Origin of the sequence: Nonomuraea sp. NPDC049486 (assembly GCF_040676925.1) — a bacterium.
GTDB classification, from domain to species: Bacteria; Actinomycetota; Actinomycetes; order Streptosporangiales; family Streptosporangiaceae; genus Nonomuraea; species Nonomuraea ferruginea.
Genome location: NZ_JBFAPV010000002.1, coordinates 1 through 55,514 on the forward strand (window position 1 = coordinate 1; position 55,514 = coordinate 55,514).

Sequence of the window (55,514 nt, forward strand, 5' to 3'; positions counted from 1 at the left end):
CCGCCGGCAGGGGAGGCGGTCTGGGCTTCGCGGGTGCGGCCGAGCCCGTCGTCGTAGCTGTGCGTGCTGGTGTAGGTGGTGCCGGTCAGCAGCTCCCGGACGGTGGTCTTGACAGGCTCGTCCGGTTGGCCGAGCCAGCCGTCGAACGGGATGTCGTAGGCGACGGTCGCCGACGGGGTGCCGCCGCTGCGCGGCTGGCCCGGCTTCCACAGCGCGGTGGACGTCGTCGATGCTGCGCCACTCCAGTCAATTGATCACTTCAGATATCTACACATCAGTGCTCCCGGAGATAGCGCACGCGGCCGCGGAGGCCAGCGCGGCTCTGGTGCCACGCAGAGCGGTGGCAGAGGGAGTGTCCGCGACTGGCGGTCTCCCCTCGGTCTCCCAACCGCCGCTTCCCCCGCCCGCGGAAGCGGGATAGGGTGCTCCGTACCTGGTGAAGTGGGTAGGGCGGGTGGGACTTGAACCCACGACCCACGGATTATGAGTCCGATGCTCTGACCGGCTGAGCTACCGCCCCTGGATTGAGTTGTGCGCATCGACAAGGTTAAAGCATGGTGAGCGCCCCCAGCCCCGCCTGATGCCTCGCACATCATTCCACGCCGAGCCCTCTCGGGGGAGACTAGGACGATCATTCTTCCGAGAGCGGACGGGGTGGCGCGCTTGCCGGTGAAGCTGATCTACGAGACCCACGCCACCGCGATGGAGCCGGCGAGCTGTCCGCCGCCGGCCGGGAACAGGCGCGTGAGCTGGGGGACGGCGGAAGGACGTGGACGTGGTCCACGCCTCGGACCTGCGCCGCGCCGTACGGACCGCGGAGATCGGCGGGCGGCAACAGGGCAGGGCCGCACCGTTGGCGCGGATGCGGCCGACCGGTGGGCCCTGCGGGTGCTGTTCGGCGGGACGCCGCTGGAGGAGCTGGTTGAGGGCCCGTTCCAGTGGCGTCCCGGGTGGGAGTACGTTACGGGCGGTTGAAGCCGAGGGTGTACGAGCCGGAGCCGCTGTAGGCGTGCACGCGGTAGCGGTAGTAGCCGGCGCTGCCGTTGTAGGTCACCGTCTCGTCGGCGCCGGGCGTGATGCCCTGGGCCACGGTGCTCCAGGAGAAACCGTTCCACCTCTGGAGGTAGAGGTCGAAGTCGGTGCCGTCAGGGGCGTCCAGGCAGGCGGCGTGGGTGCCCGACGTCGTCGTCTGGTAGTAGGAGCCGTTCGGCTGGTAGGCGTTCTGGCCGGACGACAGCGAGCCGGTGTGGGTCGACTGGTAGCCCTGGCAGCCGGTGGGCGGGTCGGGGTCGCCGCCGCCGTCGCTGGTCACCAGGGTCAGGCCGCCGACGGAGATGATCTCGCCGATGGGCTGGAAGTACGTGGTGCCGCCGATGCTGCAGTTGCCGGAGCCGCCGGAGGTCATGCCCTGGGCCTGGTCGCCGGAGATGAACGCGCCGCCGGAGTCGCCGGGCTCGGCGCAGACGGAGGTGCGGGTGAGTCCGGAGACGGTGCCCTGCGGGTAGTTCACGGTGCTGTTGAGCGCCTGTACGGTGCCGCAGTGCCACTGGGTGGTGGAGCCGGAGCGGCACACGGAGCCGCCGGGCTGGGTGACGGACGCGCCGCGCACCGGCAGGATGCCGGCCGAGTAGCCGTTGACCACGCCGGGGGCGGTCCAGTCGGCGTTCGTCGCGACCCAGGCGTAGTCGTTGCCGGGGAACGACGAGATCTGGAAGGTGCCCTGCGCCACGCGGTTGTAGCCGGTCGTGGACTGGCCGTTGGAGCCGCAGTGGCCGGCGGTGGTGAAGCCGACCTGGGTGCCGCGCCGGGCGGCGAACCCGACGGAGCAGCGCGAGGACGAGATGTAGTACGCGTCGCCGCCGCGGATGTCGTACAGGAGTTTCGGCCGGTCCGCCGAGTCGGCGAACTTGACCGCGCCGGTGTCGACGCCGGCGCTCTTCGCCCAGGCCAGGGCCGCGTCCTGGTCGGCGGCCTGCACGACGACCGCGTTGTCGGCGGGTGAGACCGACCAGCTGTGCACGGTGTCGGGCGGCGCGGCCTTGTCCAGGCCGTCCTTGACGGCGGTGAGCTGGGCCAGCGTGCGGGTCACGATGCGGGCCTCGGCGCCGGAGCTCTTGATCGCGGCGGCGTCCGACTGCTTGACGCTGGCCGCGACCAGCTTGCTCTCCGGCCCTTCGAACCAGGCGCCGGCGTAGCGGTCGCCGAGCTGCTTGGCCAGGGCGGGCGCGGCCTGGTTGCCGCGGGCCTCGTTGGCCATCCGGGCGACGGCCTGCCTCTCGCTGATGCCGAGGTCGCGCTCGATGGCGTCGATCACGCCCTTGGGGGGCTCGGCCGTGGCGGTGGTCGTGGCGGTGGTGGTGGTCGTGGTGGTGGGGGTGGCGACGGCGGGGGTGGCCGTCATGACTAAGGCGCCGATCGAGATGGCGATCAGCGCTGGGGTCCGCAGCATGGGGTGTCTCCTCGCTGTGGCTGGGGGGTGCCGTCAACGTACGCGGGCGGCCGGAAACCGAGGAGTACCAGTTCGGCCCTATCACGGTGTTATGGCGCGGTGCCGAACCCGGGGTTGCGGCCCAGCCAGTCGTGGTAGGCGCGGCTGCGCCGTACCGCTTCCCGGTGTGTCTGCTTGGCCTGGAGGAGCACCCACGCGGCGTCCGGCGCGGCCGGGTGGCGGCCGAGGAGCTGACGCCAGCGCAGCGGCGCGTTCTTCAGCGGCACCACCACCAGGCCGGGGGCGGGCTGGTGGGTGGCCTGGCAGAGCACCACCGCGCGGCCCACCTGCGCCAGGTGCACGCAGGTGGCCACGTCGGTCTCGTAGATGGTGCCCGGCGTGAACCCGGCCCGCGCGCACGCCATCGCGAAGCAGTCGTTGAAGCAGCCGTCCCCCGGCGTGACCGCCCACTGCTCGTCCGCCAGGTCGGCGAGCTCCACCTCCTTCTCCACGGCCAGCGGGTGGTCCACGGAGAGCAGGGTGAAGACCGGGTCGAGGCTGATCGTCTCCCAGGCCAGGGTGCCCGCCGGGGTGCCGTTGTCGCCGCACGCCCCGGTCAGCACGTAGTCGAGCCGGCCCAGCTCGACCATGGTGGTCAGCTCGTGCGCCGACCAGCTGGTGTAGGTGGTTACCTGGCGTTCCGCGGCCAGGCGGTGCACCAGGCCGCCGAGTATCGGGCCGTTGGTGGCGCCTATCCGGTAGCCGGAGGTGGGGGCGTGCGCGAACCGTACGGCCTCCTCCTGCAGCTCCTTGGCGGCGGGCAGGAGTACCCGGGCGCGGGCGAGCACCAGCTCGCCCAGCCGGGTGGGGCGGGCGCCGTGACGGTCGCGCTCGAAGAGCGCGCCGCCGAGCATCCGCTCGATGCGCTTGAGCTGGGCGGTGAGGGCGGGCTGGGCCAACCCGAGCATGGAAGCGGCCTTGCTGACACTTCCGGCGTCCGCGACGGCGCGGACGATCTTGAGGTGCCTGAGCTCGAGGTCCATAACGGGAAGGTAAGGCGGTCTAATCTCCCAAACAATGCCTATGTGTCAGGAAATGTGACAGATATTGTCGAGCGCCATCTGGGGTAGAGGGAGCCCATGACGACGATGGGAATCGACCCGGCCCAGCTGAGCGACGAGGACCTGCTGCGCGAGCTGCGGCAACTGCACACCACCCGCACCGACACCTTCCTGCACGGCTCCGACGACGCGCTCGCCCGTCACACCTCACGGACGAACGAGATGGAGTCCGAATATCTGCGCCGCTATCCGGAGCGCGAGATCGACCCGAACCGGCTGCGCGAGGGAGCGAGGGCACGCTGATGGATCCGCGACACGACGTGCAGGCGCTGTCCGACGTCGACATCCACGTCTACGAGGCCGTAGCGGGCCCGGCCGTCGAGCACGGCTGGGTCGGTATGGACGAGCTGGTGCACATCACCGGCCTGCCCGGCGAGGAGGTACGGGAGAGCCTGGAGCGGCTGATCGGCCAGGGGTACGTGCTGCCGACCCCCGACGGGTACGGGCTCGGGCCGCACACCTTCGGCGTCTGGCGCTGATCCGGCGACTCGGGCGTACGCTCGAGGAGTGGACGTCGCTGACCTGACCCCCGCGCAGGCGCGCGAGCGCTTCCGCGGCGGGGAGCGCACGCCGACGGCGGGCTGGTGCAGGGGCTGGACCCAGGCCAATCTGATCGCCGTGCCCCAGGAGCTGGCCTACGACCTGCTGCTGTTCGCGCACCGCAACGCGCGGGCCTGCCCGCTGCTCGACGTGGGCGAGCCCGGCGCGGTGCGCACCCGCCTGTTCCCCGGCGACCTGCGCACCGACCTGCCCGGCTACCGCGTCTACCAGGACGGACGCGCCGTCGCCGACACCGGTGAGGTGGTGGCGGAGTGGCGGGCGGACCTGGTGCCGTTCCTGTTCGGCTGCAGCTTCACCTTCGAGCGGGCGCTGCTGGCCGCGGGCGTGCCGATCCGGCACCTGGAGCAGGGCGTGAACGTGCCGATGTACCGGACGAACGTGCCGTGCGAGCCGTCGGGGCCGCTGGCCGGGCCGCTCGTGGTGTCGATGCGGCCGGTGCCGGAGGCGCTGGTGGCCACCGCGATCGAGGTCAGCGGGCGCTACCCGATGGTGCACGGCGCGCCGGTCCACACCGGCGACCCGGCCGTGATCGGCATCGGCGACCTGGGCAGGCCCGACTTCGGCGACCCGGTGGAGGTGCGGGAGGGGGAGACGCCGCTGTTCTGGGCGTGCGGGGTGACGCCGCAGGCGGCGGTGATGGCCAGCGGCGTGGAGTTCGCGATCGGGCACCTGCCGGGGCACATGGCGATCATCGACGCGCGGGACGAGGACTATCGAGAGACTTAGCCAGATATTTCGCGGTATGGGTGGAGGCTTGGGCCAGCGCCGCCGGGGTGCCCTCGAACACCACCCGCCCGCCGTGCCGTCCCGCCTCCGGCCCCAGGTCGATCACCCAGTCGGCGTGCTTGACCACGTCGAGGTCGTGCTCCACCACGATCACCGCGTTGCCGCCGTCGACGAGCCGGTCGAGCAGCGCCAGCAGCCGGTCGACGTCGGCCGGGTGCAGGCCCCTGGTCGGCTCGTCGAACACGTACACCTGACCAGACTCGTGCAGCCGGTGCGCCAGCTTGAGCCGCTGCCGCTCGCCGCCCGACAGCGTGGCCAGCGAACGCCCCAGGGTCAGATGGCCCAGCCCCAGCTCGCCCAGCCGGTCGAGGCCCGGCAGGTCGTAGTCGCGCACGGCCTCGCCTGCGGTCAGCGCCAGCACGCCGGCGATGTCGCGCCCGGCCAGGCGGTACGACAGGGCCTCGCGGTTGTAGCGGGTGCCGCCGCAGGCGTCGCAGACGCGGGTCACCGGGTCCATGAACGCCAGGTCGGTCCTGATCTCGCCGCGCCCGCCGCACTCCGGGCAGGCGCCCGCCGAGTTGGCGCTGAACAGCTTGGCCGGCACCCCGTGCGCGGCCGCGAACAGCTTGCGCAGCCGGTCCATCGCCCCCAGGTAGGTGGCGAGCGTCGAACGGGGCGAGGCGTGCACGGCCGACTGGTCGACCAGCACCGTGCCGGGGTGGCGGGCCGGCAGCTCGCGGGTCATCAGCGTGCTCTTGCCCGACCCGGCCACGCCGGTCACCGCCGTCAGCACGCCCAGCGGCACCCGGACCGTCACGTCGGCCAGGTTGTGGGTCCGGGCGCCGCCGATCGTCAGCCACCCGGACGGTTCGCGTACCCGCTCCTTGAGCCCGCGCGCCCGCCGCAGCGCGCGGCCGGTCGGCGTGTCGCCGAGCCCGGCCACCGGACCCTGGTAGACCACCCGCCCGCCGTCGGCGCCCGCGCCCGGCCCCAGGTCGACCACCTGGTCGGCGAGCGCGATCACGTCGCGGTCGTGCTCGACCACGAGCACCGTGTTGCCCTTGTCGCGCAACTGCAGCAGCAGCCCGCCGAGCAGGTGCACGTCGCGCGGATGCAGGCCGGCGCTGGGCTCGTCGAAGACGTACGTGAGACCGGTGAGGCCGCTGCCCAGGTGGCGCACGGTCTTGAGGCGCTGGGCCTCGCCGCCCGACAGGGTCGGCGTCTCCCGGTCGAGGCTGAGGTAGCCGAGCCCGATGGCCTCGACGCGGCGCAACGCCTCCACCGCCGCGCGGGCGACCGGGTCGGCCGTCTCCGCCAGCACGCCGATCAGGTCGGTGATCTCCATCGCGCAGTGGTCGGCCAGGTTGCGGCCGTCGATGCGGGAGGCCAGCGCCGCCGGGTTGAGCCGCCGGCCGCCGCACGCGGGGCAGGCGCGCTCGCGCACCACCTCCCGCGCCGCCTGGTCGAGCGACTCCACGTCGCGGTGGAGGTGGACGCGGTCGAACCGGGTGATCACGCCCTCGTAGTCGTGGGCGCGGCCGTCGCGCTCCACCTTGAACCCGCTCCCGTGCAGCAGCAGGCCGAGCTCCCGCTCGGTGTAGTCGCGCAGCGGCTTGGCCGGGTCGAACAGCCCCGACTTCGCGTAGAGGCTCCACACGTAGCCGCCGACCGCGTACGGCCGCAGCGCTCCCTGGGCCAGCGACAGGTCGAAGTCGACCAGCCGGCCGACGTCGACCTCCGTCTTCCGCCCCAAGCCGGCGCACTCCGGGCACATGCCCGCCGGGTCGTTGAACGAGTAGGCCGTCGCCGGGCCCGCCGAGGGCTCGCCGCGCCGCGAGAACAGCACCCGCAGCATGGGGTGGATCTCGGTCATCGTGCCGACCGTGGAGCGGGCGTTGCCGCCCACCGGCCGCTGGTCGACGACCACCGCGGCGGTCAGCCCCTCCAGCCGTCCGGCGCGCGGGCGCTCGTGCTTGGGCAGCCGGTTCCTGACGAACGCGCTGTAGGTCTCGTTGAGCTGGCGCTGCGACTCGGCCGCGATGGTCTCGAACACCACCGACGACTTGCCGGAGCCGGACACGCCGGTGAACACGATGAGCCGCTCCTTGGGCAGCCGCAGGGAGACGTCGCGCAGGTTGTTCTGCCGGAGACCGGTGAGTACGATCTCGCGGGACATGGCTCTCCTCCATAGCTTTAGCTATTACCTATAGCCTAAGCTACATGCCATGGCTGACATTCCCGATCGGAGGGCCCGCCGGCGGGCGGAGACGCTGGAGGAGATCCTGGCCATCGCCCTGGAGGTGATGGCCGAGGACGGCGTGGCCGGGCTGAGCCTGTCGGCCGTGGCCAGGCGGCTCGGCATCCGGCCGCCGTCGCTGTACAAGTACTTCCCGTCCCGGCACGCCGTCTACGACGCGCTCTTCGAACGCGGCCAGCGGGCCTACCTGGAGGCGGTGCTGCGGGGCGCCGCGGGCGCGGAGCCGGGCCTGGCCGCGATGGCCGCCTCGCTGGAGGCCGGCGCGCGGTGGGTGATGGCCAACCAGGCGCTGGCCCAGCTGCTGTTCTGGCGGCCGGTGCCCGGCTTCGAGCCCTCGGAGCGGGCGTACGCCCCGGCCCTGGCCGTCCACGACCACTTCACCGCGCTGACGTCGGCCGCCATCGAGCGCGGCGAACTGCATCCGGACGCCGCGGGCGAGGAGGGGCAGGCCCTGGGCTCCAGCCTGATCGCCGGCCTGCTGTCGCAGCAGCTCGCCAACGAGCCGGGCGCCGCGTTCGAGGAGGGGCGGTTCACCCGGTGGGTGGCCCGCCTGCCCGGGGTGCTCGCGGCGATATACCCGCCGCGGTGAGCTGCGCCCCCAGCGGGGGCGCGCCGCGCCGGTTGTCGATCTCCAGGTGCGGCACCGCGGGCGGCTCGTCCACCCTGATCCGCGTCAGGTACGCGTCGAACGCCGCCAGCTTGCCCGCGTCCCTGGGCAGGCCCCTGGCCTCCAGGCGCTCGCGCAGCGTCGAGGCGTCGGAGCGCACCCACACCAGCCGCACCGGCGGGCCGCCCAGCTCCGCCACCCAGCGTCGCCAGCGCGCCGCGTCGTGCACCTGGCCGGTGAAAGGACCGTCGAGCATGACCGGGCAGCCGTGCTCGCGGATCCGCCGGGCGGTCGCGGTCATGCCGGCGTACTCGTGCCTTTTGACGTGCTCGTCGTACCAGGAACCCTCGCGTTCCCCATGAGGCCTGCCGTAGCCGGCCAGCACCTCGGCGACGAGGCCCCCGTACATCGTGTCCTTGTCGAGCAGGGCGGGCACCGGCGACAGGCGGGCGAGCAGCGCGGCGGCCACCGTGGACTTGCCCGCCCCCGGCGGGCCGCTGACGACCCAGATCACGGTCTCAGTCTGGCAGGCCCCAGGAGATGACCTTCGCCGGCTTGACGCGGATGACCGCGTCGGACATGCCGGGCCTGGGCGGGCGCACGCCGGTGAGCGCCTCGGCGGTGCCGCGGATCTCCACCCCGCGCACGATCCACGGGCTGACCGAGGCCAGCTCGTCCACCACCAGCGAGACCGTGCTGCCGGCCCGTACGTTGCGGAACTTCTTGGTGGCGGCCAGGTCGAGGCCGCCGATGTCGATCGTGCCGGCCTCGGCGTCGACGAAGAAGCCGACGGGGTTGTTCTGCACCTGGCCGCCGGGCGCGACCGTGGCCAGGCGGCCCAGCCGCTGGGTGGACAGGAAAGCCAGCTCGGATTCGGTGAGTCTCATGACGTCAGCATGAGACCTCGACTCAGCTTGAGGTCAACCCGTCCGTCAGCCAGCGCAGCGGGTTGTCGTGGGTGATCGCGCTCAGCGTCTCCGCCTCGACGCCGGCCTCGCGCAGCCTGGGCAGCACCGCGGCGGACAGGTGCCCGTAGCCGGGGCCGCCGTACTTGCCGAGCTGCGCGACCCGGCTCACGCCGCTGCTGAGCAGCAGCCGGCCGGCGTGGCCCTCGCGGATGAGGTCCAGGGCGACGGCCGCGGCCCGCTCGGCGCCCACGCCGATCGAGCCCAGGCTCACGTACGCGCCGGACTCGGCGATCTTGCGGGCCGCGGCCGGGTCGGCGCCCGAGCAGCCCACGGACACCCGGGAGGCGGGCAGGCCCTCGATCATCAGCAGTTCCAGCATGGCCAGGCCGTCCTGGCCGTAGGTGGCCACCGACAGCCTGGAGGAGAGCGCGGCGCGGGCGGCGGCCCGCAGGGCGCGCTCCTCGGCCGGGGTGGGGTGCGCGCCCCAGCAGCCGACCTCGCCGATCACGCCGGGGAACACGCCGCTGTCGTCCATCCCGTCGAGGATGTCGGCCATCAGCAGGCCGGTGAGCGTGTCGGCGTCGGCGTCGGCGGCGCCGGAGAACGGCCCGGTGGAAAGGCCCGTGGCGGCGACCACCGGCACGCGGCTGCCGGCGGCGATCCTGGCCAGGGCGGCCGCGTCGCGGCCCATGCCGATGGAGGTGAGCTCCACGACCAGGCCGAGCGGGTCGTCGCCGGTGCGCAGCGCGCGGAGCTCGGCGATGACGGCCTGCTCCTCGTCCAGCCAGCGGTACGGATCGGAGTCGATGCCCACTGCCCAGCGCATGTCGGCGCGGAGGTGTTCGTGGGGGAGTACGGCACCGGTCACCGCGGCCGCGCGGACGGGGCCGGTAACAGTGCGAAGCATAACCTCGGGCATGCTCTACAGTAGCTGAGAAAAGCCCGATATATCCTGGTTTAGCGCCAGATTTTACCGTTCAGCGGGTTTGACGGACGTTCCGGGTGTAGTCCACATTTGGCCACTCGTGCCTGTGGGCCTACCCGTATCCTGGTGACCACACCGACTGTCCGGGGGGACCGTGCCGACGCAGAAATCCGAGACGGGGGACGCCGACCTCATGAAGGACGAGGCCGCGCGTCACTCCAGCATTCCTCGCCGTCGCGGGCCCAAGGGCTGGCTCGACGGCGTCAGGGCCACGCGCACCGGCGCGCTCACCCTCAAGGTCGTGATCGGCGTGATCGGCACCGTCATGGTGGTCGGCGGCCTGATCATGGTGCCGTTCCCCGGGCCCGGCTGGCTGGTCGTGTTCGGCGGCCTGGCGGTGCTGGCGACCGAGTTTCACTGGGCGCACCGGCTGCTGGAGTTCGGCAAGCGGATGCTGCACGCCTGGACCGAGTGGTACAAGCGGCGGGGCTGGACCGTGCGGATCATCGTGGCGTTCGTGACGCTCTGCGCCATGGGCCTGATCATCTACCTCAGCCTGCTCACGTTCGGCGTGGACGTCATCCAGGTGGCCAGGCAGTTCGTCCTCTCCTGAGGCGGGGGCCTCAGAGATAGAGACCCGTGCCGTGGTCGGTCTCCTGCGTGGCCACCGCGTGCAGGTCGCGCTCGCGCATCACGAGATAGGTCTGCGCGTGCAGCTCCACCTCGAACTGGTCTTCAGGATTGAGCAGCACCTTGTCGCCGACCCGGACCGAGCGCACGTTGGCGCCCACGCCGCAGACCTCGCCCCAGGCGAGCCGGTTGGCCATCTTCACCGTCGCCGGGATGACGATGCCCGATCCGCTGCGTCGCTCCTCGGTGTCGCGCTCCAGCCGGATCATCACCCGATCGTGCAGCATCTGAATCTCGAACTTCGGCTCTTCCACGTGCCAAGTTTACGTTCCGCCGGGTAAGGATCACTCCACGCCCGTACGGCGGACTTCAGGGAAGGGTGAGAACGGCGGAGACCGGGTGGTGGTCGGTGCCCTTGAGCGTGTGCACGCCGAAGGAGCGGACGCCGATGCGGGAGTCCGCCAGGACGTGGTCGATGGCGACTCCCGGGAGCGGGCCCCAGCCGCCCTGCGGCCAGGTGGTGCGCAGGCCGTGGCCGGTGACGTCGGCGGCGTCCCGGTAGCCGCTCGCGAGGAGCTCGCGCATGGGCAGGTGGTCGAGCGTGGCGTTGAAGTCGCCGGCCAGGACCCGCAGCGGGCCGCCGGCGCGGGGGAGCGCCTCCAGCCCGGCCCGCCAGCAGGGCTGGCGACCGTACCTCTTGGGCGCGCACGGGTGCACGGAGACCAGCTCCACCCGCGCCCCGCCCGGGTGCGCGAGCACCGCGCGGACCTGGCCGAAGCGGCCGTGCTCGATCGCCTCGCCGGGGGTCAGCGGATGCCGCGCGTACAGGGCCGAGCCGCCGGCTCCCTGCCTGGGCCGGGTCACGGCGTACGGGAACGTCTCGGGCAACCCGGCTTCCTCCAGCCGCTCCATGGCGTCAGGCGTCAGCTCCTGCAACGCCAGCACGTCGGGCCGGAGCCGGGCCACCAGCGCCATCAGCTCGCCGGTGTCGGCCACGCCGACCATGAGGTTGGCCGCCAGCACCCGCAGCGGCGCCCCGGCCGGCTCCGTGCCGCCGTCGGCCAGGCTCCTCGGTACCACGGCGAAGCCCAGGGCCACCGTGGCGGCCAGGGCCAGCGCGGCCGCCGCCCGTTTCCTGAGCGCCGCCGCCAGCACCAGCCCGGCCCCCGCGGCCGCCGCGACGTGCGGGGTGACCGCCACCGCGGGCACCCACGGCCAGTCCGGCTCGAAGCCCGACAGCCGCAGCGCCGCCCACACCGCCGCCGCGCCCGTCACACCCCACGCCACCAGACTCGCCACGATCTTCACGCCTGAGTATCGCCACAACTGCCGGTACGAGTTCACGGGATTTCCTGGCATTCCCGTCATGAGCCGTCATGAGAAGGTGTGCGCATGCGCGACGTGGAACTCAGGGTGCTGGACGCCATCGACGACTCCGAGGCCGTGAACCTGCTGGCCGAGACCGTCGGCGTTCCCAGCGTCACCGGCACCGACGCCGAGTCGGAGCTGCAGCATCACTTCGCCGGCCTGCTGACCGAGGCCGGCATGGACGTGGACGTGTGGAAGCTCGACCTCGACGACCTGCGCGAGCGCGACGGGTTCCCCGGCACCGAGGCGCCGAGGAGCGAGGGGTACGGGGTCGTCGGGGTGGTGGGCGGCGACGGCGTCCCCGCGCTGGCGCTGCAGGGGCATGTGGACGTGGTGCCCGTCGGAGACCTGGCCAGATGGGAGGGGAACGACCCGTTCGCCGCCCGGATCAGCGGCGACGTCCTGCACGGCAGGGGCGCCTGCGACATGAAGGCGGGCCTGGTCGCCAACCTGGCCGTGGTGCGGGCCGTCCAGCGGGCCGGGATCAGGCTCACCCGCCCGCTGGCCGTGCACTGCGTCGTCAGCGAGGAGGACGGCGGGCTGGGCGCGTTCGGCACCCTGGCCAGGGGGCACACCGCCGAGGCGGCCGTGATCACCGAGCCGACCAGCGGCCAGGTGATCACCGCCAACGCGGGCGCGCTCACGTTCCGGCTGGAGATCGCCGGCCGGGCCGCGCACGGCGCCGCCCGGCTGGAGGGGGTCAACGCCATCGAGGTGTTCTGGCCGGTGTTCGAGACGATCAGGCGCCTGGAGGCCGAGCGGAACAGGGACGTCCCCGCCGTGTTCGGCGGCAACCCGCTGCCGTACCCGATCGAGATCGGCACCGTCCACGCCGGCGACTGGGCGAGCACGGTGCCGGACCTGCTGGTCGCCGAGGGCCGGCTGGGCGTGCGGCTGGACGAGGACCCGGCGGCGGCGCGGGCCGCGTTCGAGGAGGCGGTGCGGTCGGCCGCGCACCCGTGGCTGCGGGAGAACCCGCCGGCGGTGACCTGGCCCGGCGGCCAGTTCGCCAGCGGCCGGCTGCCCGCCGGTCACCCGCTGCTCAGCGAGGTCAGGCAGGCGGTCGCCGACACCGGCGGGGCCACCCTCCCCGAAGCCGCCGCCCCGTACGGGAGCGACCTGCGGCTGTACGCGGGCAGCGGGATCCCGACGCTGCACTACGGCCCCGGCGACGTGCGCTTCGCGCACGCGCCCCGCGAGCAGGTGGCGGTGCCGGAGTTCCTGGAGGTGATCCGCGCCCTGGCCGTCCTGGCGGTCCGCCGCTGCGCGCCCTAGCAGGGCTGAGGCGCGGGCCTCAGGCCGGGGACGTGACCCTGCGGCGGGACTCGGGGACGATCAGCGGGGTGCCCGACTGGGGGTCCTGGATGATCTCGCAACGCAGCTCGAACACCTGCTCGACCAGCTCTGGGGTGACGATCTCGGCGGGGTCGCCCTCGGCCAGCACGCTGCCCTCGCGCATGACGATGAGGTGGGTGGCGTAGCGGCAGGCCTGGTTCAGGTCGTGCAGCACGGCCACCATCGTCCGGCCCGCCTCGTGCAGGTCGGCGCAGAGGTCGAGCACCTCGATCTGGTGCGAGATGTCGAGGAACGTGGTCGGCTCGTCCAGCAGCAGGATCGGCGTCTCCTGGGCCAGCGCCATGGCCAGCCACACCCGCTGCCGCTGCCCGCCCGACAGCTCGTCGACGATCCGGTCGGCCAGCCCGGTCACGTCCGTGGCCCGCATCGCCTCGGTCACGGCCGCCTCGTCGGCCTTCGACCACTGCCGCATCAGCCGCTGGTGCGGGTAGCGGCCGCGCGCCACCAGGTCGGCCACGGTGATCCCGTCAGGGACGATCGAGCTCTGCGGCAGCAGCCCGAGCCGCCGCGCGACCTCCTTCGACGGCAGCGTGGTGATGACGCTGCCGTCGAGGTGCACGGCGCCCTGCTTCGGCTTGAGCATCCGGGCCAGGGCGCGCAGCAGGGTGGACTTGCCGCACGCGTTCGGGCCGATGATCACGGTGAAGGACCGGTCGGGGATGGCCACGGACAGCTGACTGGCCACGACCCGCTGGTCGTAGGCGAGGGTGAGGTCGGTTCCCGAGAGGCGGGTGGTCATCAGTAGCGGTCCTTTCGCAGCAGGAAGGCCAGGTACGCGCCGCCGATGGCGGCCGTCACCACGCCGACGGGCAGCTGGACGGGGGCCAGCAGGCGCTGGGCGATCAGGTCGGAGGCGGTCAGCAGCACGGCGCCCATGAGCGCCGAGGAGGCGAGCGTGACGCCGGGTGAGCGGGTCAGCCGGCGGGCGAGCTGCGGCGAGGCCAGCGCGACGAACATCACCGGCCCGGCGGCGGCCGTCGCCACCCCGCAGAGCAGCACGCCCGCCACGATCGCGACCGCGCGCACCGGCTCGACCCTGATGCCCATGGCGCGGGCGGCGTCGTCGCCCATCTCGATCATGCGCAGCGGCCTGGCCACGTACGCGCAGAGCGGCAGCAGCAGCGCCAGCGCGACGGCGACCGGGATCGCGTGGTCCCAGCCGCGCCCGCTCAGGCTGCCGGTCAGCCAGGCGGCGGCGGTGGCGGCGTCGTAGATGTTGGACCGCGTCAGCAGGTAGGAGTTGGCCGCCAGGAGCAGCGCGTTCGCCCCGATGCCGACCAGGACGAGCCGGTAGCCCTGCACGCCGCGCCGGTACGACAGCGCGTAGACCAGCACGGCGGTGATCACGCATCCGGTCAGCGCGCCGCCGGCGATGACCGCGGCCGAGCCGCCCGCGACCACGGCCAGGATGCCGCCGGTCGAGGCGCCGGCGGTGAAGCCGATGAAGTCGGGGCTGCCGAGCGCGTTCCTGGTGAGGCTCTGGAAGATGGCGCCGCTGAGCCCGAACGCGGCCCCCACCAGCAGCCCGGTGGCCACCCGGGGAGCGCGCAGCTTGTTCACGATCAGCTCGGCGACCGGCGTGCCCTCACCCGCGAGCGCCGCCAGGATGTCCGGCACCGGCACGGTGAACTCGCCCGTCGAGATCGCCGCCACCGCCACCGCGCACGCGATGAGCAGCAGCAGCGCGGTGACGGCCAGGGAACGCGGGGCCAGCCGCATCGACCAGGGGCCCAGGCGGACGTTCATAGTGCGGCGAGCCTCCTGCGCCGGGCCAACAGGATGAAGATCGGCGCGCCGATCGCCGCGCACATGATGCCGACCTGCACCTCGCCCGGCCGGGCGATCAGCCGCCCCACGATGTCGGCGCCGAGCAGCAGCACCGGCGCCACCACCGCCGAGTACGGCAGCACCCACCGCTGGTCCTGGCCCACGACGGCGCGCACCGCGTGCGGCACCGCCAGCCCGATGAACCACAGCGGCCCGGCCGCCGCCGTCGCCGCCCCGCACAGCAGCGTCACCGCCACCGCCGTCAGCGCCCGGGTGCGGCCGACCGCCACGCCCAGGGCGCGGCCCGCGTCGTCGCCCAGCGACAGCATGTTGAGCGGCCTGCCCAGGCACAGCCCCAGCGCCAGCCCGGCCACCAGGAAAGGCGCCAGCCGCAGCGCCGTGTCGGCCGTCTGCCCCGCCAGCGAGCCGGTCAGCCAGAACCGCATCCGGTCATAGGTCTGGGAGTCGATGCGCAGGATGGCCGACGACATGGCGGTGAAGACCATGCCCACCGCGATGCCCGCCAGCGCGAGCCGTACCGGACCTCCTCCGGTGCGGCCCGCCGCGCCGAGCGAGTAGACCACCAGCGAGGCCCCGGCGGCGCCCGCGAACGCGAACCACACGTAGACGGTCGGGTCCGTGAGCCCGAACAGCCCGAGCGCGAGCGTGACCCCCAGCGCGGCGCCCTCGTTGATGCCGAGGATGCCCGGGTCGGCCAGCGGGTTGCGGGTCAGGCTCTGCATGAGCGCCCCGGCCAGCCCGAGCGCCGCGCCGACGCCGATGCCGAGCAGCGTGCGCGGCACCCGGAGCTCCCTGATGACCGTGTGGTCGCTGGAGCCGTCGGGGGCGAGGAACGCGTCGAAGGCGGCCGTCAGCGGCATCGCCCGCGCGCCCAGCGCCACGCCGGCGAGGCCCACGAGGACTAACAGCCCGAGCGCCACCAGCAGCCCCGCGGCGAGCGTGACCTGCCGGCCGCGCCGCGGCGGCGGGTCCCCGCCCGCCTCGGTGGCAGGTTCGGTGTGCTCGGCCGGGCGCACCCGCCCCCCTCTCCTTACGGTCTGGCTTAGGCGAGGCTAATCTAAAGCCTCAGTACGAAGGCAAGCCTAACCTTAGGGAGTACTCATGTCGGGACCGGTCATGGCTCGGCGAGGTTTCCTCGCCGCGGCGGCGGGTCTGGCCGCCGCCGTCACGCTCGCCGCGTGCGGCGGCGCGGGCGGTACCGCGGCCGCACCGGAGGCGTCCTCCGCCCCGGCCGCCCAGCCGTGGACGTTCACCGACGACCGCGGCAAGAAGGTCGACCTCGACAAGACCCCCTCCAAGGTGGTCGCCCAGGTCGGCGCCGCCGCCGCGCTGTGGGACTTCGGCGTGCGCCCGGTCGGCGTCTTCGGCCCGCACAAGCTCCAGGACGGCAGCAAGGACCCGCAGGTCGGCAACGTCGACATCACCAAGGTCACCGGCCTGGGCAACGTGTGGGACGAGTTCAACGTCGAGCAGTACATCGCCCTGCAGCCCGACCTGCTGGTCAGCAGCATGTACGAGAACGGCACGCTCTGGTACGTGCCCGAGAAGTCCAAGGACACCATCGAGCAGGTCGCCCCCACGGTCGGCGTCATGCTCACCGGCAAGACCGCCACCGAGGTGATCGGCACGTACGAGAAGCTGGCCGCGTCGCTCGGCGCCGACATGGCGGGCGTGCCCGAGGCCAAGGCCCGCATGGAGGCCGCCACCAAGGAGCTGGCGGCGCTCAAGGACCTCAAGATCCTCATGATGTCGGGCGGCGCCGACCAGATGTGGGTGGTCAACCCGCCCGAGTACGCCGACATCCGCCACCTCATGGACAACGGCCTCGACATCGTGGTGCCGGGCAAGGTGGACGAGGGCGGCTTCTTCCAGACCCTCAGCTGGGAGAACGCCGACACCTACGACGCGGACGTGATCCTCTACGACACCCGCACGCAGGCGCTGAAGCCCGAGGAGATGATGAAGAAGCCGACCTTCGCCGAGCTCCCCGCGGTCAAGGCCGGCCAGCTCTACCCGTGGCGTGCCGAGGCCCCCTTCAGCTACCAGGGCTACGCCGACTTCCTGGAGGAGCTCGTGGCCAACCTGAAGAAGGCTAATAAGCTCCCTTGACCTCGACGATCTCGGCGAGGGGGAACTCCAGGTAGTCGCCCGCCTCCTCGCACCAGGCGTCGAGCGCCCCGTTGCGCAGCTCGCCGTGGCTGATGGTGGCGGTCAGGCCGTCGGTCAGCGTGATGCCCGCCCGCACGCCCCGGTCGACCACGAAGCCGAGCAGCGACTGCTGCGCCGTCGGCAGCCTGGTCGCCATCCGGCCGATCACCGCCCAGGTGCGGCCGTTGCGCTCGCCCGCCTCACGGCTCTCGGCGATGAGGCGGCGGGCGTGCTCGTGCGGGTCGGGCACCGGCTCGGCGATCATCGGCTCATCGGACGGCTGGGCGTCGGACAGCTCGGCCACCTGCCCGCCCGGCAGCAGGATCAGCCTGCCGTTGCGGGGCTCCTCGGCGCGGGTGCGGCGGATGGCGATCTCGCCGGTGTCGGCGACGGGCACCGGCGCGTACCCCGCCTCGCGCAGCACCCCGAGCGTGCGCTCGGCGTCGGCGGAGGCGACCAGCACGGTCGGCGCGAGCAGCCGCAGCCCCAGCCGCGACAGCCGCCGGTGTGCGGCGATCTCGGCCAGCAGCGCGGGATCGGAGGCCTGCACCACGCAGCCGACCGTGGTCACCGTCACCTCGCCGTGGCGGCGGGCCACGTCGTGCACGAGGTACTCCAGCGGCTGCGGGACGGCGCCCACTCCCGACAGCTCGTCCAGCAGCTCGTCGGCGTCGTAGCCGCGGTCGAGGGCGCGGCGCACGCTCTCGGTGGTGAACCGCCACACCGAGGCCGCGCCCCGGGACTCGCGTTCGGCCACCCGGTCGAGCAGCTCGGCCAGCTCCGCCGACGGCGGCCCGGTCACCACCGCGGTCAGGTCGGGCCCGAACAGGGCGCTCCTGCGCACGCTGGCCAGCGCCCGGGTGGACGCCTCCACCAGCGCGGGGTCGTGCTCGACCAGCGGGGCCGCGTCGTCGCTCTCGCCGCCCGCCTTGGCCGCCAGCCCGGCCAGCGCCCGGCCGAGGTCGGTGAGCGCGTGGTTGGCCACCAGGCCGAGCAGCCGCGACTCGTCGATCACCGCGGAGGCGCACCGGTCGAGCAGCTCGCGGTCGACCAGCGGCGCGTGCCAGCGCACGTTGGCCACCAGGCTGTCGCGGTCGGCGAAGGCCGTGGCGGACGGCAGCCGCAGGAGCGCCGACAGCACGGCGTGACGGATGCGGGCCATCGCGGCGCCGCTCTGGTCGTCGCCCAGGACCGTGCCGTACCGTCCGTCGATCTTGCGGAGGGACGAGCGCTCCATGCGCCACCAGGCCGACAGCAGCACCCGCAGCCGGGCGGCGCCCTCGTCGAGCCGCCAGCGGTCGAACCGCTCGGTCGGCACCAGGCCGCCGGACTTCTCGTCCCACGCGAGCAGCCGCGCCACCGCGCAGATCTCCAGCAGCAGCCGGGTCTCGTCCTCGTCGCAGCCGGTCTCCTTGGCGACCCTGCGGACCTCGCGCACGCCCACGCCGCCGGTCTTGAGCAGCGGCAACGGCGCCTTGGACGTGTTGTCGAGCAGGGCCGCGCAGCGCTCCACGACGTGCGGCGCGGCCAGCGTCATCAGGTGGTCGACCTCCTCGGGGTCGACCGGGATCGTGGCCACCTCGGGCGCCCGCGGCGTGAACGGCGGATGGTAGCCGGGGCCGCGCCGGCCGAGCGCCACCTCGCGGGGCATCTCGGCGACGTTCCAGCTCGGCCGGTAGAGCAGGCCGTGGTCGGCCGCCCACTTCTCGGGCGTGCCGGGGGTGACGAACCTGCCGCCGTCGACCTCGCGTACGGGGCCGTGCCAGGCGAACTCGTCGAGCAGCGCGGCGGCTCCGGCGGGGGCGTGGCGCAGCAGCGCGGCCATGTGGCCGTCGTCGGCCAGCGCCTCGCCCACCCGCGCGACCGTGCGGCGCTTGCCGCCGTGGGAGGGCAGGCCCAGGTTGCCGGCCAGGGTGCGCAGCGTGTCGCCGCTGATCGTCCACGAGTTCAGGTAGTGGTCGAGCGGCTCGCCGAGGCCGAGCGGCGCGCTCCAGTAGCGGGTCACGGCCTCGGCCAGGTGGATCTCGCCGTCGGCAGAGGGACAGGCCAGCGCGTGGTCGTAGAGGTGGTCGAGCCACCGGTCCACCTCGGCGCGCGGCGCCCCGAGGAACCCGGCGAGCCGCTCGGCGGTCGGCCGGGTCAGGACCAGGCAGGCCTCGGCGAGCTGCAGGCAGGGGAGCGGCAGAACGCGCAGCGCCTCCATGACGGCGAAGCCGTTGCTCAGCCGCTGGGCCAGCGTGTCGAGCCGCCGCGGCCACGGCGCGGCGAGGGCGTCAGGCCGGTGCGTCAGGACGCGGGCGAGCCTGTCTTCGTCGAGGGTTCGTAGCCAGCCGAGCAGGTGATCGTCCATCGGTCAGCACTCTCATGGGGTCGCGCGTGGAACTCACCGTGAGCCATGACCATCCACGGTAGTGCAGATCACTCTCGGTCAGGAGAGGACCGCCCACACGATCTTCCCGTGGGGCGAGAGCGCGGACCAGCCCCAGCGAAGGCTCAGTGAGTCGACGATGTGGAGACCCAGGCCGCCGGTATCCAGGAGCCCAGAGTATCTCAGCGCGGGCACCGAGGACCCGGGATCGGCGAAGGCGCTGGCCACCAGGCGGCCGCGGCGCACCAGCGACATGTGCACGGGACCGAGCCCGCAGGGGTCGTCCGCGCGCAGGCCGTGCCGCAGCGCGTTCGTGGCCAGCTCGGAGACCACCAGCTCCATGTTCTCGGCCGGCTCGCTCAGGCCCCACGCGGCCAGCACCCCGGCGGCGTAGCTGCGCGCGCAGTGCACGGACGAGGCGGTGGGAGGGAGCACGAAGGTGGCGCTCGCGGACGGACCAGGCTCGAGGAGATCGCGCGCCGCCTCCGGCCACCAGCCGACAGGGGGCCACCAGTCGAACGTGGTCCACTGGCCGGCTGCCGTGGTGGATTGCACGTTGATCATTGTGCGGCAAACTCTCGTGCACTTGCAAGAGCGAATGCACGTGCAGACACGGTGTGCAAGCGCTACGGTTTCCCTTCAAAGGGTCAATCAGTGGGAAAGGGGATCTTGTCCGCGGCCCATGATCTTTCGGCCGTGAAGTGACAGACTGTGTGACAAGGAAACGACCAAGGAGCACCACGTGTCCATCGATCCGCCCGGTTCAGCTTCGACCGTTCGGCGCATCATGCTCGGTGCGAGCCTGCGGCGCCTGCGCGAGAAGCGCGGGCTCACGCGCGATCAGGCCGGATTCCACATCCGTGCCTCCGAGTCCAAGATCAGCCGTATGGAGCTCGGGCGCGTCGGTTTCAAGACACGTGATGTGGAGGACCTGCTCACGCTGTACGGCGTCATCGACAACGCCGAACGCCGTGCCCTTCTGGAGATGGTCCGAGAGGCCAACACCCCCGGCTGGTGGCAGAACTACTCGCAGGAGCTGCCGAACTGGTTCACCACCTACGTGGGGCTGGAAGAGGCCGCGAGCATGATCCGTACGTACGAGGTGCAGTTCGTGCCCGGCCTGTTGCAGACGGCCGCGTACGCACGATCAGTGATCCAGCTCGGCAATCCCGACATGTCAGCCGATCGGATAGAACGCCGTGTGCATCTGCGCATGCAACGGCAGGAGCGCTTCACCAAGAACGACGGGCCGCGCCTGTGGGCGGTCATCGACGAGGCGACGCTCAAGCGGATCATCGGCGGCCGGAAGGTCATGGCCGAGCAACTCCGGCATCTGCTGGAGGTGGCGGCCCTGCCCAACATCACCCTTCAGGTGATGCCTTTCCGATACGGCATGCACGCCGCCGAGGGGGGCGCGTTCAGCATCTTGCGGTTTCCCGAGTCCGACCTGTCGGACGTCGTCTACGTCGAACAGCTCTGGGGTGCCCTGTACCTGGACAAGCGCGAGGACATCGATCCGTACCTCACGGCCATGGAGCAGCTGTGCGTGGAGAGCACCACGCCGGGGGGCACCGTCGAGCTCATCGGCGGCCTTCTCAGAAAGATGTAGATGAATCAGACCTATAACGGCATGCCCGCCGGCGATCTGTCCGGCGTGGCGTGGCGCAAGAGCCGCTACAGCAACTCGCAGGGCAACTGCGTGGAGCTCGCGAAGCTCCCCGACGGTGGGATAGCGGTGCGCAACTCCCGCTTCCCCGACGGCCCCGCGCTGATCTACACCCGCGACGAGATCCGGGCTCTGGTGCTCGGAGTGAAGGACGGAGAATTCGACGGCCTGCTGGTGTAACGCGCTGTTAACCTCCGGCGGGCCCGCTTAACCGGGCCGCGCCGGAGGCGTAACGGCCCCACCGACTCCTCCGGGCAGGATCGGGTCATGCTCGACCAGACGACGCTCTACCCGATCGCCGACGACGTGCTGTTCGCGCCCGGCGGCAAGGTCGTGATCCGCACCTACGGCGTGGCGCCCGCGGCCTCCGGCGGCTCGGTCTCGTACCGGACCTGGGTGACCGGCATCAGGGACCATCCGCGCTACTGGCGCTGGGGCCACTTCGAGGACGCCACCCGCGGGCACCGCAGTGTCCTGGAGTGGCTGACCGGGCGCGGCCCGCAGCCTGGCCAGGCGCAAGCCTGAGCCGGTGCTGGTCAGACCCCGCCGACCGGCGCGTTCCAGGTTCTGATCACCGGTTCGCCGTGCTCGAAGGCCAGCCGCGAGTACGTGCCGGTGTCCAGCTTGAATAGCCGGCCGTCCGCCGGGGGCAGGCGCAGCCAGCGCGCGGTGAGCACGCGCAGCAGATGACCGTGCGCGACCACCGCCACCCGCCCGTGGACCCGCCGGCACCGCTCGATCACCCGGTCGGCGCGGGCGCCCACCTCGGCGGCGCTCTCGCCCGGGGTGCCGCCCGGTGGGACGCCGTCGCGCCACAGGTACCAGCCGGGCCGGTCCTTCCTGATGTCGGGGGTGGTGATGCCCTCGTAGCCGCCGTAGTCCCACTCCCACAGGTCCGGATCGACCTCGTACGAGCTGAGGCCGGCCAGGTCGGCGGTGCGGGTGGCGCGCCGCGCGGGCGAGACCACGACCAGCTCGGACGGGCTCTCCCCGAGCACCGGGATGAGCGCCTTGGCCTGCTCCTCGCCGCGCGGGGTCAGCGGCACGTCGGTCCGGCCGGTGTGCCTGCCCGTCCTGCTCCACTCCGTCTCGCCGTGGCGGAGCAACACCATCTCGTCCATGGGTCCATCATCCGCCACCCCGGTTTCAGGTGGCCGGGGCGCCCTGATCGGCGTCGGCGGGAGGCTCGGACCGGCTCGCCCTGAGGAGCGGGACCGCCGCCGCCAGCACCCCCGCGGTGGCCGGCACGGCGAGCCACGACCGGCCGGCGCCGGCCAGGGCGAGCAGGGTCTCGAGGACGGACCCGACGGTCGCCGCCAGGGCGACGAGCATGACCAGCGTGCCGCCCGAGCGGCCGAGCAGCCGGGGCGGCGTGATCGCCTGCCGGTGGCTGAGCAGCGCGATCGCCGCCGTCGCCGCGCCGGCCAGCGGCAGCGCCTGGCCGAGCACGTATCCGGCGGCCCCGGACGGGAACGCGAGCAGGAGCGCGAAGGGCTGGGTCGCGAGGACGGCGAACCACGCCAGCCGGAGCGCGCCCACGCGGCGGTGCAGCATGACCGCGGCCAGCGCGCCCACCAGGGGCGGCGCGAGCATGGTGACGAGGTCCCATCCGTCCGCCAGCCCGTCCGGCCGCGGGGCGTCGATCAGCTGCCCCAGGGCCGCCAGCGCGACGAGATAGCCGGCGATCGCGGCGAGCACCGGATGCCGGAGCGTGAACCGCACCCCGGCCACCGCCTCCGGCCATACCCCCTCCCTCGGCGGCGCCGGATCCTCGGGCACGTCCACGTACCGGAACAGCAGCGCCGAGACCGCGAACCCCACCGCCGGCACCACGAGCACGACCACGACGGCCGCCGTGGACGGCAGCCCCGTGGTGACGGCGAAGCCGAACGTCCCCACCGACGCGATCCCGTACAGCCACGCGTTGACCGGGACGAACCGGTGCCGCCCGGTCACCGCCGGCAGATAGGCCTCCAGCGCCAGCGCGCCCGTGACGGCCACCAGGGTGACGGCCCCGATCGCCAGCGTGACGTGAGCCGTCGTGACGGCGCCGGCCAGTGCGGCGACCGCGAGCGAGCCGAGCGCGACCGCCCCCGCCACCCCCGACCAGACCAGCGCCGACCGGCGTGCCGCCCGGTCCACGAGCACCCCCATCGGCACCGGCAGCAGGAACGCCAGCAGCCCGGCCGGCAGGATCACCAGCCCCAGGGATTGGAAGCCTCCCTCGCCCAGGAACATGAGGGTGACACCGACCAGGCTCGCGTCGGCCCACAAGGCCATCTGGAGGACCGTGCCGCCCGCGACATAGCGGGCGAGCGGCCGGCTGGAAGTGATCATCAAGGCATCCTTCCACCGCGGCCCTTCGAGTAGGGTCACGAATCGACTCATGATCGTGCGAAAGGGGATCGCGATGGAGCCGGTGGCGGTCGGTCTGGTCGGGGCGGGCCCGTGGGCGGAGATGGCGCACGCGCCGATGCTGGCCGCCGGCCCGCACACCAGGCTCGCCGGGGTCTGGGCGCGCAGGCCCGAGGCGGCCGCGCGGCTCGGCGCGCCCGTGTTCGAGCGGGTGGAGGAACTGTTCGACGCGTGCGAGGCGGTCGCGTTCTGCGTGCCGCCCGCGGTCCAGGCCGAGCTGGCGGTACGGGCCGCGCGGGCGGGCAAGGCGCTGCTGCTGGAGAAGCCGCTCGGCGACTCCCTGGAGAGCGCGCGGCGGGTCGCCGACGCGGTCGCCGAGTCGGGCGTGCCGAGCCAGATGGTGCTCACCCTGCGGTACGCGGCCGGCACCCGGGCCTTCCTGGACCGGTGCCGGGAGATCGAGCCGTTCGGCGGGCACGCCGCCAACATCTCCGGCTCCCTCGTCGGCGACCACCCGTTCGCCACCCCGTGGCGGCTGGAACGCGGGGCGCTGCTCGACGCGGGGCCGCACATGGTGGACCTGATGGACGCCGCGCTCGGCCGGATCACCGGGGTGCGCGCGCACGGCGACCCGCTGCGCTGGGCGGGGCTGCTGCTGGAGCACGAGGGCGGCGCGGTCAGCGAGGTGTCGCTGAGCCAGGCCGCCGTCGGAGACCTGCCGCCCGCGAGCGTGGCCGTGTACGGCGGGAAGGGCGTCGCGGTGCTGGCGTCCGGCGGCGGCGACGCGTTGCCCCGGGTGGCCGAGGAGTTCGCCAGGACGGTGCGGCAGGGCGGCGGCCACCCGCTCGACGCCGCCCGCGGCCTCCGCGTCCAGGAGGTGCTCGAAGAAGCGGAATCACAGCTCCGTACCCCTTGACGCGGGCGCCTCCAGGAGGATTGATAGCGTTTGTCCGACGCGCAGTGCTGCAGCGAAGTCCGGTGCGAGTCCGGCGCTGTCCCGCAACTGTCATAGCCAGGTCGCCTGCCTCTGCGTGACGTCATCAACCCTCGTGGAAAAGGGTGATCCGTCGCTCATCGCGGGTCTCTCGGTTCCGACAGTGTGAAAGGACTACTCGTGAGGCCCGTACGCAAGGCGCTCGCGGGCGCGCTGCTGGGAACGCTCGTCCTGGCCGCATGCGGCCAGACCGGCACGACAGCCACCTCCGCCCCCGCCACCAGCCAGCCCTCCTCCAGCCAGGCCGGCGCCGGCTTCCCCGTGACGGTGGAGGCCGCCAACGGCGAGATCACCATCGAGAAGAAGCCGGAGCGGATCGTCTCCCTGTCGGCCGCCCACACCGAGACGCTGTTCGCCATCGGCGCCGGCCCCCAGGTGATCGCCGTCGACGACCAGTCGAACTACCCGCCCGAGGCCCCCAGGACCGACCTGTCGGGCTTCAAGCCGAACGTCGAGGCCATCGTCGCCCAGAAGCCCGACCTGGTCGTGGTCTCCGACGACATGGACCAGGTGATCGCCGGGCTGGCCAAGCTGAACGTCCCCGTGCTGTGGGAGCCGTCCGCCAAGACCCTCGACGAGGCGTACGACGAGATCACCGACCTCGGCGCGGCCACAGGCAACCTGGAGAAGGCCGAGGAGGTGGTCACCACCATGCGGACCACCCTGGACCAGCTCGCCGCCGACGCCCCCAAGGGCAAGGGCCTGACCTACTACCACGAGCTCGACCAGACCCCGTACGCGGCCACGTCCACGAACTTCATCGGCCAGATCTACGCCATCTTCGGCCTCACCAACATCGCCGACAAGGCCCCGGACGCGGCGGGCGGCTACCCCAAGCTGTCCACCGAGTTCATCGCCCAGGCCGACCCCGACCTGATCTTCCTGGCGGACGTGAAGTGCTGCCAGCAGAACAAGGAGGCGCTCGCCAAGCGGCCCGGCTGGAAGAACCTGTCCGCCGTCAAGAACGACCTGGTGATCGAGCTCGACGACGACATCGCCTCCCGCTGGGGGCCGCGCGTCGCCGACCTGGCGCGGACCGTCGGTGACGCGGTCGCGAAGGCGGCCTCCGAATAGTGCTCGCCGAGCAGGCCACCGGGAGGACCGAAGGGCGGGACCCGGTGGCGCACGTCAAGCCCGCCAGAGCCCGGCCGGTGTGGCTGGCCGGGGCGCTGGCGCTGCTGGCCGTCGTCATGATCGCCGGCCTGCTGGGCGGCGCCGCCGACATCGCGCCCTGGCAGGTCGTCCTCCAGGTGGCCGACTGGCTGCCGTTCGTGTCGGCCGACGCCGGGCTGACGCCCGTCGAGCAGGGGCTGCTGTACGAGCTGCGGCTGCCCAGGGTGCTGCTGGCGGCCGTGGTCGGCGGGCTGCTGGCCATGGCCGGGGCCGGCTACCAGGGCGTCTTCCGCAACCCGCTGGCCGACCCGTACCTGCTGGGCGCCGCGGCGGGGGCCGGGCTGACCACGACCGTGGCCGTCGTGCTGCTGCCGGGGTCCGCGCTCACCACCCCCGTCGCGGCGTTCGCGGGCGCGGTCGGCGGCGTGTTCCTCGCCTACGGGCTGGGCAGCGCCGCCGGACGGACCGGTGGCACGGCCACGCTGGTGCTGGCCGGGGTGGCCGTCACCTCGTTCCTCACCGCGATCCAGACGTTCGTGCAGCAGCTCGGGGTGGAGGAGCTGCGGCGCGTCTACTCCTGGATCCTGGGCGACGTCGGCGGCGGCTGGGAGCAGGTCCGGCTCGTGCTGCCGTACGCGGTCGTCGCCGCGGCGGTGCTGCTGGCGCACGGGCGGATGCTCGACGTGCTGGCCGTCGGCGACGAGGAGGCCGGGGCGCTCGGCGTGCGGGCCACCCGGGTCCGGTTCGTGGTGCTGCTGGCCGCCTCCCTGGCCACGGCCGCGGCGGTGGCGGTGAGCGGGCTGATCGGATTCGTCGGCATCGTCGTGCCGCACGCGGTGCGCCGGCTGGCCGGCGGCTCCTACCGCAGCGTGCTGCCGCTGTCGCTGATCGGCGGCGCCGCGTTCCTGGTCCTCGCTGACCTGCTCGCGCGCACCGTCATCGCCCCCGCCGAGCTGCCGATCGGAGTCGTCACCATGTTCGTGGGCGCGCCGTTCTTCGTGGCCGTGCTGCGCATGACGCGGGGGACCGCCACATGATCCGGGTCAAGGAGCTGTCGGTACGGCTCGGCGGGCGCGAGGTGCTCGACGGGGTGGACGTCGACGTGTCGCGGGGCGAGTGGCTCGCGGTCGTCGGGCCCAACGGGGCCGGCAAGTCCACCCTGCTGAAGGCCGTCATGGGCGTGCTCGCCCACCGGGGCGAGGTGGTCCTCGACGACCGGAAGGGGAGCGGGCTCAAGCCGCGCGAGCGGGCCAGGCTGGTCGCCTACGCGCCGCAGACCCCCGCGCTGCCGCCCGACATGACGGTCTTCGACTACGCGCTGCTCGGCCGTACCCCGTACATCCCGTACTTCGGGCGGGAGAGCCGCAGGGACCGGGAGATCATCGCGGGCGTGCTGGCGCGGCTGGGACTGACCGGGTTCGCCGCCCGCAGGGTCGGCGAGCTGTCCGGCGGCGAGCGGCAGCGGGTGGTGCTCGCCCGCGCGCTCGCCCAGCAGGCGCCGGTGCTGCTGCTCGACGAGCCCACCACCGCGCTCGACCTCGGGCACCAGCAGCAGGTGCTGGAGCTGGTGGACCGGCTGAGGACCGCCGACGGCCTCACCGTGATCACCACGCTGCACGACCTGACCCTGGCCGGCCAGTACGCCGACACGCTCCTGCTGCTGGCAGGCGGCCGGTCCGTGGCGCGGGGCAGGCCGGCCGAGGTGCTCACCGGCGCCCTGGTCGGCGAGCACTTCGACGCCCGTGTCATGATCGAGCCGGGCCCCGGCGGGCGGCCCGTCGTACACCTGGTCAGGGGAGAGACGTGAAGCTCGGCTACCGCGTCGAGGACGGCGACCGGCTCGGTTCGCTGCTGTGGGAGTTCGGGCCGGGCTGGCGGATGATCTCCTCGGCGATGCTCGGCGGCGGCATCGGGCCGCGCACATGGGTGCTGAACGCCCAGGTCGTGGCCGGCTACGCGCGCATGGACCCGGTCGACCACCTGGCCGGGCTGGGGCCGGGCGGCGACGGCGTCGGCATGATGACGGCGGCCTCCGTCGACCGCTACACCAGCGCCGCCGACGGCGGGGCCGAGGCGGTGGCCACGGTCGGGTTACGCGTCCCGACCTGGGCGGCGGCCCCCGAAGGCGCGGCCGACCCGGAGCTGGCCCCGATGGTCGGCACCGTCAACATCGTCGCCACGCTGCCGGTGGCGATGACGGACGCCGCTCTGGTCAACGCCGTCATGACGATGACCGAGGCCAAGACGCAGGCCCTGCTGGAGGCGGGCTACCCGTGCACCGGCACCGCCTCGGACGCGGTCTGCCTCGCCGTGCCGGACTCCGGCCCGCAGGAGTTGTTCTGCGGGCCCCGCTCCGAGTGGGGCGCCCGGCTGGCCCGCGCCGTCCACGCCGCCGTCAGGCAGGGCGCGGTGTCGTGGCGTCCCGGCTACCGGAAGCCGGGGACCGAACTGAGTTGATCTTGAACAAGGTGTAACGCCGCCCGGCTTTCGCGCGATAGGGCCTCGTGAGGGGTTCATGCGTCGGGGGAAGTACTGCAACCGCTTCGTCACACGCGGATCTATTGACTTACGACAGGTGATTGGGACCCTTGTTCTGACCCTTCGTGCGGGAGCGGTGATGGCGCGTCTCACAGTGCTGGCGGGCGGTGTCGTGGTGACGGTCGCCCTGCTCGCCATACCCGCGACGGCCCACGAGCATCCCAGCGGCATCACCGATCTGGTGACCCCCGCCGTGGTGCGCGTCGAGGCGGTCTCCCACGTCGAGATCACGCTCCTCGACCACGTCAGCCAGCTGCGTCACGTGGAGCGTTCCTACGATTTCCCCATCGGCCAGGGCACCGGCATCGTCGTCAACCCCGACGGCGCGATCGTCACGCTCACCAGCGTGGTCAAGACCGACGACGAGGACGTCGCCGTGCGGGCGGCCAACAAGGTGTTCGCCGAGCACCACGACGTGAAGGTCCCGCAGGACGACAAGCGCCACTCGGTGGACGACGACCCGATACTCGACCGCCACCTCAAGGACTGCTACCCGCCGAAGAGGTCCACCGCGACCTGCATCATCGACGTCACCACCGACATCACGATCTTCCCGAACGTCTCGCCCGCCGACACCGACGGCTTCAAGGCCGAGCTGGTGCGGGCCGGTTCCGGCCCCGACGCCCCGGCCGTGCTGATGCCCGTCGCCCGCGCCGTCGGCAGCGTCGGCATGCCCACCGCCCCGCTCGCCGAGCAGGTGCCCGACCAGCAGGGCGCGCCCACCAGCGTGGCCGGCTTCCTCGGCCGACCCGGCCCCGACGTGCAGACCACCGTCGAGATCGCCCACCTGGGCAAGGGCGGCGGCGCCGGCGAGAAGGGCCGGCCGTTCGGCGACCCGGACAAGAAGGTCGACGAGCCCGCCAAGCTGGGCGGCCTGGCCGACCGCGGCCTGGCCGGCGCCCCCGTCATCGGCGACAAGGACGGCCACGTCGTCGGGCTGCTCATCGGCGGCGGCAAAGAAGCCAAGATGATCGGCGTACGGGAGATCACCTCGACCCTGTCGAAGGCCGGCATCGCGGCGCGCAGGGGAGCGATCGACGCCGCCTTCGAGGCGGCGCTGACCCGCTACCACACCAAGTACTACACCGAGGCCGCGCCGGGCTTCCAGCGCGTCCTGGAGCTCTACCCGGGCAACGTGGTGGCCGCCGACCTGCTCAAGGTCGCGCTCGCCAAGCGGGGCGGCCCGGAGGACGAGGGCACCAAGCGGACGGTCGCGCCGGCCTCCTCCGGCCTGCCGCTGTGGCCGTTCATCGTCGCGGCGAGCGTGCTGTTCCTCGCCGCGGCCGTGGGCGCGTTCCTGCTGTGGCGGCGCCACCGGGCCGGAGACCGGGCCGACGACCACGGGCAGGCCCCGCCGCTCGTCCCCCCGCAGCAGGCGTACGACGAGGGCGCCGACCAGACGGTCATGGTGCGCAGATCGCCGCAGTTCACGGCGGTCCCGCAGCAGCAGCAGGTGCTGACCGCGCAGGAGTCCTCGGTCAAGTTCTGCACGGCCTGCGGCATGCGGCTCGGCCAGGCGCACCGGTTCTGCGGCTACTGTGGCCAGCCCATCGAGACGTCGTGATGCACGTGAACGACAGGGCGCTCATCGGTCAGGAGGTGGCCGGCTACTACGTCGAGGACATCATCGGCAAGGGCGGCATGGCCGTCGTCTACCTGGCGCTGGACCCGAGGCTGAGCCGCCGCGTCGCCCTGAAGATCCTCAACCCGGTGCTGAGCGTCGACGACCGGTTCCGCCAGCGGTTCATCCTGGAGTCCCGCACGGTCGCCAGCATCGAGCACCCCAACATCATCCCCATCTACGAGGCCAACGCCGACGCCGACGGCGTCCTCTACATCGCGATGCGCTACGTCGACGGGCTCGACCTGCGCCGGCTCATCTACGACCGGGGTCCGCTGCCGCTCGACCAGGGCACCAGGATCTTCGCCCAGGTGGCCGCCGCCCTCGACACCGCGCACGCGCACGACCTGATCCACCGCGACGTGAAACCGGCCAACATCCTGCTGGCCGCCGACCATGTCTACCTCACCGACTTCGGCATCACCAAGCACCGCACGTCGATCTCCGGGCTGACGCAGACCGACCAGTTCATCGGCACGCCCCGCTACATGTCGCCCGAGCAGATCAACAAGGAGCACATCGACGGCCGGGCCGACCAGTACGCCCTGGCGTGCGTGGTGTACGAAGGGTTGTCGGGGCGGCTGCCGTTCCAGCGCGACAACGACATCGCGCTGCTGTGGGCGCACCTGGCCGAGCAGCCGGTGCCGCTGACGCAGCTGCGGCCTGAGCTGCCGCTGGAGGTCGACGGGGTGATGATGCGGGCCCTGGCCAAGGCGCCCGAGCAGCGCTTCCCGTCCTGCGCGGCGTTCATCGTGGCGCTGCGCGAGGCGATCACCGGCTCGCCCGCCGACTCGGGCGCCTTCACCGGCCCCCGCACCGGCCCGGGAACCGGCTACGGCTCCGGTCCCCACTCGGGTCCCCACTCCGGCCCGCACTCGGGTCCCCATTCGGGTCCCCATTCGGGTCCCCACTCCGGCCCGCACTCCGGCCCGCATTCGGGCGCGCGGCCTGTCGGCGTCGGCCCCGGTCCGGGCGCGCACTACGGTCCCGGTCCTGGTTCCGGCCCGCACTCCGGTCCCCATCCCGGCTCTCCGTACGGTTACGGGGAGGGGCCGCACACCGGACCCGGCAGCAGCGGGCCGGCGACGGGCCCGGGGACCGGCGTGTCCGCGCGCCCCGCACGCCGCCCCGGCAGGCTGCCCATCGTCGCGGCCACCCTCACCGCGGCGGTCGCCGCGCTGGCGCTGGTCGTGATGATCGTCTTCATGCAGCGCGGCGAGTCGTGGACGCGTTTCCAGGACACCGCCGCCGCCCCGGTCACCTTCGAGTACCCGGCCGGCTGGACCGCCCGCACGCACGCCGACCTGTTCGCGATCGCCTCGCCGCGGGCCGCCGAGTTCGAGTCGATGTTCGTCTCCGGCGCCAGCGCCGACTGGTCGCAGGTGAACAAGGTCATCACCGGCGACCCGGAGAACGCTGTGGGCGTGTACGTCCAGGTGTCCGACACGCTCGACCCGGGCGCCTCCCGTGAAGAGATGAAGGCCATGATGGAGGGCCTGCTGCCGGGCGAGGTCCAGGTGACGGCGCCGGTGCCCGACCGGGCGGGCAACAGCGACGCGACCCGCTACGACGGCACCCTGCGCGACCGCAACAGCGGCAACCAGCTGGGCTTCGTCAGCTACGTCATCGCCCACCGCCCCAAGCCGGTCCTGGTCCTGTACTTCTGCGCGCAGCACCGCTGCGACGACGAGACCCAGGTGCGGGTGCGTCAGAGCGTGCAGGTTTCCTGACCATCCGCTTGCACCTGACTTGCGTACGGCTTGACCTGCCTGTTCGGCGGCTGTTCACGAGCTCCCGCGACCTTTACCCTTCGGAAGCTGTGGGCATCAAAATCGTGATCGTGGACGACCAGGCGATGGTCAGGGCAGGGCTGCGCATGGTCGTGGAGAGCGACCCGGGCATGGAGGTCGTCGGCGAGGCCGCCGACGGCCGTGAGGCCATCGCCGTGGCCCGGCGCGTCAGGCCGGACATCGTGCTGATGGACATCTCCATGCCGCGCCTCGACGGGCTGAGCGCGACCAGGGAACTGCTCGAAACCCCGTCGCCGCCGAAGGTCATCACGCTGACGACGTTCGACACCGACGAGAACCTGTGGGCGGCGCTGCGCGCCGGCACCAGCGGGTTCCTGCTGAAGGTGTCGCCGCCGGAGCAGCTCATCGAGGCCATCCGCATCGTGCACGCCGGTGACGCGCTGCTCGACCCGGCCGTCACCAGCCGGGTGATCGCCTCGTTCGCGGGCCGGTCGGAGCCGACGCCGTCGCCCAGGCTGTCGGAGCTGACGCCGCGCGAGCTGGAGGTGCTGCGCCTGCTCGCCCGCGGGCTCACCAACGCCGAGATCGCCGGGCAGCTGTACGTGGGCGAGGCCACGGTCAAGACGCACGTGGCGCGGGTGCTCATGAAGCTGGCCCTGCGCGACCGGGCGCAGGCGGTCGTGTTCGCGTACGAGTCGGGCGTGGTACGGCCCGGCACCGCGGCCTGATCTCAGCATGCGAGAGGGTTTGGCGGGGGATTCGGGTCGTATGTGTATATTTTTCGTCATAAGGCGGTAGCGACAGGAGATATTTCATGCATGCGTTCCCCAGGGTGCTGTTCGACGAGGCCCACAGCGAGTCGTGGACCATCCGGCGCGAGGTCGCCGAGGCCGTGAACCCCGCACACCCCGACGACTCCAGCTACGCCCGCGCCGCCGAGCTGCTGCGCCACCTCGGCCACACGGTGACCGCCCACGCCGAGGGCCCGCTCGACCCTGGAACGCTCCGCGACCACGACGTGCTGGTCATCGCCCATCCGGCGGGCGAGCGCTGGGAGCGCACCACCGGCGGGGGCGGCCCGCTGCTCTCCCCGCGGGAGCTGGACGCCGTGCGTGACTTCGTCGCCGAGGGCGGCGGGCTCGTCGTGCTGGCCGAGGAGGAGCAGGACAAGTACGGCAACAACCTGGCCGAGCTGCTCGCCCGCTTCGGCGTGACCGTCCAGCACACCACCGTGCGCGACCCGCGCCACGCCCACCGCGGCGTCGCCTCCTGGGTCGTCGCCCCGCCCGCCACCGGCGACGGGCTGCTCGCCGGGGTCAAGGCCGCCTGCTTCTACCGCTCCGGCGTGCTCACCACCCAGGACGCCACCGCCCAGGACGCCACCGTCCTGTTCGCCACCTCCCCTGACGCGGACCCGGCGGGCGCGCCGCTGGCCGTGGCGCTCCCGTACGGGCAGGGCAGGGTCGTGGTGTTCGCCGACTCCGACCTGTTCGGCGACGACTCCATCGACGACTACGACCACCGCACGCTGTGGGGCAACGTCATCACCTGGGCCGCCCGCGTGCCGGCCGACGCGCCGGCCGACGCGGCGGGGTCCGGTCCCAAGGCCGCGCTGTTCGGCGAGCTCAAGGCCCTGGTCGAGGAGCTGCGGCCGCTCCAGGTCAAGGACGGATCGGTGCCGGAGGAGAAGGGCCGGGCCAAGGAGCTGGTCGCCGCCGTCGCCGCCAAGGTGGGCGAGCTGGCGCCGCACTTCCCGCACGACGCCGCGTACCTCGAAGCCGTCCAGGACGACCTCGCCCGGTGGGCCGGGCAGGACCTCGGCGTGCCCGACTTCCTCGCCTCGCTCGACCGCTTCCACCCCGACACCCAGCGCGTCGACGGCCTCGAACACCTCGTCGTGTTCCCCATGTACACCCAGAACGGCAACCCCGACCGCAACCTGGAGGCCGTCTGGATCCGAACGATCTGGCCGGACTGGCTGGCCGAGCTGGAGGCCGGCGGCTACGACAACCCCATGTTCGTGCCGATCGCGTTCGAGGACTTCACCTCCGGCTACGACACCCACTCGGCCGTGCTCTTCCCCGAGACGGTCGCGGTCCGGCAGGCGCCCGCCCGCTTCACCTGGGGCGGCATCTTCGCCGACCGCGAGTCCGCCCGGTTCCGCCGGGTGTCCAGGGCCGCCGTCGACACGCTCAAGCTCGACCTGCCGCCGGACGCCGCCCGCCTGCTCGCCTCGCAGCGGCTCGCCCAGGACACGTTCGTGCTGTGGGACCTCGTGCACGACCGCACCCACAGCCACGGCGACCTGCCGTTCGACCCGTTCATGATCAAGCAGCGGATGCCGTACTGGCTGTACGCGCTGGAGGAGCTGCGCTGCGACCTGACCGCGTTCGGGGAGGCCGTCAAGCTGGAGCGGCGGGGCGTGCCGCACGCCCGGTACGTCCAGCACGCGATCCTGTTCGACCGGCTGTTCCGGTTCCCGATCACCGGCCCCCGGGTGCGCAACTACGACGGGCTCGGCGGCCAGCTGCTCTTCGCCTACCTGCACCGCAACGACATCGTGCGGTGGACCGACAACCGCCTGTCCGTCGACTGGGACCGGGTCGCCGGCGGCGTCGCCGACCTGCGCGGCGAGGTGGAGAAGCTCTACCGCGACAGCATCGACCGCTCCAAGGTCGCCCACTGGCTGGCCGCGCACGAGCTGGTGAGCGCCTACGTCGCGCCCGACCCGTCCTCGCTCTGGGCCAGGGGAGTCGACGCGCTGCCCGCCGAGCAGAAGGCGAAGGTGGACGCGGTGCTCCCCGACGAGTTCCCCCTGAGCATGTTCTACGAGGCGCTGCGCCGTAAGCTGGCCGATGTGGTCGAGTCGACGAGGGGGATCAGGGCATGATCATTCTGGTCACGGGGGCCGCCGGCCCCACCGGCGTCGCGGTCCGCGAACACTTCGCCAAGCAGGGCCACACCGTGATCGGCGTCGACAAGCACGACGTCGACCTGCTCGACCGCGCCGCCGTCGAGGCCCTCGCCGCCCGGATCGAGGCCGAGCACGGCCACGTCGACGGCGTCGTCCACCTCGTCGGCGGCTGGCGCGGCGCGTCCACCTTCGGCGAGATCGACCTCGCCGACTGGGACACGCTGCACGACCTGCTCGTCCGCACTCTCCAGCATGTCTCGCTGGCCTTCGAACCGCTCCTGCGCAAGAGCGCGAACGGCCGGTTCGTGATCGTCTCCGCGAAGGCCGCCCAGCGACCCACCGCCGGGGGCGCCCCCTACGCCGCGGCCAAGGCCGCCGCCGAGGCGTGGACCCTCTCGCTGGCCGACGCGCTGCGCGACACCTCGTCCGCGGCCGTCATCCTCGTCGTCAAGGCCCTGGTCAACGACGCCATGCGGGCGGCCAAGCCGAAGGCGGCGTTCGCCGGGTTCACCGACGTGCGCGACCTCGCCGAGGCGATCGGCCGCCTCTACGACCAGCCCGCCACCCAGCTCAACGGCACCAGATTGGACCTCACCACGTGACCGTCCGGCACGACCCCCGGCTCAAGGGCTTCGCCAGCGACAACTACGCCGGAGTGCACCCGGAGATCCTCCAGGCCATCGCCGACGCCAACGGAGGCCACCAGACCTCCTACGGCGACGACGTCTACACCGAGGCGCTGCAGGAGGTCTTCCGGCGACACTTCGGCGACACGGCGCGGGCCTGGCCGGTCTTCAACGGCACCGCCGCCAACGTCGTCTCGCTGCGCGCGATGACCGCCCACTGGGAGGCGGTCGTCTGCGCCGAGACCGCCCACATCAACACCGACGAGGGCGGCGCCCCCGAGGTCGCCGGCGGCATCAAGCTGCTGACCGTCCCCACGCCCGACGGCAAGCTCACCCCCGAGCTGATCGACCGGCAGGCGTGGGGGTTCGGCGACGTGCACCGCGCCCAGCCCAAGGTGGTGTCCATCTCCAACACCACCGAGCTCGGCACCGTCTACACCCCCGGCGAGATCGCCGCGATCTGCGCGCACGCGCACGACCTCGGCCTGCTCGTCCACCTCGACGGCTCCCGCCTCACCAACGCCGCCGCCGCGCTCGACGTGCCGCTGCGGGCGCTCACCACCGACGCCGGGGTCGACGTGCTCTCCTTCGGCGGCACGAAGATCGGGCTGCTGTACGGGGAAGCGGTCGTGGTGCTCAACCCCGGGGCGGCGACCGGCGTCGACTACATCCGCAAGACGTTCATGCAGCTGTCGTCCAAGATGCGGTTCGTCTCGGCGCAGTTCGAGGCGCTGCTCACGGACGACCTGTGGCTGCGCAACGCGCGCCGGGCCAACGCCATGGGACGGCGGCTCGCCGAGGCCGTCAGGGACCTGCCCGGCGTCGAGGTGCCGCGCCCGGTCGAGGCCAACGCGGTCTTCGCGATCCTGCCGAAGGACGTCATCGCCCGGCTGCAGAAGCGCTTCCGCTTCTACACCTGGGACGAGTCCACCGGCGAGGTGCGCTGGATGTGCGCCTGGGACACCACCGAGGACGACGTCGACGCCTTCGCCGCCGCACTCGCGGAGGAACTCGGCGCCTGAGCCCGGCCACGGCACGTCAGCGGAGCGCGAGGCGGGCGGCCTGCCAGCCGCCCACCCCGTGCACGCCGGGCCCCGGCGGGGTCGAGGCCGAGCAGAGGAACACCCCTCGCAGCGGGGTGCGCCAGGGCGCGGGCGACCACACCGGCCGCTTCAGGAACTGGCCCAGGCTCGCCAGCCCGCCGCCGATGTCGCCGCCGACCAGGTTGGGGTTGGCCGCCTCCAGCTCGGCCGGCCCCATCGCGTGACGGGCCAGCACCCGCTCGCGGAAGCCCGGCGCGTACCGCTCGATCTGCGCCTCGATCGGGGCTGTCATGTCCACGGTCGAGCCGTTGGGGACATGACAGTAGGCCCACAGCGTGTGCCCGCCCCGCGTCGGATCCGCCGCGTACGGCTGCACCAGCAGCACGTACGGCCTGGGGGAGTGGCGGCCGGCGGCCGTCTCCGCCTCGCTCAGCGCGATCTCCTCCATCGTGCCGCCCAGATGGACGGTGCCCGCCCCCGCCACCGCCGGGTCGCGCCACGGCACCGGCCCGTCCAGCGCCCAGTCCAGCTTGAACACCCCCGGCCCGTGGCGGAACCGGGCCAGCCGGTCGCGGTAAGCAGGCGGCAGGTCGGCCATCCCGAGGAACTGGCGCGGCGACACGTCGAGCACCACCGTCTCCGCGTCGAGCTCGGCCAGCCGCCGCACCCGGTGGCCGGTCACCGCCTCGCCGCCCAGCTCGCGCAGCCGCGCCACCAGGGCGTCGGCCAGCCGCTGCGAGCCGCCCTTCACCACCGGCCAGCCGACCAGGTGGGCCGTGGCCGCGAGCATGAGCCCGTAGCCGCTCGTGATCGGCGCCCGCAGGTCGAGCAGGGAGTGCGCGGCCATGCCCGCCAGCACCGCGCGCCCCTCCACGGTGCGGAACGCCAGCCGCCCCAGCGTCGTCGCGGGCAGCGCAGCCGCCGCGCCGAACCGGGCCGCCGCGACCAGGGCGGACGGCCGCGCCAGCCCCGCCGGCCACGGCCCGAGCGGTCGCAGCAGCAGGTCCACCAGCGGGAACCCGGCTCTCGCCGCCGCTCCCGCCGTCGCCCGCCAGGCCGCCGCGTCGCGTCCCAGCCCCGCCGCGGTACGGCCGGCGTCACGGTGCACGAGCACGGCGGGACGGTCGTCCAGCGGGTGGGCGGCGGGCAGCGGCGGGTGGGCGTACTCGACGCCCTTCAGCTTCAGGTCGCGCAGGGCGGGGGAGGCCAGCGCCATCGCCATCACGGTCGCGCCCACGTCGTGGACCAGGCCCGGCAGGGTCAGCTCCGCCGACCGCAGCCCGCCGCCGAACGCGTCGGCCGCCTCCAGCAGCAGCACCCGCCGCCCGGCCTCGGCCAGCTTGACCGCCGCGACCAGCCCGTTCGGCCCCGACCCCACCACGACCGCGTCAACGCTCACCCGCCCGCCCCCCGCTCATCGGACCCGAGTCCCCTGCCGTGTTCAGGTACCCCGAAGCGGGGCCCGCGAGAGGTCAGTCGAGGATCGAGGGGAACGGCTGCGCGTCGCGGTGGCGGAGCATGTCGGTCATCAGCTTGATCTCGCCCTGCTGCCCGGTGACGATCTTGCGGGCCATGCCGGTCACCTCGTCCCGGCCGGACAGCCGGAGCACGCCTTCGGCCATCTCCACCCCGCCCTCGTGATGGCGGATCATCAGCTGCAGGAACAGCACCTCGGCCTCGGTGCCCTCCAGCTCGCGGAGCTTGGCCAGCTCCTCGGCGGACGCCATGCCGGGCATCGGATCTCCGGGCCGCGCCGAGGAGGCGTGGGCGTGGCCGCTCATCCACGCCATCGACCGCATGTCGGTCGCCTGCGTCAGGCCCCACTGCTGCAGCCAGCCCAGGAACATGCCGCGCTGGTTGGCCTGGGTGTTGATGATGTCGAACGCCAGGGACCTGATCTCCCGGGACTGGCTCTTGTCCCTGATGGTGAACGACATGTCGACGGCCTGGGCGTGATGGGTCGCCATGTCGCGGGCGAAACCGGCCTCGGCGGAGTTGTCGCCGGGGGTGCCCCGGCCGCCGAAGAGGAGCAGCGCCGCCGCCGCGACGAGCACCAGCACGGCGACGACGGCGAACATTGAGTTACGAGCGGGCTTTTCCATGGCGTTGTCCAGCGTACCCATCGCCACGCGCGGGTCGTGATCGGACGCTTACAACGCTCTTATTCTCCGCATACGCCCGGAGGGCATAAAGTGACCCCTGTTGGTTCGCCGATGGAGGAACGATGACAAAGGAGAAGGCGCAGGCGCGGCGGGAGCATCTGCAGAGGATGCGCGCCGAGCAGCAGCGCAAAGAACGCCGCACCGCATTCCTGATGTGGGGGACAGGCGGTCTGGTCATCGTCCTGCTCGTCGGTGTGGTGGGCTTCTACCTGGTGAAGCAGGCGCGCGAGACGTCGCTCGACGCCGTGGTGAGCGTCAAGTACGACGGTGGCCAGCATGTCTGGAACAAGGTCGCGTACAAGGAGACCCCGCCCGTGGGCGGTGAGCACAACAACTACTGGCAGCAGTGCGACATCTACGACAAGCCCATCCACAGCGAGCACGCCGTCCACTCGCTGGAGCACGGCGCGGTCTGGATCACCTACCGTCCCGACCTGCCCGCCGACCAGATCGCGAAGCTGAAGGACGTGGCCACCAGCACCGGTCAGCAGGACTACATGCTGATGAGCCCGTTCGAGGGGCTCCCGGCGCCGATCGTGGCCAGCACCTGGAACCACCAGCACAAGTTCGACAGCCCTGACGACCCGAAGCTGGGCGCGTTCATCAAGCGCTACCAGAACGGCGCGGACACGCCCGAGCCGGGCGCGACCTGCGGCGGCCCCGACGCCATCGTCACCACCGCCGACCAGGCCCCCCTCCCGCCGGAGCCCACGGGCCAGAGCCAGACCCCGATGGACACGGCCTCTCCGCAGCCGTCGCAGTCCCAGCAGTAACCCGATCCTCCCGAAAGGCCCGGCCTCGACCGCCGGGCCTTTCGCGTTGCAGGATGGGCGGGTGATCCGGTTCGACGTGGTGACGCTGATCCGGGCGGCTCCCCGCCGGGTGTTCGAGGAGTCGCTGTCCGTGGAGGCCCACATGGCGTCCATGGCGGGCTCGGGGGAGCGGGCCGTGGGCGGGGTGACGTCGGGGCGGATGGGCCCCGGCGACCAGGTCACGTGGCGGGCCAGGCACTTCGGGGTCGCGTGGCGGATGACCTCGGTGATCAGCGCCTACGACGCTCCCGTGTTCTTCGTGGACGAGCAGGTCGCCGGGCCGTTCCGGAGGTGGCGGCACGAGCACCGCTTCGCCGATGACGGAGGCGGGGGCACGGTCATGCGTGACGTGGTGGAGTTCGCGGCGCCGCTGGGCGTCCTCGGGCGGGTGGCCGAGGCGGTGGTGCTGGGGCGCTACATGGAGGCGCTGATCGTGCGGCGCAACGCGCATCTGAAGGCGCTGCTGGAGGCTAGCTGAGCACCTCCTGCGGGGGCGTCCACTCCAGGCGGTGCGCCTGCGCGACCGGGCGGCTGGTCAGGTGGCCCTCGTGGGTGCTCAGGCCGAGCGCCAGCGCCGGGTCCCCGCGCAGCGCCGCGGCCCAGCCGAGGTCCGCGATCGCGAGCGCGTACGGGAGCGTCACGTTCGTCAGCGCGAACGTCGAGGTGTGCGGCACCGCGCCCGGCATGTTGGCCACGCAGTAGAAGACGGAGTCGTGCACCCGGTAGGTAGGGTCGGCGTGCGTGGTGGGACGCGAGCCCTCGAAGCAGCCGCCCTGGTCGATGGAGATGTCGACCAGCACCGAGCCCGGTTTCATCCGCGCGACCAGCTCGTCCGGCACCAGCTTCGGCGCCCTGGCCCCGGGCACCAGCACGGCGCCGATGACGAGGTCCGCCTCCAGCACCGCCCGCTCGATCTCCAGCGTGTTCGAGGCCACCGTCTGGCAGTGGCCCTGGTAGATCAGGTCGGCCTGGCGGAGCTTGTCGACGTTCTTGTCCAGCAGCAGCACCTCGGCCTGCATGCCGAGGGCGATCGCGGCCGCGTTCATGCCCGACACGCCCGCGCCGATGACCACCACGTGCGCGGCCCGCACGCCGGACACGCCGCCCATGAGCACGCCCCTGCCGCCCCGCGAGCGCATCAGATGGTACGCGCCCACCTGCGGGGCGAGCCTGCCCGCCACCTCCGACATCGGGGCGAGCAGCGGCAGCCCGCCGCCGGGCGTCTGCACCGTCTCGTACGCGATGCCGGTGACGCCGGCGTCGAGCATCGCCTTCGTGCACGCCGGCGAGGCCGCGAGGTGCAGGTACGTGAACAGCACCTGGCCCTTGCGCATCCGGTGGTACTCCTCGCGGACCGGCTCCTTGACCTTGAGTATCAGCTCGCACCCGGCCCACAGCTCGTCGGCGTCCGGCAGGATGGCCGCGCCCACCGCCTCGAAGTCCTCGTCGGGGAGCGACGAGCCGGCGCCCGCGCCCCGCTCGACGAACACCTGGTGGCCGTGGCGTACGAGCTCGTGGGCGCCCGCGGGGGTGAGCGCCACGCGGTACTCGCCGTCCTTGACCTCGCGGGGAACACCGACCTTCATGGGGACACTCCCTTTCCCGGGCAGGCGCGCGGTTGCCGTAATTCTTTCTCCATCCCCGGCTTCTGAACACGAACTCGAGAAATGTTCGGCTGATTACCCGGCACCGACCGGTCCTCGATAAGCTCACCGCAGCCCGTAGTCAGGATGGGGACGTCGACGATGGACAAGGCGGAAGAGCCGCCCAAGGCAGCGGATCCGGGGCCGCCGAGGGCCAGCAAGGTCACCACCGTCATATTGATCGTCTCGCTCGTCCTGATCGTGCTCATCGCCGGCGTGCTCGGCACCGTCGCCGTCCTGATGACCCGGACGCCCGACGCCCCGCTCCTCGGCGGCGCCCCGCCGCAGCGGCTGTCCACGCCGATCCACTTCGCCCCCGTGCGCGAGACCAAGGCCGCGCCGTGCCCCGGCGAGGAGGCGGCGCTCGACGACACGCAGACCACCTGCTACCTGCTGGAGGACGGCGTCACGGTCAACGCCGTGCAGGCCGTCGAGGCGGTCCGCGGTCGTGACGGCACCTACTCGGTGCGCATCGCGGTCGCTCCCGCGTACAAGCAGAAGCTCGTCGACCTCATCGACGAGCAGGTGTCCGACCAGCGGCAGATCGCCGTCGTGCTGGTGCCGCGCACGGTCCTGGCCGCGCCCATCGTGACCCAGGGCATGGACGGCGACAGCCTGAGCATCGCGGGGATGACCCAGCAGGAGGCCGAGGCGCTGGCCACCCGCGTGCTCGGCGACGCCGCCCCGCCCTCCTCGCCGCCCGCCTCCACCGATCCGGCCGGTACGGGTGACCCCGCCGGCACGGGTGACCCCGCCGGGACCGGTGACCCCGCCGGCACCGGTGACCCCACGGGCACGGGCGATCCGACCGGCACCGGCGACCCGGCCGGGACCGGCCAGACGACGGGCACCGGGACCCGGACCCCCGACCAGCGGTTCGCGAGCTGCCAGGAGGCCACGGCCGCCGGCTTCGGCCCCTACACCAAGGGCACGCACGAGGAGTACGCGTGGTACGCCGACGTCGACGGCAACGGCGTCGCCTGCAACTCCGGCGACCTGCGCTAACTGAAGAACCCGCCCACCCAGTCGATCGCGAAGTAGGCCGCGAACACCAGCGACACCACCCACAGCAGCCACGGGATCTCGCCGAACTTCCCCCGCGCCGCCTTGATCAGCGTGTAGACGATCACCCCGGCGCCCACCCCGTTGGTGATCGAGTACGTGAACGGCATCAGCGCGATCGTCAGGAAGGCCGGCAGCGCCAGATCCGGATCGTCCCACGGCACGTTCTTGCTCTGCATCATCATCAGCGCCCCGACCAACACCAGCGCGGGCGCGGCCGCAGCCGCGGGCACCACCGCGGCCAGCGGGGTGAACAACAGCGCCAGCGCCATCAGCGCCCCGGTGACCAGGCTCGCCAGGCCGGTCCGCGCGCCCTCGCCGACGCCCGCGGCCGACTCCACGAACACCGTGTTCGCCGAGGAGCTCGACACCCCGCCCATCATGGCGGCCACGCCGTCCACGGTGAGGATCCGGCCCAGCCGCGGCACCCGCCCCCGCTCGTCCACGAGCCCGGCCTCGTCGCTGACGCCGATGATCGTGCCCATCGCGTCGAAGAACCCCGACAGCACCAGCGTGAACAGCACCACGGTCGCGGTCAGCGCGCCCGCCGTGACGAACCCGCCGAACACGTCGACCTGCCCGACCAGCCCGAAGTCCGGCGCCGACACCACCGACTCGGGCACCCGCGGCGCCACCACCCCCCAGTCGGCCTGGTCGACCGTGGCCACCGAGTTCACCACGATCGCCACGATCGCCGTCACCACGATGCTGATCAGGATCGCCGCCGGCGTGCGCCGCGCGTACAGGGCGATCATCAGCAGCAGCCCGAAGCAGAACACCGCCACCGGCCATCCGGTCAGGTGGCCGGTCGTGCCGAGCTGCACCGGCGTGCCCGAGCCGCGTGTCACGAAACCGGAGTCCACCAGCCCGATCAGCGCGATGAACAGCCCGATCCCGACGCTGATGGCGTGCTTGAGCGCCAGCGGGATCGAGTTCATGATCAGCGCGCGCAGGCCGCTCACGGCCAGCACGATGATGACCGCGCCTTCCAGCACGACCAGGCCCATCGCCTGAGGCCAGGTCATGTGCGGGGCGGCCTGGTAGGCGACCACCGCGTTCAGCCCCAGGCCCGCGGCCAGCGCCAGCGGCGCGTTGCCGACCAGGCCCATGAGCAGAGTCGAGATCGCCGCGGTCAGCGCGGTCGACGTGGTGAGCTGCGCGATGGTCAGCTTGGCGCCGGTGACGTCGTGGGCGCCCGCGAGGATGATCGGGTTGAGCAGGATGATGTACGCCATGGCCATGAACGTGGTGACACCACCGCGCACCTCACGGCCGACGGTGCTCCCCCGCCGGGACAGCTCGAAGAACCTGTCGAGCACCGGCATCCCCCTTCAGCGACGCGGGGGATCGCCCGGTGCCCTACCCGGCGGGGGAACCGATCATGCCTTCTCGTGCCTGCCGCCGCCGACCAGAGCGGCGAACTCGTCCAGCCCGATCCGGCCGTCGCCGTCGCGGTCGGCGGCCTCGATGAACGCCTCGATCTCCGCCTCCGAGGCGCCCAGGCCGCCCATGGCCTCGTTGGCCTTCCTGATCTCGGCGGTCGTCAGCAGACCGTCGCCGTCGGCGTCGAACCGCTCGAACTCCGCCTTGGCCGCCTCGCGTGCGTCAGCCATAAGGGTCCTCCCCGTGGTCGTTCAGCCCCCGATGTGGGCCAAGGCGATATCTTCGGGTCTTATCGGAACGCGCGTCAACCGCAGGCCGGTCGCCGCGCGCACCGCGGCCGCGATCGCGGGGGTGGAGGAGAGTGTCGGGGGCTCACCGGCGCCACGCAATCCGTACGGGGCAGCAGGGTCTGGATTTTCCAGGATTTTCATCGTCATGGGCGGCATGTCGAGAATGGTGGGGATCAGGTAGTCGGTGAAGGACGGGTTCAGCACCCTGCCGTCCCTGACCTGGATCTCCTCCATCAGGGCCAGCCCGAGGCCCTGCGCCGACCCGCCGTGGATCTGGCCCTCCAGCGCCTGCGGGTTCAGGATCCGACCGACGTCCTGCACGGCCGCCAGCTCGACCACCTTGACCAGGCCCAGCTCCAGGTCCACGTCCACCACCGCCCGGTGCACGCAGAGCGCGAGCTGGGTGTGCGAGTCGCCCTGCCCGGTGAGCGGGTCCAGCGGGAACGTCGGCCGGTGCCGGAACTCCCGCGTCTCCTCGACGGGACCGAACTTCTCCAGCGCCTCCCGCACGGGCAGCCCGCCGAACCGCTCACGTACCGCCTCGCAGGCCGCCTTCACCGCGCCGCCCGTCACGTACGACTGGCGCGAGGCCGACGACGACCCGGCCGACCCGACCGAGGTGTCGGCGGTCGCCACCGTCACGTGCTCCACGCCCAGCTCGGTGCGGGCGATCTGGGCCTGGATCGTCACCAGCCCCTGGCCCACCTCGGCCGCCGCGGTGTGCACGGTGACGTGCGGCTCGCCGTTGACCAGCTCGGCCCGCACCCGGGCCGTGGAGTAGTCGTCGAACCCCTCCGAGAAGCAGATGTTCTTGATCCCGACCCCGTACCCGACGCCGCGCCGCACCGACTCGCCGTGCGTGGTCTGCGACACGCCGCCCGGCAGCCCGCGCAGGTCGTCGCCGGCGGGCGGCGGCAGCGGGAACGACTCCAGCTCGCGCAGCATGTCGGCGAGCGGCGCCGGCGAGTCGATCACTTGCCCGGTGATCAGCGCCGAGCCCTGCGACACCGCGTTGCGCCGCCGGATCTCCACCGGCGACAGCCCGCACGCCTCGGCCAGGCGGTCCATCTGCGACTCGTACGCGTAACACGCCTGCACCGCGCCGAACCCGCGCATCGCGCCGCACGGCGGGTTGTTGGTGTAGACGCCGGTGGCCTCCACCAGCACGTTCGGCACCTCGTACGGGCCCACGCCGAGCGAGGCGGCGTTGCCCACCACGGCGGGGGAGGAGGAGCAGTAGGCGCCGCCGTCCAGCAGGATGGCGGCCTTGACGTAGACGAGCCGGCCGTCGCGGGTGGCGCCGTGCTCGTACCGCATCCGCGCAGGATGGCGGTGCACGTGGCCGAAGAACGACTCCTCGCGCCCGTACACGATCTTGACGGGACGGTTCAGCCGGAGCGCCAGCATGCACGCGTGCACCTGCATCGACAGGTCCTCGCGGGCGCCGAACGCGCCCCCGACCCCGGCCAGCGTCAGCCGCACCTTCTCCGGCGGCAGCCCCAGGCAGGGGGCGAGCTGGTCGCGGTCCACGTGCAGCCACTGGGTGGCGATGTAGAGGTCGACGCCCCCGTCCTCGGCAGGCACCGCCAGCCCCGACTCCGGGCCGAGGAACGCCTGGTCCTGCATGCCGACCTCGTACTCGCCGCTGACCACGACCTCGGCCTCGAACACCTCGCCCGTGCGCACCGGCTGGTGGCGCACCAGCTCCGTCGCCAGGCGCGGGTCCGTCACGGCCTCGCGCACCTCGTAGTCCACCACGATCGCGTCCGCCGCCCGCCGCGCGGTCTCCGGATGGTCGGCGGCCACCAGCGCCACCGGCTCGCCCTGGTAGCGGACCTGGTCGACGGCGAGCACCGGCTGGTCCTTGCGCTCCAGCCCGTAGAACTTCTCGCCCGGCACGTCCTCGTGCGTCATGACCGCGCGCACGCCAGGGACGGCCAGCGCCGGTCCCACGTCGATGGACCTGATCCACGCCGACGGGTGCGGGCTGCGCAGCGTCGCCCCCCACACCATGCCTTCGAGCCACAGGTCAGAGGCGTAGGCGAACTCGCCCGTCACCTTGAGCACCGCGTCCGGCCGCCGCGCGCTCTCGCCGACGCCCAGCCGCAGCGAACTCGCCGTCTCCGTCATCCTTCGAGTAGAGCACCGGCCCGGTGCGGGCGGTATGCGCGCCAGGTGAAATCGGGGTAAGCGCGGCCACCGGCGGGCTTGTATATTCCTCCAAATGCGGATACGTGACCTGCTGGCCGTCGGCGAGCCGCGTCTCCGGCTGCTCACCGGAGACCCGGACCGCGCGTTCACCTCGGTCCACATCACCGACCTGCCGGAGCCGGGGCGCTACCTGTCGGGCGGCGAGCTCGTGCTCACCGGCCTGATGTGGCGCCAGGGGCCGGAGGACTCGGCCCGGTTCGTGGCCGCGCTGGTCGAGGCGGGGGTGGCCGGGCTCGGCGCCGGGCAGGCGTGGCTCGGCCACATCCCCGCCGACCTCGTGACGGCGTGCGAGCGGGCCGGGCTGCCGCTGCTGGAGGTGCCCACCGAGGTGTCCTTCCGCACCCTGGCCGAGCAGGCCGGGCACCGCCTGACGGGCGACGCGCGCGAGGCGCTCGGCCGCCACCGCAGGCTCGTCGCCGCCGTGGCCGAGGGCGCCGACCTGCCCGAGCTGTTCGCGCTGACCGCCGCCGAGCTGGGCGTCACCGGGGCGGTCGTGTCCGCCGCCGGCGAGGTCATCGTCGGCGCGCCGGACGACCCCGCCGGCCTGGCGCGCGCCTACCTGACCGCGACCCGGCTGCCGTGCCTGGCCGGCGGCCACACGCTGTTCGGCGTCGGGCGCGGCCACCGGGCGGGCGGCTGGATGCTCGCCTGCGACGGCGACCTGCTCGATCGGGCCGACCTGGGCTACGAGCTGGCGGCCTGCGTGGCGCTGGAACGCAGCCGCATGGAGGAGGGGCGGCGGGTGGAACGGCGGCTCGCCGGCGAACTCCTGGCCGCCGCCCTCGCCGGCGCCGACGCCGCGGAGCTGAACGCCCGCTTCCGCACCTCCGGCCTGGACACCGCCGAACCGTACGCGATCGTCAACGCCACCGTCACCCACCCCGGCCCTGCGCCCGGCTTCGCCCGGCCGGACGCGGTGTCCGGCTTCGCCCGGCCGGACGTGGCGCCCGGCTTCGCCCGGCCGGACGCGGTGTCCGGTCACGGCGAGCCCGGCGTGGCCGGGGGCGCCCGCTCCGCTGGGCACGGTGCGCCCCGCGAGCACGGCCCGGGGGTGCTCGGGGGGCAGGTGCTGGAGGAGTTGCTGGGCCGGGAGATCGTCGCACCGCCGGGCGCCGACGGGGCGGTGGCGGTGGTGCCGCTGCGCGGCGGGGACGTCGCCGATCTGGCCGCCCGCCTGCGCGCCGGGGCCGCGATCCTGTCGGCGCTGCCGGACGCCCGCGTCTGTCTCGGCCTGAGCGGCGCACTCACCGGCGCGGCCGCACTCCGAGGCGGCGTCGAGGAGGCCGGTCACGCCAGACGACTGGCCGAGGCCCGCGACGGCGGGGTGGTGACGTCCGACGAGATCTACACGCACGCGCTGCTGCTGGCCACCGTCCCCGGCGACGTGCGCAGGTCGTTCGCCGGGCGGCTGCTCGCCCCGCTGCTCGACTACGACACCGGCCACCAGTCGGAGCTGGTGCGCACGCTCGCCACCTTCCTCGACTGCGCCGGGTCCTGGAACGCGTGCGCCGAGCGGATGCACGTGCACGTCAACACCGTGCGCTACCGGATCAAGCGGGTGGAGGAGCTGACCGGCAGGGACCTGTCGACGATGGCCGACCGGGTCGACCTCTTCCTCGCGCTCAGGGCGAGATGACCGGCCGTCACACGCGCACGGTGGGGACGCCGACCAGCTCGTGCACGATCCGCTGCTCGTTCTCCGTCTCGATCCGCCACTTGGCGTTCTCCAGCTCCGCCGCCAGCGGCATCGCCTCGGCGATGTGCGGCAGGGCCGCGTGTGCGTCGCCCAGCTCCCGGCGCGCCCGGGACAGCAGGACGAGGCACTCCAGCTCGCCGAGCCGGTTGCGATGGGCCCGGCTCGCCGCCAGCGCCCGCTCCAGGTGGTCCGCGGCCTCGCCCGGCTTGCCCTCGTCGAGGCAGAGCTCACCGAGTATCCGGCGCATGTTCATCTCGTGACCGGTGTCGCCGATGCTCTCGGCGGCGGCGAGCGCCTCTTCCAGAGGCCCCCGCGCCTCCGCCGGGCGGCCGAGCTTCTGGCAGGCCAGCCCTCTCATCATCAGCGCGTAACGCACGCCCACGTCCGCGCCGATCCGCCGCGCCAGCGCGAGCTGCCGGCCGGCGTAGCCGAGCGCCTGCTCGTGCAGCCCCCGCTCGACCGACAGGTTGGCCAGGTTGCCCAGCGTGCGCTGCTCGCTGAACCGGTCGCCCAGCTCCCTGGCCAGGATGAGCTGCGCCTCCAGATGGCCCATGGCCTCCGCCTTGCCCTGCAGGGCCAGGCCGCAGGCGACGTGCCCGTGCGCGTGATAGGCGCCGAGCCGGTCGCCCAGCCGCTCGCAGACGTCCAGCGCCCGCCGGTTCAGCGCGATCAGAGGCACGGGCTCGTGCGCGTACTGCTGATACCAGAACAGCGAGAAGCACAGCGCCACCCCCAGCGCGGCCAGCCCGGAGTCAGGGCCGGCCATGGCCTGCCCGGCCGCCGCCACCAGGTTGGTCTCCTCGCCGGCCAGCCAGGCGATCGCCTCGTCCGGTCCGCCGACGGCGTGCGGCACGGCGTCGACCTCGGGACCCTCGGCCTGCACCCGGTGCGGGTCCATGGTGGTGACGGCCAGCCGCGCGGAGGCGATGTAGAAGCTCAGCGCCCGGGCGAGCGGCCCGGCGGCGTCGCCCGGCGCCATCTCGGCCGCGAACAGCCGGACCAGGTCGTGGAGCTGGTAGCGGCCCGGGCCCGCGAGGTGTTCCAGCAGGTGGGCGTCCACCAGCCGTTCCAGCGCCCGCTCGGCCTCGTCGGCGCCGGTGCCGAGCAGCGCCGCCGCCACCTCCGCCGTCACGTCGTGCAGGTGCAGCAGGCCGAGCAGACCCAGAGCGCGGGCGGCGACCCGGTCGATCGGCCTGGCGCTGCCGGCCAGGGCGCTCCAGCTCGACGCCAGGCTCGCCCGTACCGCCAGCTCGCCCGCCTCCAGCTCGTGCAGCCTGCGGCGCTCGTCGCGCAGCCGGCCGGTCAGCGCCGACACGCTCCAGGCGGGGCGGTCGGCCAGGCGCGCGCCCGCGATGCGCAGCGCGAGCGGCAGGCCGTCGCAGAGCCGCACCAGACCGGCCGTCTCCTCGGGGTCCGCCGCCATCCGCTCGGCCCCGGCCAGCTTGGCCAGCACCGTGACGGACTCCGGGAGGGACAGGCGAGGCAGGTGGAGCTGGACGCAGTCGTCGCCGGCGGCGAGCGTCTCGCGGCTGGTCACCACGATCGCGGTGCCGCGCGGAGCCGGTAACAGCGGCAGGATCTGCCCGAGCCCGGCGGCGTCGTCCAGGAGGATCAGCGTCCGCCTGCCGGACAGCGTGCTGCGCCACAGCGCCGCGGCCTCGTCCACGTCGCCGGGGATGGCGTCGCCGTCGATGCCGAACGCGCGCAGGAACCTGCCCAGCACGTCCAGCGGGTCGAGGCCCGGCAGCCCGACCGTGGCTCCGCGCAGGTTCACGTAGAGCTGGCCGTCGGGGTAGCGGTCCTTGACGAGGTTGCCGATCCGCACCGCCAGCGCCGACTTGCCCACGCCCGGCGGCCCGGAGATGACCACGAGAGGGTTCGGCTCGGTGTCGTCCCACGGCGCCAGCAGCCCTTTGAGCCGGATGACCTCCTGGGTCCTGCCCACGAACCCGGCCAGGTCGCGGGGCAACTGGCGGGGCAGCGGGGGCGGCCCGTCACCGGGCCGCTCGCGGGGCCCGGCCGCCAGCGCCAGCCGGTGTGAACGGCGCAGCGCCTCTCCCGGGTCCACGCCCAGCTCCTCGCGGAGCAGCCGCCGGCTCTCCTCGTAGACCACCAGGGCCTCGGCGCGCCTGCCGCACCGCACCAGGGCGAGCATCAGCAGCTCGCGCGGCCGTTCGCGGAGGGGATGGCGGTAGGTCATGGCCCGCAGCGGGGCCAGCGCGTCCTGCGGCCTGTCGAGCCCGAGCAACGCCTCGGCGCGGTATTCCTGCGCGGCGAGCCGCGCCTCGGTCAGCCGGGCGCGCTCGCTCTCGGCGAAGGGCCCGGGAACCCCGGGCAGCGCTTCGCCGTGCCACAGGGCGAGGGCCTCTTCGAGGTCGGGCAGGGCGCCCGCGTGGTCGCCCCGCAGGACGGCGCGGCGCGCGTGGTCGAGCCGCTCGGTGAAGGCGATGGCGTCCACCCGGGAGCCGTCGAGGCGGAGCCGGTAGCCCCCGGCGGCGCCGACGACCAGCTTCGAGGGCTCGCGCCGCCCCCGGGACGGCTCCAGCGCGTTCCTGAGCCCGGCCACGTAGGTGTAGACGCTCTGCTCGGCCGTCTTGGGCGGGTCGTCGCCCCAGATGCCGTCGATGATGCGCGGAATCGGCACCACGCGCCCCGGCCACGCGGCGAGGATCGCCGTCAGCGCCTGCCGGCGGGGTGGACCGAGATCGATCTCCTTGCCGTCGCGCGCGGCGGTGACCGGCCCCAGGAGCCGGACGATGACGCCCTCGGCCAACGGACTCTCCCACCCGTGGAGCTGACCACGGCGGCGTAGACCGGATCACGGTGAGGGAGCAGGGCCGATCGGGCCGACGTGGCGACGTCTAGAGGAAATGTAGATGCCCCGCCTAGGCTGCTCGCCTACGGGGAATGCGCGGAGACTTCTACGGGTGATGCGCGGAGAAGCGGAGAGAACGAGGGCAGCGGCGACGGGGGTGTGACACGCAGGAGATGGCTCTCACCTGACATGGCGGCCCCGCCGCCGGTCTCACCCGCGTGCTCAGCAACAATAGGCGTCGCCGAGGACGGCGAGAGAGACGGCGGAGACTGCTGCGGGGGCAGACGTTTCCGCATTCGCGACCGTACTATTGCCTGCAACGGCCACCACGGCCCCGAGCAAGGCAACAAGTGCGGACATCGTGAGGCGCGTGCGCATGAGGATCTCCCTCGCGGATCTACGGGACTTGCTTGGAACTTATCATTTCAGGGAGCGACGACCGTGACCACATCTGACCTAGTCGGACTCCGTATCAAGACGGTGCGGCGGCAGCGCGGCCTCTCGCAGGCACAGCTCGCGCACCCCGAGTTGTCTGACAGTTACGTCTCCTTGATCGAGAGTGGCAAGCGTACTCCCACGCCGGCGGTCCTGGAGCTGCTGGCCCAGAAACTGGACTGCTCGCTCTCCTATCTGATCAACGGTGTGACGGCCGAGCAGATGGAGGACATCGAACTCTCGCTCGGCTACGCCCGGATCGCGCTGGAGAACGGCGAGGTCGCCGAGGCCCGCAACCGCTTCACCGAGCTGCTCGCGGACAACAACCTGACAGGTCTGACCGAGCTTCGTCAAGACACCGAATTCGGGCTGGCCCTCGCCACGGAGGCGTGCGGCGACAGCGACGAGGCGATCGCCATCCTGCAGCGGCTGCAGGGCGAGGACGTCCCCGCCGAGCGCCGGATCGAGATCGCCATCGCCCTGTGCCGCGTCTACCGGCAGAGCAACCGGCTCGTGGAGGCCGTCGAGATCGGCGAGCGCATCCTGGGCGGCGCCAACCGGCCCGCGTGGTCCGACCTGCTGGTGGAGCTGGGCGCCACCCTGCTGGCGGCCTACTTCGTGCGCGGCGACCACCTGCGCGCCCGGCAGTTCGCCGCCGAGCTGCTCAACGCCGCCGACGCGCTCGGCTCCCCGCGCGCCATGGCCGCGGCCAACTGGAACGCCGCCTTCGCGGCCGACTACACCGGCCACCGGGAGGAGGCGCTCGTCTTCGCCGAGCGGGCCCTGGCGCTGGTGGCCGAGTCCGGTCACCCGCGCCTGCTCGCCATGATGCGGGTCGCGTACGTCCAGCTGCGGCGGCGCGTGCAGCCCGAGGAGGCGGCCTCGCTCCTGGAGCACGTCAACCGCGCCATCAGGGACCAGGAGCAGAGCTCCACCAGCGTGACCGACCGGGCGCGGGCGCTGACCGAGCTGGCCCACGTCGAGTTCATGACCGGCGACCTCGACCGGGCCCTGGAGCACGCCCACACCGCCGGCGGCCTCCTGTCCGGCGCCGCCGTCGCCCAGGTGCCGCAGACGCACCTGCTGCTGGGGCGGGCGCACAGCGTGCGCGGCGAGGCCGCCGAGGCCGACCGGCACCTGCGGACGATCCGCGACGCCCTCGACTCGGTCCCGCCGTCCTTCCTCTCGGCCGGCGCGTGGTACGCCACGGCGGAGACGCTCTACGAGATCGGCGACGCCGAGGCCAGCGTCGAGGCCTACCAGCGGGCGCTCGCCTGCGCGGGTCTCTGATCGGGGTACGAACCGGGCGGGGTGCTCGGTAGCCTTGAAGGCGCCATGAAGAGTTCCCCGCTCGCGGCCCTCACCGCGATCCTCGCCACGCTGCTCGTCCTCGTCACCGCCGGGCCGGCTCTGGCTCACGACGCGCTCAAGAGCAGCGACCCCGCCAAGGACGCCACGGTCGAGTCCGTGGACGAGATCACGCTGGAGTTCACCGGCAAGATCCGCATGCCCTTCGTGAGCGTCCGCGGGCCGGGTGACACCCAGCACCAGGCCGGCGACCCGGAGCTCGACGGGGTGAAGGTGAAGCAGGCGCTGAAGGGCGAGCTGCCCGACGGCGACTACACCATCGCCTACCGGGTCGTCTCGTCCGACGGCCACCCGATCGAGGGCGAGATCCCGTTCACCGTCAAGGGCGCGAGCCCGTCCCCGGCGGAGACTCCTGAGGGGAGCACGGCGCCGACGGCCGAGGCGACCACCGCCGAGCCGGCCCCCACCGCCACCGAGCCGGCCGAGGCCCAGCCCGCCGAGGAGGTGTCCGCCGAGAGCGACGCCGCCACCTTCCCGGTCTGGCTCCTCATCGTGGTCGGCGCGCTCGTCGGCATCGGCATCGGGTTCCTCATGAGCGCCAGGAAGAAGAAGCAGCCGTGACCAGAGCCGCGCGTCTCGCGCTGGCGGCGGCCGGGGCGGCGATCGCCGCCCTCGTGATCGCCATGATCGCCGGAGGCGCGGCGTTCCCCAGGATCATCCTCGGCGTGCCCTCGTCAGGCGTCGTGACGCGCTGGGGGCTGCCGGTCTCCAAGCTGGCCATGGACGTCGCGGGCGTCGCCACGGTCGGCCTGCTGCTGGCCGCCGCCCTGCTGCTGCCCAACGACAAGGGCGTGCTCGGCAAGACCGCGCAGGGCTACCTGCGGGCCGCCTCCTGGACGGGGCTCGCCTGGGCGGGCGCGGCCTTCCTCACCATGGTCTTCAGCGTCTCCGACGTGTGGGCGCGCTCGGTCCCCGAGATCCTCAACCGCAACTTCCTGGTCGGCTTCGCCACCCAGGAGAGCCCCGGCATCGCGCTCACCCTCGTGGTGCTGTTCGGGCTGTCGATCGCGCTGTTCTCCCGCGGCGTCATCACCGCCGGGGCGGCGGCCGGGCTGCTGGTGCTCGCGCTGGTCACGCTGATGCCGCCGGCGCTCACCGGCCACTCCGCCTCCTCGCCCAACCACGGCCTGGCCATCACCTCGGTCACCCTCCACCTGCTGACGCTGGCTCTGTGGGTGGGCGGGCTGGCCGTGCTGGCCCTGCACGCCGCGCTGAAGCGGCCGCAGCTCGACGTGGCGGCCTCCCGCTTCTCGCGGATGGCGCTGTGGGTCTACATCGGCGTGGGGATGTCGGGCGTGTTCAGCACGCTCGCGCGGCTCACGTCGCTGTCCGACCTGTGGACGTCCAGCTACGGCGTGCTCATCGTGGCCAAGACCGTGGCGTTCGTGCTGCTCGGCTACGTCGGCTGGTGGCACCGCCAGCGCACGCTCGCCGACCTCGGCGCGGGCCGCCCGCGCGCGTTCGCCCGGCTCGCGGCCGGCGAGCTCATGCTCATGCTGGCGACGATCGGGCTGGCGGTGGCGCTGTCGCGCACCCCGCCCCCGCCGGTCAGCCTGCCCGCCGACCGCGCCTTCGACCTCCTCGGCCACCCGGTCCCGCCGCCGATCTCGGCCGCGAACATCCTCTCGCTGTGGTGGTTCGACCTGTTCTTCGCGCTGCTCGCCGCGATCCTGGCCGGGCTGTACGGCGCGGGCGTCGTACGGATGCGGCGGCGCGGCGACGCCTGGCCGTGGGGCCGCACCGCGTCGTGGTTCGCCGGCGTGGCCATCCTGGTCTTCACCACCCAGAGCGGCGTGGCGCGGTACGCCAAGGTCATGTTCGACGTGCACATGATCGAGCACATGACGCTGGCCATGATCGTCCCGATCTTCCTGGTGCTCGGCGCCCCCGTCACGCTCGCGCTGCGCGCGCTCAAGCCCGCCGCCCGGCGCGGAGACCGGGGGCCGCGCGAGTGGCTGATGGCGATCCTGCACAGTGGTTACGCGCGCGTCGTCACCCATCCGGGCATCGCCACCGCGATCTTCATCGCGTCCACCTACGCGCTCTACTTCACGCCGCTGTTCGAGGCCGCCATGGAGGAGCACCTCGGCCACATCCTCATGATCCTCCACTTCCTGGTCAGCGGGTGCCTGTTCTTCTGGGTGGTCATCGGGGTCGACCCCGGCCCTCACCAGCTCCCGTACGTGGGCAGGCTGCTGCTGCTGTTCGTCACCATGCCGTTCCACGCGTTCTTCGGCATCGCGCTGATGATGACCGGCACGCTCATCGCGCCCGGCTGGTACGAGCAGCTCGACCGGTCCTGGGGCGGGCCGCTGCTGCAGGAGCAGCAGAACGGCGGCGCGATCGCGTGGGGGTTCGGGGAGATCCCGACCCTCATGGTGCTGCTGGCCATCGCGGTGCAGTGGTACCGCAGCGAGGACCGCAAGGCCCGGCGCGACGACCGGTCCGCCGCGCGTTCCGGCGATCCGGAGCTCACCTCGTACAACGACTATCTGGCCAGGCTCAACGAGCTCGACAAACGCGAGTAGCCGTTCAGGCAGGGCCTGCTATCTTCACCCGGTGTGACGGCGGCACGGCGGGTAGCCTTTCCCGATAGGGGGTGGCGCGAGCCTGCCGTGGGGGGTGGCGCTCCGCGCTTTCGGCGCCGGCGGTGGAGCCGGCGCGCTCGGGCCTCAGGAAGGCGTGGAGCGGTGATGGAAGTGACGCGCATGCGCGGGGGTGAAAGCCTGGCCGAAGCCCTTGAGGGCAACCTGGCCGAATGGTCGCGGCGTACGGGGATCGCGGTGGAGGTGTGGGCGCTGCCCGCGGCCGACGTGCGGCCGCGGGTCGCCAAGGGGGTTCTGGAGGCGCTGGCCGAGGCGCTCGACAACGTGCACAAGCACAGCGAGGCCACGACGGTGTCGATCGCCGTCACGGTGGGCCGCGGCGGTCTGCGTATGACGGTCAGCGACCACGGCAGGGGCTTCGATCTCTCGCGGGCGGGCCGCGGGATCGCCCGCATGCGGGCGGCGCTGGGCGAGGCCGGCGGGTCGCTGTCGGTCAACAGCGTGCCCGGCGAGGGCACCACCGTGACGGGGGTCGTGCCTAAGGCGCGGTGAGGATCTCGCTGCCGGTGGCGGTGACCACGATCGTGTGCTCGAACTGTGCCGTGCGCTTGCGGTCCTTGGTCACCGCGGTCCACTTGTCGGGCCAGATGTCGTAGTCGATCGTGCCCAGCGTCAGCATCGGCTCGATGGTGAACGTCATGCCCTGCACCAGCTCCACCCGGAGCGACGGGTCGTCGTAGTGGGGCACCATCAGGCCGGAGTGGAAGCTGGTGCCGATGCCGTGGCCGGTGAAGTCACGCACCACGCCGTAGCCGAACCGCTTGGCGTACGCCTCGATCACCCGGCCGACCACGTTGAGCTGGCGGCCCGGCGCGACGGCCTTGATAGCGCGCATCATCGCCTCGCGGGTGCGCTCGACCAGCAGCCGCGACTCCTCGTCGACCTCGCCGACCAGGAAGGTGGCGTCGGTGTCGCCGTGGACGCCGCCGATGTAGGCGGTGATGTCGACGTTGACGATGTCGCCGTCGCGCAGCACGGTGTCGTCGGGGATGCCGTGGCAGATCACCTCGTTGATCGAGGTGCACAGCGACTTGGGGTAGCCCTTGTAGCCGAGCGTGCTGGGGTAGGCGCCGTGGTCGACGAGGAACTCGTGGCCGATGCGGTCGAGCTCGTCGGTGGTGACGCCCGGCCGCACGTTCCGGCCGACCTCTTCGAGCGCCTGGGCGGCGATGCGGCCCGCGACCCGCATGCGCTCGATGATCTCGGGGGTCTTCACGTC

At 72.7% G+C, this 55,514-nt stretch carries 52 protein-coding genes and 1 tRNA gene (1 of these 53 running past the window's edge); 29 read left to right on the plus strand and 24 right to left on the minus strand.

Annotated features, from left to right (window positions below; translation table 11 throughout):
- Positions 1 to 446: 446 nt before the first annotated feature.
- The 3 genes from AB0K05_RS04870 to AB0K05_RS04880 all read right to left on the minus strand — a co-directional run bounded on the left by AB0K05_RS04870 (position 447) and on the right by AB0K05_RS04880 (position 3,471).
- Positions 447 to 520, minus strand: a tRNA-Ile gene (locus AB0K05_RS04870).
- 441 nt (positions 521 to 961) lie between these two features.
- Complete coding sequence (locus tag AB0K05_RS04875) at positions 962 to 2,449, minus strand: S1 family peptidase (RefSeq protein ID WP_271277248.1); 1,488 nt, start codon at positions 2,447 to 2,449, stop codon at positions 962 to 964.
- Positions 2,450 to 2,538: 89 nt separating this feature from the next.
- Complete coding sequence (locus tag AB0K05_RS04880) at positions 2,539 to 3,471, minus strand: LysR family transcriptional regulator (protein ID WP_364226766.1); 933 nt, start codon at positions 3,469 to 3,471, stop codon at positions 2,539 to 2,541.
- A gap of 96 nt (positions 3,472 to 3,567) precedes the next feature.
- On the opposite strand from AB0K05_RS04880, the gene AB0K05_RS04885 reads away from it, so the two are divergent.
- From AB0K05_RS04885 to AB0K05_RS04895, 3 genes are read left to right on the plus strand one after another with little or no spacing between them, the layout of a single operon-like run.
- Complete coding sequence (locus AB0K05_RS04885; RefSeq protein ID WP_148032943.1) at positions 3,568 to 3,792, plus strand: DUF6158 family protein; 225 nt, start codon at positions 3,568 to 3,570, stop codon at positions 3,790 to 3,792.
- A complete protein-coding gene (locus tag AB0K05_RS04890; protein WP_148032942.1) occupies positions 3,792 to 4,028 on the plus strand; it encodes a hypothetical protein in 237 nt (78 codons plus the stop codon). The genes AB0K05_RS04885 and AB0K05_RS04890 overlap by 1 nt, the downstream gene beginning before the upstream one ends.
- 28 nt (positions 4,029 to 4,056) lie before the next feature.
- Entirely contained in the window at positions 4,057 to 4,836 is a 780-nt protein-coding gene (locus AB0K05_RS04895) for a putative hydro-lyase (protein ID WP_271276369.1), read from the plus strand.
- Here the strand turns inward: AB0K05_RS04895 and AB0K05_RS04900 are convergent.
- Complete coding sequence (locus AB0K05_RS04900; RefSeq protein WP_271276368.1) at positions 4,799 to 7,012, minus strand: excinuclease ABC subunit UvrA; 2,214 nt, start codon at positions 7,010 to 7,012, stop codon at positions 4,799 to 4,801. The genes AB0K05_RS04895 and AB0K05_RS04900 overlap by 38 nt on opposite strands.
- Positions 7,013 to 7,061: 49 nt before the next feature.
- On the opposite strand from AB0K05_RS04900, the gene AB0K05_RS04905 reads away from it, so the two are divergent.
- Positions 7,062 to 7,682: a TetR/AcrR family transcriptional regulator gene (locus AB0K05_RS04905; protein ID WP_364226772.1), complete on the plus strand. Its 621-nt coding sequence runs from the start codon at positions 7,062 to 7,064 to the stop codon at positions 7,680 to 7,682.
- Here AB0K05_RS04905 and AB0K05_RS04910 read toward each other — a convergent pair.
- From AB0K05_RS04910 to AB0K05_RS04920, 3 genes are read right to left on the minus strand one after another with little or no spacing between them, the layout of a single operon-like run.
- Complete coding sequence (locus AB0K05_RS04910) at positions 7,624 to 8,214, minus strand: ATP-binding protein (protein ID WP_364226775.1); 591 nt, start codon at positions 8,212 to 8,214, stop codon at positions 7,624 to 7,626. The genes AB0K05_RS04905 and AB0K05_RS04910 overlap by 59 nt on opposite strands.
- 4 nt (positions 8,215 to 8,218) lie before the next feature.
- The gene (locus AB0K05_RS04915; protein ID WP_219544771.1) at positions 8,219 to 8,587 is read right to left on the minus strand and encodes a PPOX class F420-dependent oxidoreductase; all 369 of its coding nucleotides are present in this window, start codon (positions 8,585 to 8,587) and stop codon (positions 8,219 to 8,221) included.
- Between the two features lie 22 nt (positions 8,588 to 8,609).
- A complete protein-coding gene (locus tag AB0K05_RS04920) occupies positions 8,610 to 9,515 on the minus strand; it encodes an aryldialkylphosphatase (protein WP_364226779.1) in 906 nt (301 codons plus the stop codon).
- 172 nt (positions 9,516 to 9,687) lie between these two features.
- On the opposite strand from AB0K05_RS04920, the gene AB0K05_RS04925 reads away from it, so the two are divergent.
- On the plus strand, positions 9,688 to 10,146 hold the full coding sequence (locus tag AB0K05_RS04925) for a TIGR02611 family protein (protein ID WP_271276364.1): 459 nt from the start codon (positions 9,688 to 9,690) through the stop codon (positions 10,144 to 10,146).
- A gap of 10 nt (positions 10,147 to 10,156) precedes the next feature.
- Here AB0K05_RS04925 and AB0K05_RS04930 read toward each other — a convergent pair whose 3' ends face one another.
- Together AB0K05_RS04930 and AB0K05_RS04935 are read right to left on the minus strand one after the other, a co-directional pair.
- Positions 10,157 to 10,477 carry a co-chaperone GroES gene (locus AB0K05_RS04930; protein WP_148032935.1) on the minus strand — a complete coding sequence of 107 codons (321 nt, stop codon included), beginning with the start codon at positions 10,475 to 10,477 and terminating at the stop codon, positions 10,157 to 10,159.
- 55 nt (positions 10,478 to 10,532) lie between these two features.
- Complete coding sequence (locus AB0K05_RS04935) at positions 10,533 to 11,507, minus strand: endonuclease/exonuclease/phosphatase family protein (RefSeq protein ID WP_364226783.1); 975 nt, start codon at positions 11,505 to 11,507, stop codon at positions 10,533 to 10,535.
- 48 nt (positions 11,508 to 11,555) lie between these two features.
- Here AB0K05_RS04935 and AB0K05_RS04940 point away from each other — a divergent pair, with 48 nt between their 5' ends.
- Positions 11,556 to 12,806, plus strand: coding sequence for an ArgE/DapE family deacylase (locus AB0K05_RS04940; RefSeq protein WP_271276362.1), 1,251 nt, complete (start codon positions 11,556 to 11,558; stop codon positions 12,804 to 12,806).
- 19 nt (positions 12,807 to 12,825) lie between these two features.
- Here AB0K05_RS04940 and AB0K05_RS04945 read toward each other — a convergent pair whose 3' ends face one another.
- Genes AB0K05_RS04945 through AB0K05_RS04955 form a run of 3 tightly spaced genes read right to left on the minus strand, consistent with a single transcriptional unit; the run spans position 12,826 to position 15,691 of the window.
- Positions 12,826 to 13,626: an ABC transporter ATP-binding protein gene (locus AB0K05_RS04945; RefSeq protein ID WP_219544766.1), complete on the minus strand. Its 801-nt coding sequence runs from the start codon at positions 13,624 to 13,626 to the stop codon at positions 12,826 to 12,828.
- The gene (locus AB0K05_RS04950) at positions 13,626 to 14,633 is read right to left on the minus strand and encodes an iron chelate uptake ABC transporter family permease subunit (RefSeq protein ID WP_271276361.1); all 1,008 of its coding nucleotides are present in this window, start codon (positions 14,631 to 14,633) and stop codon (positions 13,626 to 13,628) included. The genes AB0K05_RS04945 and AB0K05_RS04950 overlap by 1 nt, the downstream gene beginning before the upstream one ends.
- A complete protein-coding gene (locus AB0K05_RS04955; RefSeq protein ID WP_364226788.1) occupies positions 14,630 to 15,691 on the minus strand; it encodes an iron chelate uptake ABC transporter family permease subunit in 1,062 nt (353 codons plus the stop codon). Before AB0K05_RS04955 ends, AB0K05_RS04950 begins: the two co-directional genes overlap by 4 nt.
- A gap of 85 nt (positions 15,692 to 15,776) precedes the next feature.
- Here AB0K05_RS04955 and AB0K05_RS04960 point away from each other — a divergent pair, with 85 nt between their 5' ends.
- A complete protein-coding gene (locus AB0K05_RS04960; protein WP_148032929.1) occupies positions 15,777 to 16,784 on the plus strand; it encodes an ABC transporter substrate-binding protein in 1,008 nt (335 codons plus the stop codon).
- Here AB0K05_RS04960 and AB0K05_RS04965 read toward each other — a convergent pair.
- On the minus strand, positions 16,768 to 19,173 hold the full coding sequence (locus AB0K05_RS04965) for a helicase-associated domain-containing protein (protein WP_364226792.1): 2,406 nt from the start codon (positions 19,171 to 19,173) through the stop codon (positions 16,768 to 16,770). The genes AB0K05_RS04960 and AB0K05_RS04965 overlap by 17 nt on opposite strands.
- A 78-nt stretch (positions 19,174 to 19,251) precedes the next feature.
- Positions 19,252 to 19,755, minus strand: coding sequence for an ATP-binding protein (locus tag AB0K05_RS04970; RefSeq protein WP_148032927.1), 504 nt, complete (start codon positions 19,753 to 19,755; stop codon positions 19,252 to 19,254).
- A gap of 223 nt (positions 19,756 to 19,978) precedes the next feature.
- Between AB0K05_RS04970 and AB0K05_RS04975 the strand changes: the two genes are divergently transcribed.
- The 3 genes from AB0K05_RS04975 (at position 19,979) to AB0K05_RS04985 (ending at position 21,382) form a co-directional block, all read left to right on the plus strand.
- Positions 19,979 to 20,800, plus strand: a complete 822-nt coding sequence (locus AB0K05_RS04975; protein WP_148034773.1) for a helix-turn-helix transcriptional regulator — start codon at positions 19,979 to 19,981, stop codon at positions 20,798 to 20,800.
- The gene (locus tag AB0K05_RS04980; RefSeq protein ID WP_148032926.1) at positions 20,801 to 21,037 is read left to right on the plus strand and encodes a DUF397 domain-containing protein; all 237 of its coding nucleotides are present in this window, start codon (positions 20,801 to 20,803) and stop codon (positions 21,035 to 21,037) included.
- 87 nt (positions 21,038 to 21,124) lie between these two features.
- Complete coding sequence (locus AB0K05_RS04985; protein ID WP_148032925.1) at positions 21,125 to 21,382, plus strand: hypothetical protein; 258 nt, start codon at positions 21,125 to 21,127, stop codon at positions 21,380 to 21,382.
- An 11-nt stretch (positions 21,383 to 21,393) separates the two neighbouring features.
- Here AB0K05_RS04985 and AB0K05_RS04990 read toward each other — a convergent pair whose 3' ends face one another.
- Together AB0K05_RS04990 and AB0K05_RS04995 are read right to left on the minus strand one after the other, a co-directional pair.
- The gene (locus AB0K05_RS04990; protein WP_148032924.1) at positions 21,394 to 21,978 is read right to left on the minus strand and encodes a histidine phosphatase family protein; all 585 of its coding nucleotides are present in this window, start codon (positions 21,976 to 21,978) and stop codon (positions 21,394 to 21,396) included.
- A gap of 25 nt (positions 21,979 to 22,003) precedes the next feature.
- Entirely contained in the window at positions 22,004 to 23,194 is a 1,191-nt protein-coding gene (locus AB0K05_RS04995) for a hypothetical protein (protein WP_271276357.1), read from the minus strand.
- Between the two features lie 49 nt (positions 23,195 to 23,243).
- Here AB0K05_RS04995 and AB0K05_RS05000 point away from each other — a divergent pair, with 49 nt between their 5' ends.
- The 11 genes from AB0K05_RS05000 (at position 23,244) to AB0K05_RS05050 (ending at position 35,791) form a co-directional block, all read left to right on the plus strand.
- Positions 23,244 to 24,128, plus strand: a complete 885-nt coding sequence (locus AB0K05_RS05000; RefSeq protein WP_271276356.1) for a Gfo/Idh/MocA family oxidoreductase — start codon at positions 23,244 to 23,246, stop codon at positions 24,126 to 24,128.
- Between the two features lie 198 nt (positions 24,129 to 24,326).
- Positions 24,327 to 25,280, plus strand: coding sequence for an ABC transporter substrate-binding protein (locus tag AB0K05_RS05005; protein WP_364226799.1), 954 nt, complete (start codon positions 24,327 to 24,329; stop codon positions 25,278 to 25,280).
- 77 nt (positions 25,281 to 25,357) lie between these two features.
- Positions 25,358 to 26,356 carry an iron ABC transporter permease gene (locus AB0K05_RS05010; protein WP_261808876.1) on the plus strand — a complete coding sequence of 333 codons (999 nt, stop codon included), beginning with the start codon at positions 25,358 to 25,360 and terminating at the stop codon, positions 26,354 to 26,356.
- On the plus strand, positions 26,353 to 27,126 hold the full coding sequence (locus AB0K05_RS05015) for an ABC transporter ATP-binding protein (protein WP_364226802.1): 774 nt from the start codon (positions 26,353 to 26,355) through the stop codon (positions 27,124 to 27,126). Before AB0K05_RS05010 ends, AB0K05_RS05015 begins: the two co-directional genes overlap by 4 nt.
- Positions 27,123 to 27,776, plus strand: a complete 654-nt coding sequence (locus AB0K05_RS05020; RefSeq protein WP_148032920.1) for an adenosylcobinamide amidohydrolase — start codon at positions 27,123 to 27,125, stop codon at positions 27,774 to 27,776. The genes AB0K05_RS05015 and AB0K05_RS05020 overlap by 4 nt, the downstream gene beginning before the upstream one ends.
- 160 nt (positions 27,777 to 27,936) lie before the next feature.
- On the plus strand, positions 27,937 to 29,421 hold the full coding sequence (locus AB0K05_RS05025; RefSeq protein WP_364226805.1) for a hypothetical protein: 1,485 nt from the start codon (positions 27,937 to 27,939) through the stop codon (positions 29,419 to 29,421).
- Positions 29,421 to 31,208, plus strand: a complete 1,788-nt coding sequence (locus AB0K05_RS05030; RefSeq protein WP_364226808.1) for a protein kinase — start codon at positions 29,421 to 29,423, stop codon at positions 31,206 to 31,208. The genes AB0K05_RS05025 and AB0K05_RS05030 overlap by 1 nt, the downstream gene beginning before the upstream one ends.
- Before the next feature lie 89 nt (positions 31,209 to 31,297).
- Complete coding sequence (locus tag AB0K05_RS05035; RefSeq protein WP_148032917.1) at positions 31,298 to 31,957, plus strand: response regulator transcription factor; 660 nt, start codon at positions 31,298 to 31,300, stop codon at positions 31,955 to 31,957.
- An 86-nt stretch (positions 31,958 to 32,043) separates the two neighbouring features.
- Positions 32,044 to 34,119, plus strand: a complete 2,076-nt coding sequence (locus tag AB0K05_RS05040; RefSeq protein WP_364226811.1) for a DUF6421 family protein — start codon at positions 32,044 to 32,046, stop codon at positions 34,117 to 34,119.
- Positions 34,116 to 34,745 carry an SDR family NAD(P)-dependent oxidoreductase gene (locus AB0K05_RS05045; RefSeq protein ID WP_364226814.1) on the plus strand — a complete coding sequence of 210 codons (630 nt, stop codon included), beginning with the start codon at positions 34,116 to 34,118 and terminating at the stop codon, positions 34,743 to 34,745. The genes AB0K05_RS05040 and AB0K05_RS05045 overlap by 4 nt, the downstream gene beginning before the upstream one ends.
- The gene (locus AB0K05_RS05050) at positions 34,742 to 35,791 is read left to right on the plus strand and encodes a low specificity L-threonine aldolase (RefSeq protein WP_364226817.1); all 1,050 of its coding nucleotides are present in this window, start codon (positions 34,742 to 34,744) and stop codon (positions 35,789 to 35,791) included. Before AB0K05_RS05045 ends, AB0K05_RS05050 begins: the two co-directional genes overlap by 4 nt.
- A gap of 16 nt (positions 35,792 to 35,807) precedes the next feature.
- Here the strand turns inward: AB0K05_RS05050 and AB0K05_RS05055 are convergent, their stop codons facing one another.
- Entirely contained in the window at positions 35,808 to 37,211 is a 1,404-nt protein-coding gene (locus AB0K05_RS05055) for an NAD(P)/FAD-dependent oxidoreductase (RefSeq protein ID WP_364226820.1), read from the minus strand.
- A gap of 73 nt (positions 37,212 to 37,284) precedes the next feature.
- Complete coding sequence (locus AB0K05_RS05060) at positions 37,285 to 37,890, minus strand: DUF305 domain-containing protein (protein WP_148032912.1); 606 nt, start codon at positions 37,888 to 37,890, stop codon at positions 37,285 to 37,287.
- A gap of 146 nt (positions 37,891 to 38,036) precedes the next feature.
- On the opposite strand from AB0K05_RS05060, the gene AB0K05_RS05065 reads away from it, so the two are divergent.
- The gene (locus AB0K05_RS05065; RefSeq protein ID WP_364226823.1) at positions 38,037 to 38,747 is read left to right on the plus strand and encodes a DUF3105 domain-containing protein; all 711 of its coding nucleotides are present in this window, start codon (positions 38,037 to 38,039) and stop codon (positions 38,745 to 38,747) included.
- Between the two features lie 61 nt (positions 38,748 to 38,808).
- A complete protein-coding gene (locus tag AB0K05_RS05070; protein WP_364226826.1) occupies positions 38,809 to 39,264 on the plus strand; it encodes an SRPBCC family protein in 456 nt (151 codons plus the stop codon).
- On the opposite strand, the gene ald is transcribed toward AB0K05_RS05070, so the two are convergent.
- Entirely contained in the window at positions 39,257 to 40,372 is a 1,116-nt protein-coding gene (gene ald / locus AB0K05_RS05075; protein WP_148032909.1) for an alanine dehydrogenase, read from the minus strand. The two genes, AB0K05_RS05070 and ald, sit on opposite strands and share 8 nt — an antisense overlap.
- Positions 40,373 to 40,531: 159 nt before the next feature.
- Here ald and AB0K05_RS05080 point away from each other — a divergent pair, with 159 nt between their 5' ends.
- On the plus strand, positions 40,532 to 41,434 hold the full coding sequence (locus AB0K05_RS05080) for an excalibur calcium-binding domain-containing protein (protein WP_271276347.1): 903 nt from the start codon (positions 40,532 to 40,534) through the stop codon (positions 41,432 to 41,434).
- Here the strand turns inward: AB0K05_RS05080 and AB0K05_RS05085 are convergent.
- Genes AB0K05_RS05085 through AB0K05_RS05095 form a run of 3 tightly spaced genes read right to left on the minus strand, consistent with a single transcriptional unit; the run spans position 41,431 to position 45,294 of the window.
- Positions 41,431 to 42,816, minus strand: a complete 1,386-nt coding sequence (locus AB0K05_RS05085; RefSeq protein ID WP_271276346.1) for an NCS2 family permease — start codon at positions 42,814 to 42,816, stop codon at positions 41,431 to 41,433. The genes AB0K05_RS05080 and AB0K05_RS05085 overlap by 4 nt on opposite strands.
- Positions 42,817 to 42,870: 54 nt before the next feature.
- The gene (locus AB0K05_RS05090; protein ID WP_148032906.1) at positions 42,871 to 43,104 is read right to left on the minus strand and encodes an EF-hand domain-containing protein; all 234 of its coding nucleotides are present in this window, start codon (positions 43,102 to 43,104) and stop codon (positions 42,871 to 42,873) included.
- A 21-nt stretch (positions 43,105 to 43,125) separates the two neighbouring features.
- The gene (locus tag AB0K05_RS05095; protein ID WP_271276345.1) at positions 43,126 to 45,294 is read right to left on the minus strand and encodes a molybdopterin cofactor-binding domain-containing protein; all 2,169 of its coding nucleotides are present in this window, start codon (positions 45,292 to 45,294) and stop codon (positions 43,126 to 43,128) included.
- A gap of 94 nt (positions 45,295 to 45,388) precedes the next feature.
- On the opposite strand from AB0K05_RS05095, the gene AB0K05_RS05100 reads away from it, so the two are divergent.
- Complete coding sequence (locus AB0K05_RS05100) at positions 45,389 to 47,011, plus strand: PucR family transcriptional regulator (RefSeq protein ID WP_271276344.1); 1,623 nt, start codon at positions 45,389 to 45,391, stop codon at positions 47,009 to 47,011.
- Positions 47,012 to 47,018: 7 nt separating this feature from the next.
- Here the strand turns inward: AB0K05_RS05100 and AB0K05_RS05105 are convergent, their stop codons facing one another.
- On the minus strand, positions 47,019 to 49,844 hold the full coding sequence (locus tag AB0K05_RS05105) for an AfsR/SARP family transcriptional regulator (protein WP_271276343.1): 2,826 nt from the start codon (positions 49,842 to 49,844) through the stop codon (positions 47,019 to 47,021).
- A 483-nt stretch (positions 49,845 to 50,327) separates the two neighbouring features.
- Between AB0K05_RS05105 and AB0K05_RS05110 the strand changes: the two genes are divergently transcribed.
- From AB0K05_RS05110 to AB0K05_RS05125, 4 genes are all read left to right on the plus strand, one after another.
- The gene (locus AB0K05_RS05110; RefSeq protein WP_261808698.1) at positions 50,328 to 51,611 is read left to right on the plus strand and encodes a helix-turn-helix domain-containing protein; all 1,284 of its coding nucleotides are present in this window, start codon (positions 50,328 to 50,330) and stop codon (positions 51,609 to 51,611) included.
- 45 nt (positions 51,612 to 51,656) lie between these two features.
- Complete coding sequence (locus tag AB0K05_RS05115; protein WP_148032901.1) at positions 51,657 to 52,250, plus strand: copper resistance CopC family protein; 594 nt, start codon at positions 51,657 to 51,659, stop codon at positions 52,248 to 52,250.
- Complete coding sequence (locus AB0K05_RS05120) at positions 52,247 to 54,217, plus strand: cytochrome c oxidase assembly protein (RefSeq protein WP_148032900.1); 1,971 nt, start codon at positions 52,247 to 52,249, stop codon at positions 54,215 to 54,217. Before AB0K05_RS05115 ends, AB0K05_RS05120 begins: the two co-directional genes overlap by 4 nt.
- Before the next feature lie 165 nt (positions 54,218 to 54,382).
- Positions 54,383 to 54,787 carry an ATP-binding protein gene (locus AB0K05_RS05125; RefSeq protein WP_148032899.1) on the plus strand — a complete coding sequence of 135 codons (405 nt, stop codon included), beginning with the start codon at positions 54,383 to 54,385 and terminating at the stop codon, positions 54,785 to 54,787.
- On the opposite strand, the gene map is transcribed toward AB0K05_RS05125, so the two are convergent.
- A protein-coding gene (gene map / locus AB0K05_RS05130) for a type I methionyl aminopeptidase (protein WP_148032898.1) crosses the window boundary here: on the minus strand, positions 54,774 to 55,514 show its 3' portion. The gene runs 108 nt beyond the window's last position; only the last 741 of its 849 coding nucleotides appear in the window; the start codon falls outside the window, past its right edge — the gene reads right to left on this strand; the stop codon is at positions 54,774 to 54,776. The two genes, AB0K05_RS05125 and map, sit on opposite strands and share 14 nt — an antisense overlap.

Bases quoted from the DNA above. Each gene is read 5' to 3' on its own strand.
- AB0K05_RS05115 (WP_148032901.1), top strand. From the start codon at position 51,657: ATGAAGAGTTCCCCGCTCGCGGCCCTCACCGCGATCCTCGCCACGCTG.
- AB0K05_RS04920 (WP_364226779.1), bottom strand. From the start codon at position 9,515: ATGCTTCGCACTGTTACCGGCCCCGTCCGCGCGGCCGCGGTGACCGGT.
- AB0K05_RS04990 (WP_148032924.1), bottom strand. From the start codon at position 21,978: ATGGACGAGATGGTGTTGCTCCGCCACGGCGAGACGGAGTGGAGCAGG.
- AB0K05_RS05080 (WP_271276347.1), top strand. From the start codon at position 40,532: ATGGACAAGGCGGAAGAGCCGCCCAAGGCAGCGGATCCGGGGCCGCCG.
- AB0K05_RS05065 (WP_364226823.1), top strand. From the start codon at position 38,037: ATGACAAAGGAGAAGGCGCAGGCGCGGCGGGAGCATCTGCAGAGGATG.
- AB0K05_RS04905 (WP_364226772.1), top strand. From the start codon at position 7,062: ATGGCTGACATTCCCGATCGGAGGGCCCGCCGGCGGGCGGAGACGCTG.
- AB0K05_RS04885 (WP_148032943.1), top strand. From the start codon at position 3,568: ATGACGACGATGGGAATCGACCCGGCCCAGCTGAGCGACGAGGACCTG.
- AB0K05_RS04875 (WP_271277248.1), bottom strand. From the start codon at position 2,449: ATGCTGCGGACCCCAGCGCTGATCGCCATCTCGATCGGCGCCTTAGTC.
- AB0K05_RS05030 (WP_364226808.1), top strand. From the start codon at position 29,421: ATGCACGTGAACGACAGGGCGCTCATCGGTCAGGAGGTGGCCGGCTAC.
- AB0K05_RS04890 (WP_148032942.1), top strand. From the start codon at position 3,792: ATGGATCCGCGACACGACGTGCAGGCGCTGTCCGACGTCGACATCCAC.
- AB0K05_RS05000 (WP_271276356.1), top strand. From the start codon at position 23,244: ATGATCGTGCGAAAGGGGATCGCGATGGAGCCGGTGGCGGTCGGTCTG.
- AB0K05_RS04995 (WP_271276357.1), bottom strand. From the start codon at position 23,194: ATGATCACTTCCAGCCGGCCGCTCGCCCGCTATGTCGCGGGCGGCACG.
- AB0K05_RS05085 (WP_271276346.1), bottom strand. From the start codon at position 42,816: ATGCCGGTGCTCGACAGGTTCTTCGAGCTGTCCCGGCGGGGGAGCACC.
- AB0K05_RS05125 (WP_148032899.1), top strand. From the start codon at position 54,383: ATGGAAGTGACGCGCATGCGCGGGGGTGAAAGCCTGGCCGAAGCCCTT.
- AB0K05_RS05060 (WP_148032912.1), bottom strand. From the start codon at position 37,890: ATGTTCGCCGTCGTCGCCGTGCTGGTGCTCGTCGCGGCGGCGGCGCTG.
- AB0K05_RS04950 (WP_271276361.1), bottom strand. From the start codon at position 14,633: ATGAACGTCCGCCTGGGCCCCTGGTCGATGCGGCTGGCCCCGCGTTCC.
- AB0K05_RS04970 (WP_148032927.1), bottom strand. From the start codon at position 19,755: ATGATCAACGTGCAATCCACCACGGCAGCCGGCCAGTGGACCACGTTC.
- AB0K05_RS04980 (WP_148032926.1), top strand. From the start codon at position 20,801: ATGAATCAGACCTATAACGGCATGCCCGCCGGCGATCTGTCCGGCGTG.
- AB0K05_RS05045 (WP_364226814.1), top strand. From the start codon at position 34,116: ATGATCATTCTGGTCACGGGGGCCGCCGGCCCCACCGGCGTCGCGGTC.
- AB0K05_RS04945 (WP_219544766.1), bottom strand. From the start codon at position 13,626: ATGACCACCCGCCTCTCGGGAACCGACCTCACCCTCGCCTACGACCAG.
- AB0K05_RS04880 (WP_364226766.1), bottom strand. From the start codon at position 3,471: ATGGACCTCGAGCTCAGGCACCTCAAGATCGTCCGCGCCGTCGCGGAC.
- AB0K05_RS05025 (WP_364226805.1), top strand. From the start codon at position 27,937: ATGGCGCGTCTCACAGTGCTGGCGGGCGGTGTCGTGGTGACGGTCGCC.
- AB0K05_RS04975 (WP_148034773.1), top strand. From the start codon at position 19,979: ATGCTCGGTGCGAGCCTGCGGCGCCTGCGCGAGAAGCGCGGGCTCACG.
- AB0K05_RS04965 (WP_364226792.1), bottom strand. From the start codon at position 19,173: ATGGACGATCACCTGCTCGGCTGGCTACGAACCCTCGACGAAGACAGG.
- AB0K05_RS04940 (WP_271276362.1), top strand. From the start codon at position 11,556: ATGCGCGACGTGGAACTCAGGGTGCTGGACGCCATCGACGACTCCGAG.
- AB0K05_RS05100 (WP_271276344.1), top strand. From the start codon at position 45,389: ATGCGGATACGTGACCTGCTGGCCGTCGGCGAGCCGCGTCTCCGGCTG.
- AB0K05_RS04960 (WP_148032929.1), top strand. From the start codon at position 15,777: ATGTCGGGACCGGTCATGGCTCGGCGAGGTTTCCTCGCCGCGGCGGCG.
- AB0K05_RS04915 (WP_219544771.1), bottom strand. From the start codon at position 8,587: ATGAGACTCACCGAATCCGAGCTGGCTTTCCTGTCCACCCAGCGGCTG.
- ald (WP_148032909.1), bottom strand. From the start codon at position 40,372: ATGAAGGTCGGTGTTCCCCGCGAGGTCAAGGACGGCGAGTACCGCGTG.
- AB0K05_RS05095 (WP_271276345.1), bottom strand. From the start codon at position 45,294: ATGACGGAGACGGCGAGTTCGCTGCGGCTGGGCGTCGGCGAGAGCGCG.
- AB0K05_RS05040 (WP_364226811.1), top strand. From the start codon at position 32,044: ATGCATGCGTTCCCCAGGGTGCTGTTCGACGAGGCCCACAGCGAGTCG.
- AB0K05_RS05015 (WP_364226802.1), top strand. From the start codon at position 26,353: ATGATCCGGGTCAAGGAGCTGTCGGTACGGCTCGGCGGGCGCGAGGTG.
- AB0K05_RS05090 (WP_148032906.1), bottom strand. From the start codon at position 43,104: ATGGCTGACGCACGCGAGGCGGCCAAGGCGGAGTTCGAGCGGTTCGAC.
- AB0K05_RS04900 (WP_271276368.1), bottom strand. From the start codon at position 7,012: ATGTCCCGCGAGATCGTACTCACCGGTCTCCGGCAGAACAACCTGCGC.
- AB0K05_RS04985 (WP_148032925.1), top strand. From the start codon at position 21,125: ATGCTCGACCAGACGACGCTCTACCCGATCGCCGACGACGTGCTGTTC.